Source organism: Streptomyces sp. NPDC048461 (assembly GCF_055587105.1).
Window position 1 is genome coordinate 113,177 of sequence record NZ_JBVJGW010000015.1, and the last position, 57,671, is coordinate 170,847.

At 74.7% G+C, this 57,671-nt stretch carries 41 protein-coding genes (2 of these 41 running past the window's edge); 21 read left to right on the plus strand and 20 right to left on the minus strand.

Annotated elements, in window-relative coordinates; genetic code table 11:
- The 12 genes from ACZ6S8_RS24995 to ACZ6S8_RS25050 all read left to right on the plus strand — a co-directional run.
- Positions 1-112 carry the 3' portion of a thioesterase II family protein gene (locus tag ACZ6S8_RS24995; protein ID WP_469459228.1) on the plus strand. 638 nt of this gene lie to the left of the window's left edge, so 112 of the gene's 750 nt are visible here — the last part of the coding sequence; its start codon lies off the left edge, out of view; the stop codon is at positions 110-112.
- Between the two features lie 67 nt (positions 113-179).
- Positions 180-401 carry an MbtH family protein gene (locus ACZ6S8_RS25000; protein ID WP_469459394.1) on the plus strand — a complete coding sequence of 74 codons (222 nt, stop codon included), beginning with the start codon at positions 180-182 and terminating at the stop codon, positions 399-401.
- A gap of 1 nt (position 402) precedes the next feature.
- Positions 403-1,614: a cytochrome P450 gene (locus tag ACZ6S8_RS25005; protein ID WP_469459230.1), complete on the plus strand. Its 1,212-nt coding sequence runs from the start codon at positions 403-405 to the stop codon at positions 1,612-1,614.
- Between the two features lie 15 nt (positions 1,615-1,629).
- Positions 1,630-5,568 carry an amino acid adenylation domain-containing protein gene (locus ACZ6S8_RS25010; RefSeq protein ID WP_469459233.1) on the plus strand — a complete coding sequence of 1,313 codons (3,939 nt, stop codon included), beginning with the start codon at positions 1,630-1,632 and terminating at the stop codon, positions 5,566-5,568.
- Complete coding sequence (locus tag ACZ6S8_RS25015) at positions 5,568-6,212, plus strand: 4'-phosphopantetheinyl transferase family protein (protein WP_469459235.1); 645 nt, start codon at positions 5,568-5,570, stop codon at positions 6,210-6,212. The genes ACZ6S8_RS25010 and ACZ6S8_RS25015 overlap by 1 nt, the downstream gene beginning before the upstream one ends.
- A gap of 12 nt (positions 6,213-6,224) precedes the next feature.
- The gene (locus ACZ6S8_RS25020; RefSeq protein ID WP_469459237.1) at positions 6,225-7,295 is read left to right on the plus strand and encodes a winged helix DNA-binding domain-containing protein; all 1,071 of its coding nucleotides are present in this window, start codon (positions 6,225-6,227) and stop codon (positions 7,293-7,295) included.
- A gap of 89 nt (positions 7,296-7,384) precedes the next feature.
- The gene (locus ACZ6S8_RS25025; RefSeq protein ID WP_469459238.1) at positions 7,385-8,659 is read left to right on the plus strand and encodes an MFS transporter; all 1,275 of its coding nucleotides are present in this window, start codon (positions 7,385-7,387) and stop codon (positions 8,657-8,659) included.
- A 223-nt stretch (positions 8,660-8,882) separates the two neighbouring features.
- The gene (locus ACZ6S8_RS25030; protein ID WP_469459240.1) at positions 8,883-12,977 is read left to right on the plus strand and encodes a non-ribosomal peptide synthetase; all 4,095 of its coding nucleotides are present in this window, start codon (positions 8,883-8,885) and stop codon (positions 12,975-12,977) included.
- Positions 12,970-16,326, plus strand: a complete 3,357-nt coding sequence (locus ACZ6S8_RS25035; RefSeq protein WP_469459242.1) for a non-ribosomal peptide synthetase — start codon at positions 12,970-12,972, stop codon at positions 16,324-16,326. The genes ACZ6S8_RS25030 and ACZ6S8_RS25035 overlap by 8 nt, the downstream gene beginning before the upstream one ends.
- On the plus strand, positions 16,326-17,732 hold the full coding sequence (locus ACZ6S8_RS25040; RefSeq protein WP_469459244.1) for a condensation domain-containing protein: 1,407 nt from the start codon (positions 16,326-16,328) through the stop codon (positions 17,730-17,732). Before ACZ6S8_RS25035 ends, ACZ6S8_RS25040 begins: the two co-directional genes overlap by 1 nt.
- Before the next feature lie 10 nt (positions 17,733-17,742).
- Positions 17,743-18,933 carry an acyl-CoA dehydrogenase family protein gene (locus ACZ6S8_RS25045; protein ID WP_469459246.1) on the plus strand — a complete coding sequence of 397 codons (1,191 nt, stop codon included), beginning with the start codon at positions 17,743-17,745 and terminating at the stop codon, positions 18,931-18,933.
- Positions 18,930-20,075: an acyl-CoA dehydrogenase family protein gene (locus tag ACZ6S8_RS25050; protein ID WP_469459248.1), complete on the plus strand. Its 1,146-nt coding sequence runs from the start codon at positions 18,930-18,932 to the stop codon at positions 20,073-20,075. The genes ACZ6S8_RS25045 and ACZ6S8_RS25050 overlap by 4 nt, the downstream gene beginning before the upstream one ends.
- A gap of 101 nt (positions 20,076-20,176) precedes the next feature.
- Here the strand turns inward: ACZ6S8_RS25050 and ACZ6S8_RS25055 are convergent, their stop codons facing one another.
- The 6 genes from ACZ6S8_RS25055 to ACZ6S8_RS25080 all read right to left on the minus strand — a co-directional run bounded on the left by ACZ6S8_RS25055 (position 20,177) and on the right by ACZ6S8_RS25080 (position 29,324).
- Positions 20,177-20,758 carry a GNAT family N-acetyltransferase gene (locus tag ACZ6S8_RS25055; RefSeq protein ID WP_469459250.1) on the minus strand — a complete coding sequence of 194 codons (582 nt, stop codon included), beginning with the start codon at positions 20,756-20,758 and terminating at the stop codon, positions 20,177-20,179.
- A gap of 25 nt (positions 20,759-20,783) precedes the next feature.
- On the minus strand, positions 20,784-21,902 hold the full coding sequence (locus tag ACZ6S8_RS25060; protein WP_469459253.1) for a threonine aldolase family protein: 1,119 nt from the start codon (positions 21,900-21,902) through the stop codon (positions 20,784-20,786).
- Positions 21,899-22,591, minus strand: a complete 693-nt coding sequence (locus tag ACZ6S8_RS25065; protein WP_469459255.1) for a DUF2461 domain-containing protein — start codon at positions 22,589-22,591, stop codon at positions 21,899-21,901. Before ACZ6S8_RS25065 ends, ACZ6S8_RS25060 begins: the two co-directional genes overlap by 4 nt.
- Entirely contained in the window at positions 22,588-23,997 is a 1,410-nt protein-coding gene (locus tag ACZ6S8_RS25070; protein WP_469459256.1) for a serine hydroxymethyltransferase, read from the minus strand. Before ACZ6S8_RS25070 ends, ACZ6S8_RS25065 begins: the two co-directional genes overlap by 4 nt.
- Before the next feature lie 46 nt (positions 23,998-24,043).
- A complete protein-coding gene (locus ACZ6S8_RS25075; RefSeq protein ID WP_469459257.1) occupies positions 24,044-27,343 on the minus strand; it encodes a non-ribosomal peptide synthetase in 3,300 nt (1,099 codons plus the stop codon).
- 94 nt (positions 27,344-27,437) lie between these two features.
- Positions 27,438-29,324 carry an AfsR/SARP family transcriptional regulator gene (locus ACZ6S8_RS25080; RefSeq protein WP_469459258.1) on the minus strand — a complete coding sequence of 629 codons (1,887 nt, stop codon included), beginning with the start codon at positions 29,322-29,324 and terminating at the stop codon, positions 27,438-27,440.
- A gap of 210 nt (positions 29,325-29,534) precedes the next feature.
- Between ACZ6S8_RS25080 and ACZ6S8_RS25085 the strand changes: the two genes are divergently transcribed.
- A complete protein-coding gene (locus ACZ6S8_RS25085; RefSeq protein WP_469459259.1) occupies positions 29,535-29,780 on the plus strand; it encodes a hypothetical protein in 246 nt (81 codons plus the stop codon).
- Between the two features lie 69 nt (positions 29,781-29,849).
- On the opposite strand, the gene ACZ6S8_RS25090 is transcribed toward ACZ6S8_RS25085, so the two are convergent.
- Together ACZ6S8_RS25090 and ACZ6S8_RS25095 are read right to left on the minus strand one after the other, a co-directional pair.
- On the minus strand, positions 29,850-32,951 hold the full coding sequence (locus ACZ6S8_RS25090) for an AfsR/SARP family transcriptional regulator (RefSeq protein ID WP_469459261.1): 3,102 nt from the start codon (positions 32,949-32,951) through the stop codon (positions 29,850-29,852).
- Positions 32,952-33,080: 129 nt separating this feature from the next.
- Positions 33,081-33,617, minus strand: coding sequence for a MarR family winged helix-turn-helix transcriptional regulator (locus ACZ6S8_RS25095; RefSeq protein ID WP_469459263.1), 537 nt, complete (start codon positions 33,615-33,617; stop codon positions 33,081-33,083).
- Between the two features lie 362 nt (positions 33,618-33,979).
- Between ACZ6S8_RS25095 and ACZ6S8_RS25100 the strand changes: the two genes are divergently transcribed.
- Complete coding sequence (locus tag ACZ6S8_RS25100; RefSeq protein ID WP_383915573.1) at positions 33,980-34,588, plus strand: response regulator transcription factor; 609 nt, start codon at positions 33,980-33,982, stop codon at positions 34,586-34,588.
- Between the two features lie 110 nt (positions 34,589-34,698).
- Here the strand turns inward: ACZ6S8_RS25100 and ACZ6S8_RS25105 are convergent, their stop codons facing one another.
- The 6 genes from ACZ6S8_RS25105 to ACZ6S8_RS25130 form a co-directional block, all read right to left on the minus strand.
- A complete protein-coding gene (locus tag ACZ6S8_RS25105; protein ID WP_469459266.1) occupies positions 34,699-36,543 on the minus strand; it encodes an ATP-binding cassette domain-containing protein in 1,845 nt (614 codons plus the stop codon).
- On the minus strand, positions 36,540-38,525 hold the full coding sequence (locus tag ACZ6S8_RS25110) for an ABC transporter ATP-binding protein (RefSeq protein WP_469459268.1): 1,986 nt from the start codon (positions 38,523-38,525) through the stop codon (positions 36,540-36,542). The genes ACZ6S8_RS25105 and ACZ6S8_RS25110 overlap by 4 nt, the downstream gene beginning before the upstream one ends.
- Positions 38,526-38,743: 218 nt before the next feature.
- Positions 38,744-38,878: a SapB/AmfS family lanthipeptide gene (locus ACZ6S8_RS25115; RefSeq protein ID WP_469459270.1), complete on the minus strand. Its 135-nt coding sequence runs from the start codon at positions 38,876-38,878 to the stop codon at positions 38,744-38,746.
- Positions 38,879-38,915: 37 nt separating this feature from the next.
- Positions 38,916-41,528 carry a class III lanthionine synthetase LanKC gene (gene lanKC / locus ACZ6S8_RS25120; RefSeq protein ID WP_469459272.1) on the minus strand — a complete coding sequence of 871 codons (2,613 nt, stop codon included), beginning with the start codon at positions 41,526-41,528 and terminating at the stop codon, positions 38,916-38,918.
- Positions 41,529-41,736: 208 nt separating this feature from the next.
- Positions 41,737-42,291, minus strand: coding sequence for an NUDIX hydrolase (locus ACZ6S8_RS25125; RefSeq protein WP_469459274.1), 555 nt, complete (start codon positions 42,289-42,291; stop codon positions 41,737-41,739).
- Positions 42,288-42,440, minus strand: coding sequence for a hypothetical protein (locus ACZ6S8_RS25130; protein WP_469459276.1), 153 nt, complete (start codon positions 42,438-42,440; stop codon positions 42,288-42,290). The genes ACZ6S8_RS25125 and ACZ6S8_RS25130 overlap by 4 nt, the downstream gene beginning before the upstream one ends.
- A 214-nt stretch (positions 42,441-42,654) precedes the next feature.
- Here ACZ6S8_RS25130 and ACZ6S8_RS25135 point away from each other — a divergent pair, with 214 nt between their 5' ends.
- Positions 42,655-44,142, plus strand: a complete 1,488-nt coding sequence (locus ACZ6S8_RS25135; protein ID WP_469459396.1) for an FUSC family protein — start codon at positions 42,655-42,657, stop codon at positions 44,140-44,142.
- Positions 44,143-44,175: 33 nt separating this feature from the next.
- On the opposite strand, the gene ACZ6S8_RS25140 is transcribed toward ACZ6S8_RS25135, so the two are convergent.
- Positions 44,176-46,512, minus strand: coding sequence for a HelD family protein (locus ACZ6S8_RS25140; RefSeq protein WP_469459278.1), 2,337 nt, complete (start codon positions 46,510-46,512; stop codon positions 44,176-44,178).
- Positions 46,513-46,666: 154 nt separating this feature from the next.
- Here ACZ6S8_RS25140 and ACZ6S8_RS25145 point away from each other — a divergent pair, with 154 nt between their 5' ends.
- The 3 genes from ACZ6S8_RS25145 (at position 46,667) to ACZ6S8_RS25155 (ending at position 49,768) form a co-directional block, all read left to right on the plus strand.
- Positions 46,667-47,269: a GNAT family N-acetyltransferase gene (locus ACZ6S8_RS25145; RefSeq protein ID WP_469459280.1), complete on the plus strand. Its 603-nt coding sequence runs from the start codon at positions 46,667-46,669 to the stop codon at positions 47,267-47,269.
- Between the two features lie 210 nt (positions 47,270-47,479).
- Positions 47,480-48,616, plus strand: coding sequence for a nitric oxide synthase oxygenase (locus ACZ6S8_RS25150; RefSeq protein ID WP_469459282.1), 1,137 nt, complete (start codon positions 47,480-47,482; stop codon positions 48,614-48,616).
- A 57-nt stretch (positions 48,617-48,673) separates the two neighbouring features.
- Positions 48,674-49,768 (plus strand): lactonase family protein, encoded by a 1,095-nt coding sequence (locus ACZ6S8_RS25155; protein WP_469459284.1) that lies wholly within the window; start codon positions 48,674-48,676, stop codon positions 49,766-49,768.
- 80 nt (positions 49,769-49,848) lie between these two features.
- On the opposite strand, the gene ACZ6S8_RS25160 is transcribed toward ACZ6S8_RS25155, so the two are convergent.
- From ACZ6S8_RS25160 to ACZ6S8_RS25170, 3 genes are all read right to left on the minus strand, one after another.
- A complete protein-coding gene (locus ACZ6S8_RS25160) occupies positions 49,849-50,763 on the minus strand; it encodes a sirohydrochlorin chelatase (RefSeq protein ID WP_469459286.1) in 915 nt (304 codons plus the stop codon).
- Positions 50,764-50,859: 96 nt separating this feature from the next.
- Positions 50,860-51,546, minus strand: coding sequence for a uracil-DNA glycosylase (locus ACZ6S8_RS25165; protein WP_469459288.1), 687 nt, complete (start codon positions 51,544-51,546; stop codon positions 50,860-50,862).
- Positions 51,547-51,557: 11 nt separating this feature from the next.
- Complete coding sequence (locus tag ACZ6S8_RS25170) at positions 51,558-52,649, minus strand: WD40/YVTN/BNR-like repeat-containing protein (protein WP_469459290.1); 1,092 nt, start codon at positions 52,647-52,649, stop codon at positions 51,558-51,560.
- A gap of 272 nt (positions 52,650-52,921) precedes the next feature.
- Here ACZ6S8_RS25170 and ACZ6S8_RS25175 point away from each other — a divergent pair, with 272 nt between their 5' ends.
- The 3 genes from ACZ6S8_RS25175 to ACZ6S8_RS25185 all read left to right on the plus strand — a co-directional run bounded on the left by ACZ6S8_RS25175 (position 52,922) and on the right by ACZ6S8_RS25185 (position 55,911).
- Positions 52,922-54,238: a wax ester/triacylglycerol synthase family O-acyltransferase gene (locus ACZ6S8_RS25175; protein WP_469459292.1), complete on the plus strand. Its 1,317-nt coding sequence runs from the start codon at positions 52,922-52,924 to the stop codon at positions 54,236-54,238.
- Positions 54,239-54,317: 79 nt separating this feature from the next.
- Entirely contained in the window at positions 54,318-55,418 is a 1,101-nt protein-coding gene (locus tag ACZ6S8_RS25180) for an NADH:flavin oxidoreductase/NADH oxidase (protein WP_469459294.1), read from the plus strand.
- Positions 55,419-55,566: 148 nt separating this feature from the next.
- On the plus strand, positions 55,567-55,911 hold the full coding sequence (locus tag ACZ6S8_RS25185) for an ArsR/SmtB family transcription factor (RefSeq protein ID WP_469459296.1): 345 nt from the start codon (positions 55,567-55,569) through the stop codon (positions 55,909-55,911).
- A gap of 35 nt (positions 55,912-55,946) precedes the next feature.
- Here the strand turns inward: ACZ6S8_RS25185 and ACZ6S8_RS25190 are convergent, their stop codons facing one another.
- Both ACZ6S8_RS25190 and ACZ6S8_RS25195 read right to left on the minus strand, forming a co-directional pair.
- Positions 55,947-57,305: an FAD-dependent oxidoreductase gene (locus ACZ6S8_RS25190; protein WP_469459298.1), complete on the minus strand. Its 1,359-nt coding sequence runs from the start codon at positions 57,303-57,305 to the stop codon at positions 55,947-55,949.
- 53 nt (positions 57,306-57,358) lie between these two features.
- Positions 57,359-57,671 carry the 3' portion of a DUF305 domain-containing protein gene (locus ACZ6S8_RS25195; RefSeq protein WP_469459300.1) on the minus strand. 347 nt of this gene lie beyond the right edge of the window, so the window shows 313 of its 660 coding nt (coding positions 348-660); the start codon falls outside the window, past its right edge; the stop codon is at positions 57,359-57,361.

A 57,671-nucleotide genomic window follows, 5' to 3' on the forward strand; every position in this document is an offset into this window, starting at 1 on the left:
GCACCGCACCACCGGCGGCCACCACGCCGTACTGCGCCGCCCCGAGCCCGTCCTGGAGCACCTGGCCGGCCTGCTGCGCGGCGAGGGCGCACCGCTCGCCCCCACCCCCTGACGAACGGCACGCCCGCACGTCCCGGCACCACCCCGCACCACCCGCACGGCCCGGCACCACCCCTGCGATCCGCCCGCCCGCATCCGCCCGCCCCAGCCCGGAGGACACCGTGCCCACCACCCATCAGGTCCTCGTGAACCACGAGGGGCAGTACGCGCTGTACCCCGCCACGCGCGAGACGCCCGACGGCTGGACCCCGGCCGGCTTCGACGGCACCGAGGACGCGTGCGCCGCGTTCGTGGACGCGCACTGGCCCGACACCCGCCCGCTCAGTCTGCGAGGAGCCTGAGATGAAGATCGACCTGCTCGACCCGGGCCCCTTCGCCCGCAACGACTTCTGGCCCGTCTTCACCTGGCTGCGGGCCAACGCACCGGTCCACTGGCACCCCGAGCCCGGCGGCGACGACGGCTTCTGGGTGCTGAGCAAGCACCGCGACATCGTGAAGGTCTACGCCGACAGCGACACCTTCAGCTCGGCGCGCGGCATGCGGCTGGGCAGCGACCCGGCCGCCGTCGCCGCCGTCGCCCAGCGCATGCTGATCGTCTCCGACGTCCCGCACCACACCCGCCTCAAGCGGGCGCTCTACCAGGCGTTCGGCCCGCAGCAGATGCCCCGCCTGGAAGCGCTCGTGGAGCAGGTCGTCGGCGAGCTGGTGACCGAGGCCGCCGAACGCGACGAGCTGGACTTCATCGACCTCGCCAAGCAGCTCCCCAACCGGGTCGTCTGCGCCATGATGGGCATCCCGCGCGCCGACTGGGCGTGGATCGGAGCCCTGACCACCGGCGCCTTCGACTCGCCGGACGAAGCGGTCCGCACCAACGCGCACTCGGAGATCTTCCTCTACTTCATCGAGCTGCTGGCCGAACGGCGCGTGCGCCCCGGCGACGACCTGGTCAGCCAGATCGCCCACGACACCCTCGTCGACGAGGGCGACGGCACCGAACGGCCGCTCAGCGACGAGGAGATCGTCTTCAACCTCAACGGCGTCCTCTCCGGAGCCAACGAGACCACCCGCTACTCGGCCGCCGGCGCCGTGCACATGTTCGCCGAGCACCCCGACCAGTGGCGGCTGCTGCGGGGCCTGGGCCCCCAGGGCATCGCCCCGGCCGTCGAGGAGATCCTGCGCTGGACCACCCCCGGCGTGCACGCCCTGCGCACCGCCGTCCGCGACACCGAGATCAACGGCACCCGCATCGCCGCGGGCGACCGGGTCACCCTCTGGAACGTCTCGGCCAACCGGGACGAGGAGCTGTTCGCCGACCCGCACGCCTTCCGCGTCGACCGCCGGCCCAACCGGCACGTCGCCTTCGGCCACGGCCGCCACCTGTGCCTCGGCGCCCGCCTGGCCCGCTTCGAACTCGGCGCGCTGCTCACCGAGATGCTCACCGTCCTGGACGGCTTCGAGCTGACCGGACCCGCCACGTTCAACTCGTCCAACTTCACCTGGGGGATCAACAGTCTCCCCGTGCGGCTGCTGCGCAGCCGAGCCTTCGCGAAGTAAGAAAGGGCCCGCACTGTGACCACCGCACTCGTCGACTTCAACCGTTCCGACACGGCGTTCCCCGCCACCGGATACCCCGAGCTGCTCGCCGAGCAGGCCGCCCGCACCCCGCGGGCCACGGCCCTCGCGCAGGGCGACCGCTCCTGGACGTACGCCGAACTGGAGGCCGTCACCAACCGGCTGGCCCACGCCCTGATCGCCCGGGGCGCCGCCGCGGGCGAACGGATCGGCCTCTGCTACCCGCGCGGCGCCGAGTACGTCATCGGCTCCCTCGCCGTCCTCAAGACGGGCGCGGCCGTCGTCGCCCTCGACCCCGTCAACCCGGACGACCGGCTCGCCGCGATGATCGCCGACGCCGCGCCGCTGCTGGTCCTCACCCCGGCCGAGCTCGGCCGCCGCATACCGCAGGACGTGCCCCAGGCCGAGGTGTTCGCCGCCGGCCAGGGCCTGCCGGACACCGCTCCCGGCGTCGTGACCGGTCCGGACACCGTCAGCCACCTCATCTACACCTCCGGCTCCACCGGCACCCCCAAGGCCGTCCTGGAACGCCACGGCGCGCTCACCAACCTCGTGCACTGGACCCGGCGGGCGTACGGGGTCCGGGAGGGCGACCGCGCCTCCTGGATGTCCACGCCCGGCTTCGCCGTCCAGATCATGGAGTGGCTCGCCTACCTGCCGGCCGGCGCCGCGATCCACATCCCCGAGGCCGGTCAGGCCCAGACCCCGGAGCAGATCCGCGACTGGCTGGTGGGCGAGGGCATCACCCACACCATGCTGGTGGCCGCCCTCGCCGAGCCGGCCTGGGGCCTGGAGTGGCCCGCGGAGACGGCGCTGCGGATCCTGGTGACCACGGCCGAGCGGGTCCACAGCTGGCCGCCCGTCGACACCCCCTTCCGGGTCGTCATGACGTACGGCACCACCGAGACCACCAACGTGCTGTCCTGCCTCGACCTCGGTGCCGGCACTGACTTCACCAGCCAGGCCACCCCCGACGAGGTGCGGGCCACCCGGCAGGTCCCGGTCGGCGTGCCCATCGCCAACCTCCGCGTCCACCTCCTGGACGAGGACGGCGCCCCGGTGCCCGAGGGCGAGGTCGGGCGGCTGCACGTCTCCGGCGCCGGCGTCGCGGCCGGCTACCACGGCCGCCCCGAGCTCACCGCCGCCAAGTTCCACCCCAACTTCGTCGGCGACGACCCGCACCCGGTGCTCTACGACACGGGCGACCTCGCGCGGCGCCGCGAGGACGGGGCCGTTGAACTGCTCGGCCGGTCCGACTCCCAGGTGAAGATCCGCGGCTTCCGCGTCGAACTCGGCGAGGTGGAGACGCACATCGCCCGCCTCGACGGGATCGCCGAGGCCGTCGTCGTCACCCAGGAGCGCGGCCCGGGCGACAAGCGCCTCGTCGCCTACGTGTCGGCGGACGGCGCGGCCGCGCCCGACCCGGCCGCGGTGCGCGCCGACGTCGCCCGCACCCTGCCCTACTACATGGTCCCGGCCTCCGTCGTCGTCCTGCCGGCCCTCCCGCGCCTGCCCAACGGCAAGGTCGACCGGCGCAGCCTGCCCGAGCCCCCGGAGGGCCGCGACGGCGTCGGCGCCGGGTACGAGGCCCCCCGCAACGAGGTCGAGGACGGCCTCACCCGCCTGTGGGCCGAGGCGTTCCGCACCGACGGCGTCGGCATCCACGACAACTTCTTCGAGCTGGGCGGACACTCCCTGCTCGCCTTCCAGCTGATCGACGAGATCCGCCGCCGCTACAGCGTCGAGCTGAGCCTCTCCGACCTGTCCACCTACCCGACCGTCGCCGAGCTGGCCACCCTCGTCACCACCGAACGCTCGGGCGCCCGCGGCTCGTTCGGCGGACTCCCGGCGATCGTCCCCGACCCGGCGGGACGCTTCGAGCCGTTCCCGCTCACCGAGAGCCAGCAGGCCCTGTGGATCGGGCGCGGCGGACTCGTCGAGCTCGGCAACGTCGGCTGCCACGGCTACTTCGAGTGGGAGAGCGAGCAGCTCGACGTCGCCCGCTTCGAGGCCGCCTGGCGCCGGCTCGTCGAACGCCACGACGCGCTGCGCACCCGGGTCCTGCCCGACGGCACCCAGCAGGTCTTCGAGGAGATCCCGGCCTACGAGATCCCCGTCACCGACTTCGGCGGGCTCGACGAGGCGTCCCGCACCGAGGAACTGGCCGCCCTGCGCGAGCGGTTGTCCCACCAGGTACTGGACGCCGACAGCTGGCCGCTGTTCGACGTACGGATCAGCCTGCTCGGCGGCGGACGGGCCCGGATCCACCTCTCGCTGGACTTCCTGGTCGCCGACGCCTGGAGCTACTTCCAGGTCCTCATCCCGGACCTGGTGACCTACTACGTGGAGCCCGGCGCCGAACTGGCGCCGCTGGAGCTGACGTTCCGCGACTACGTCCTCGCGGTCGGGAACTCCCTGCGGGACAGCGAGCTCTACCGCCGCTCCGAGTGGTACTGGCGCGACCGACTCGCGACGCTGCCGCCCGCCCCGGCCCTGCCCGAGCGGCCGGCCGACGCCCCCGAGCTGCCCGTCCGCTTCGAACGGCGCAGCCACGTCGTCGCCCCCGACCTGTGGACCCGGATCCAGGAGCGGGCGCACGCCCGGGAAGTGACCCCCTCCGGGGTGCTGGCCGCCGCGTACGCCGAGATCCTGGGCACGGCGTCGGGCCAGGCCCGCTTCACCATCAACTTCCCCCTCTTCAACCGGCTGCCGCTGCACCCCCAGGTCAACGCGCTGCTCGCGGACACCACGACCACGCTGCTGCTCGCCGTCGAACAGCAGGACAACACCTTCGCCGGGCGGGCCCAGGCCGTCCAGCGCCGGCTCTGGGCCGACCTGGAACACCGCTACTTCAGCGGCGTGCAGGTCCTGCGCGAGCTCACCAAACTGCGCGGTTCCCTCGCCCCCGCCATGCCCGTGGTGATGACCAGCCTGGCCGGCCACCCGCCGCAGTACGAGGAGACCGAGCTGGGCGCCCCCGTCTACGGGATCTCCCAGACCCCGCAGGTCTCCCTGGACTTCCAGGTCTTCGAGAAGCCCGACGGGCTGACCTTCAACTGGGACTTCCTGCCGGCGGTCTACCCCGACGGGCTCATCGACTCCATGTTCGAGGAGTTCACCGCACTGCTGGAGGCGCTCGCCGAGGACGAGGCGTGGGAGCGCCACTCGCCGCCGCCCGGCGACGAGAGCGCCGCCCCCGGCAAGGCCGAGGAGCGCGACACGGGCGACGCCTGGGAGCGCTACTGGGCCGGCATCCAGCGCACCGGCCGGGGCGGCGACGTCATCTGGGACGCCGACAGCGGCGAGGAGTTCCACTGGCTGCTCGGCCAGGCCCAGAACCACTTCCGGGCCGGCCTGCCGGTCATCGACCTCGGCTGCGGCAACGGCCGCTACAGCCGCGAACTCGCCCCGCACTACCCCTCGGTCGTCGGCGTCGACGTCTCCGCCAGCGCCATCGACCACGCGAAGCGCGAGGCGAAGGGCGTCGACAACGTCGACTACCTGGCGATCGACATGACCGACGCCGACCAGGCCGCCGTCCTGGGGGAGGGGCCGTACAACATCTTCGTCCGCGGCGTCTTCCACGTCCTGGACGGCGAGGCCCGGGCCCGGCTCGCCGACATCGCCGGCCGCCTGCTGGGCAGCGAGGGGACGCTGATCGTCCACGAGCCCGACTACTCCAGCAACTCCTTCGGCTACCTCGGGTTCGTCGGCGGCAAGCGCGGCCGGGCCGAGGACCTGGTCGGCCCGCTGGAAGCGGCCGGCGTGCGGCACTCGCACCGCTTCACCCGGCCCGAGCTCGCCGAGGCGTTCGGCGCCGACGCGTGGGAGATCGTCGAGGACGAGGCGATAGAACTGCACGCCATCGACCCGCAGTCGGACTCGGACGCGCTGCGCCTGCCCGGCTACTACGCGGTGCTGCGCCGCCGGCGCTGATGGCCGGTCTGGCACTGGCGGGTCCGACCGCAGCGGTGCTGGCCGCGGCCGGGGACGTACGGGAGCTGCTGACCCGTACCGAACTGGACCGGGCCGGCGCCCTGCGGTCGGCGGGCGACCGGGACGACTTCCTGGCCGCCCACGCCCTGGTCAGGCTCTGCGCCGGGCGGCTCCTGGGCCGCCCGGCGCAGAGCCTCACCGTCGTCCAGAGCTGCGGGAGGTGCCCGAGGCCGCACGGCAGGCCGAGCCTGGCCGAGGCCCCCGGCACCGGCGTCAGCCTCGCGCACAGCCGGGGCTGGGTCGCGGCCGCGGCGGCGCCCGGTCCGGTCGGCGTGGACCTGGAGGCCGTGGACGGCCGTCCGCTGGACTGGCGGACGGCAGCACTGGCCTGTACGGAGAGGGAACTGGACGCCCTGCGGGCGGCCGGCGACCCGCGGCGCGCCTTCCTGCGCCAGTGGGTGAGAAAGGAGTCCCTGGTCAAGGTCGGGGCGGGCACGCTGGACGAGGCGGCCCGCCTCGACCTTCCCGTGTACGGGCGGGAGCCGCCCCGCTGGCGGGGCTGGCACCTGGTGGACTGGGGCGGTGACGGGGCCGTCGGATGCGTGGCGGCCCGCGACGAGACGCGGCTGCGGCTGCTCGGCTGAAAGACTGGACACGTGGAACGACGTACGACCGACCGGCTGCTCAGGGCGCGCGCACAGGCGATCGGAGGCGGGGTCCGGGAGGACTCCGTCGCCGCCGTCCTCGACCGGGTGCTGGCCGTCCAGGCCCAGGACCTGCCCGCGGCGGAGCTCGGGCTGCGGGTCCGGTCCCGCGGGCTGACCCTGGACGCGGTGCGGCGGGCCACCGACACCGAACGCACCGCGGTCCGCGGCTGGTTCATGCGCGGCACCCTCCACCTGGTGCCCGCCGCCGACGCGCGCTGGCTGCTCGCCCTGTTCGGGCCGGCGTACCTCGCCCTCGCGGCGCGGCGGCTGCGCGAACTCGGCCTGGACCACGACCTGTGCGAGCGGTCCGAACGGCTGATCGCCGGCGCGATCGACGCCGAGGGTCCGCTGACCCGCGCCCAGCTCACCGACCGGCTCGCCACCCTCGGGGTGGAGCCCAAGGGGCAGTCCGCCTTCCACCTGATCCGCCGTGCGGCGCTGGCCGGCCGGATCTGCCACGGGCCGCAGCGCGACGGCGAGGCCACCTTCGTCCTCCTCGACGACTGGCTGCCCGCCGGCGGGCCCCCGCCCTTCACCGGAGCGGCCGCCGAACGCGAGCTCGTCCGCCGCTACCGCCTCGCCCACGGCCCCAGCGACGTACTGGACTTCCTCCACTGGTCCGGGCTCAGGACCGCGGCGGGCAAGGCGGCCTGGGCCGCCGTACGGGAGAACGGGGACGCGGCTCCCGCGACCCCGGCGGACCCCGCGGAGCCGGACGTACGGCTGCTGCCGGCGTACGACGACTACCTGGTCGCCTACCGCAGCCGGGACCTGTCCGTCCCCGCCGCGGAGGAACGCCGGGTCTGGCCCGGAGGCGGGCAGATCCGCGCGACCGTCCTGGTCGACGGCCTGGCCGTCGGCACCTGGTCGCGGGGCCGGGGAGGGGCCGGCGTGAGCGTCGGCCCCTTCCCCTCGGCCGCGCCCCCGACGGCCGCCGTCGCCGCCGCCCTCGCCCGCGAGAGCGCCGACATCGCCCGGTTCTCCAGCGGAACTCACAGCCTGTCTACAAAAGGCCTATAGTCCGCTGATTCATAACCGGACGCTAACTCGGGGTCCCTAGCGTCAGTGCCGTCCGACAATTCCGTACCCAATCAGAAAAGGGCGTCGACATGGCACTCGGTCGGCATTCCGATTTCAATCGCCTGTGGTTCGGGCAGACCGTCAGTAATTTCGGCGACAAGATCTCCCTCCTCGCGCTCCCGACCCTCGCGGTCGTGATCCTCGACGGGGGAGCCTTCGAGGTCGGCGTGCTGGGCGCGCTGCGCTTCCTCCCCTTCCTGCTGCTCGCCCCGGTCGCGGGGCTGGTGGCCGACCGGGTGTCGAGGCGCACCGTCATGATCGTCGCCGACCTGGGCCGCTTCCTGGCCCTGGGCACGATCCCACTGGCGTTCGCCCTCGACTCGGTCAGCATGGTCCACATCTACATCGTGGCGGCGGTCACCGGCTGCCTCACCACCTTCTTCGAAGTCTCGTACCAGTCCTGGCTCCCCCAGCTCATCGGCAACGAGAACCTCATCGAGGGCAATACCAAACTCCAGATCAGCCGCAGCGTCGCCGAAGCGGTCGGCGCGGGCGCCGGCGGTGCGCTCATCCAGATGCTCGGCGCCGCGCGCGCCATCACCGCCGACGCATTCACCTTCCTGATCTCGCTGATCGCCCTGCTCGTCATCCGCCACCGCGACGTCCGCGAGCGGACCGAGGAGCGGAAGGCCTCCGCCAAGGCGGAGATGAAGGAGGGCATGCGGACCCTGTTCGGGAACCCGGTGCTGCGCGGCCTGTTCACCGCCAACGTCGTGGTCAACCTCGGCGCCGCCATGGGCGACGCCCTGCTGATCGTCTACGCCTACAAGGTGCTCGACCTGAGCCCCGGCCAGGTCGGCATCGCCTTCGCCGTCATGTCGGTCTTCGTCATCGTCGGCGCGGTCCTCTCCGAGCAGGTCGCCAAGGTCCTGACCGTCGGCCGCGTCCTGGTGCTGACCGCGGTCGTGCTGGGCCTCGGCTACATCGTCGTCCCGACGGGCGGCGCCATCGGCGGCTTCGTCGGCCTGATCGCGGTCCAGGCCGTCATCGGCTTCGTCTCCCCGATGTTCGACATCCACGTCCTCAGCCTCGTCCAGGGGGTCACCCCGAACGAGCAGATGGGCCGCGTCAGCGGCACCGCCCTCTCGGCGGTGTACGGCGCCCTGTCGCTGGGCTACTTCGCCGGTGGCGCCCTCGGCGAGGCGGTGGGCCTGACGGCCGGCCTCGCGGTGGCCGGCGCCGTCACCATCGTCGGCGGCCTGACGCTGCTGGGCGGACCGGTCTCCAAGATCAAGGAGATGCCCGGCGGCGACGACGCCGGGGAAGCCAGTCCGGCCGCGGCCGAACCGAAGATCACTGCCTGAGCAGCACCCCGGGGGTGCGGGAGTGGGTGCCGGCCGAACGGCACCCGCTCCGCACTGCTCCGCGCACCGCCCGGCGGCCGCACGGCCGCCGCCCGCAGCGCACCCGTACCGCCACACCCCGTACCGCCGCACCCGCACCGCCACACCCGCACCGACGCGCCGCGATTCGCGGCGCCCTCGCCGTATCCCTCTCCCGACTCCCGAAGACGCACGGAGGCTCAAGGTGAGCGAGTCCCTCGCCGAACGCATAGCCGCACTGCCGAAGTCCCGCCGGGCACTGTTCCAGGCCCTCTCGGGCCGCAACGGCGGGCGCGCCGCCGTACGCGAGGACCCCGAGCCGGCCCCCCGTGACCCCGCCGAACCGCCGGTGCTCTCCTTCGCCCAGCGGCGGCTGTGGTTCATCGACCAGCTCCAGCCCGGCAGTCCCGCGTACAACGTGCCCGTCGCCACCCGCATCCGCGGCCCCCTGGACCTGTCCGCCCTGCACGCGGCGCTCCAGGAGATCGTGGACCGCCACGAGGTGCTCCGCACCGTCTACACCTACCGGGAGGGCGCCTCCGAGGCCGTCCCCCGGGTGATCGACGGGTTCCGGCTGCCCCTGCCGGTGATCGAACTGCCCGGCGAGGAGGACGTGCGGCCGTTCTACGACGCGGACGCCGGCGCCCCCTTCGACCTGGCCGGCGCGGTGCCGCTGCGCGCCCGGCTGGGCCGGCTCGCCGACGACGACCACGTCCTCGTCCTCAACCTCCACCACATCGTCACCGACGGCTGGTCGATGCGCCTGCTGTACACCGAACTGGAGCGCGCCTACGCGGCCCGCACCGGCGCCCCCGCCGAGCGGCTCGCCCCGCTCGCCCTCCAGTACGCGGACTTCGCCGCCTGGCAGCGGCGCCGGATCAGCGGCGACCGCCTGGAGCAGCTCACGTCCTTCTGGCAGGAGGAGCTCGGCGGCGCCGCGCCCGTCGACCTGCCCACCGACCGTCCCCGGCCGCCCGTCTTCGGGCACGCCGGAGCCTCCCGCTACATCGACCTGCCGCCCCTGCTCATCGCCAGGCTCCGGGAGTTCGGCAAGTCCGAGGGCGCCACCCTCTACATGACGATGCTGGCCGGCTTCGCCGCCACCCTGCGCCGCTGGACCGGCCAGGAGGACATCGTCGTCGGCACGTCCGTCTCCGGACGCGACCACCCCGCCTTCGGCGACCTCGTCGGCTTCTTCGTCAACACCCTGCCGCTGCGCATCAGAACCGGCGGCGACCCCGGCTTCGCGGAGCTGGTCCGGGCCACCCGCCGCACCACCCTCCAGGCGTACGCGCACCAGGAGCTCCCCTTCGACCTCATCGTCGACGCGCTCGCGCTGCCCCGGGACCCCAGCCGGCCGCCGCTCACCTCCGTGATGTTCCTCCTCGACGAGACCCCGGACACGGCGCCGGGCCTGGCGGGGCTCACCACCGAGCCCATCGACTTCTCCTCGCACGCCACCAAGTACGACCTCATGATCAGCGTGCACGACACCGGCAGCGCCGTCCGCGCCCTCGTCGAGTACCCCACCGACCTGTTCGACGCCCCGACCGTGGACCGGCTCCTCGGCCACTTCCTCACCACGCTCGACGGCGCCGTCTCCCGCCCCGAACTCCCGCTGTCCGCCCTGCCCCTGCTGACCGACGCCGAACGCCGGGCCGCCCTGGACGACTGGAACGCCACCCGCGCCCCCTTCCCCCAGGACGCCTGCCTGCACCAGCTCTTCGAGCAGCACGCCGACCGGCGGCCCGACGCGCCCGCCGTGGTCCTGGGCGGCCTCGGCGGCTGGAGCGTCACCTACCGGGAGCTGGAGGAGCGGGCCAACCGGCTCGCGCACCGCCTCGCCCTGGCCGGTGCGGGACCCGACCGGACCGTGGCCCTGTGCCTGCGCCGGGGCCCCGCACTGGTCACCGCGATCCTCGCCGTCCTCAAGGCGGGCGGCGCCTACGTGCCGCTGGACCCGGACTACCCGGCCGAACGCCTGGCGCTGCTGCTGCGCGACGCCGCCCCGCCGCTGGTCGTCTCCGACTCCGAGCTGATCGGCCGGCTGCCCGTGCCCGACGGCACCGCACAGGTGCTCCTGGACACCGACCGGGCGGCCCTCGCCGAGCTGCCCGCGACCCGGCCGGCCGTGCCCGTGACCTCCCGCGACCTCGCGTACGTCATCTTCACCTCGGGCTCCACGGGCACCCCCAAGGGCATCGCCCTGGAACACCGCGGCGTGGTCAACAACCTGCTGGACCTGAACCGTTCGCACGGCATCGGACCCGGCGACTCCGTCCTCGCCCTCTCCTCGCCGAGCTTCGACATGAGCGTCTACGAGACCCTCGGCATCCTCGCGGCCGGCGGCACGCTCGTCCTGCCCGACCCTGCCGCCGCCAAGGACCCGGCCCACTGGGCCGACCTCGTCGACCGGCACGGGGTCACCGTCTGGAACTCCGCCCCCGCGCTCCTCGGCCTCCTCGCCGACCAGCTGGAACACGCGAACGGCCCCCGGCTGCCGCGCCTGCGCACCGCGTTCCTCGGCGGAGACTGGATCCCCGTCACCCAGCCGGACCGGATCCGCGCCTTCGCGCCCGAGCTGTCGTTCGTGGCGCTCGGCGGGGCGACCGAGGCGTCCATCCACTCGGTGGAGTTCCCGGTCGGCCGCGTGGACCCCGCGTGGACGAAGCTCCCGTACGGGCGGCCCATGGCCAACCAGCTCGCCTTCGTCCTCGACCCGCACGACCGCCTCGTCCCCGTCGGCGTCCCCGGCGAACTCCACCTCGGCGGCGTCGGGCTGGCCCGCGGCTACCTGGGCCGCCCCGACCTGACCCGGGAGAAGTTCGTCGAGGTCGAACTGGAGCCCGGCCGCACCGAGCGGCTCTACCGCACCGGCGACCTCGCCCGCTACGGCGCGGACGGCACCATCGAACTCCTCGGCCGCACCGACTTCCGGATCAAGCTCAACGGGCTGCGCATCGAGCCCGGCGAGGTGGAGAGCGCCCTGCGCGACCTCCCCGGCGTCCGCGAGGCCGTGGTGGCCGCCCGCCAGGCGGCCGGTTCCGCCCGGCTGACCGGGTACGTCGTCCCCGAGGACGGCGCCGCCCCGGACCCGGCGGCCCTGCGCACCGCGCTCGCCGCCGTCCTGCCCCCGCACTGCGTCCCGTCCGACCTGGTGCTCCTGGACCGGCTGCCGCTCAGCCCCAACGGCAAGGTGGACCGCGGCGCCCTGCCCGACCCGCGGACCGCCGGACCGCAGCCGGCCCGCGGCCCCGCCGCCGCGCCGGACGCGGACGCCGACCCGGCCGCGCTGCGGATCGCCGCCGTGTGGGCCGAGGTGCTCGGCGTGGCCGAGGTCGCCCCGGGCGACGACTTCTTCGCCCTCGGCGGCGACTCCTTCGCGGCCGTCCGCGCCGTCCGCGCCGTCGCCACCGCCCTGCCCGACGGCGGAGCCGCCGCCCTGCGCGTCGTCGACCTGTTCAGCAACCCCACCCCGGCCGGGCTCGCCGCCCGGGCCGCCGAACTCGCCGGCAGCGGTACCGGAGCCGCACAGCACCGGCTGCTGCACCGGCTCACCCCGGAACGGCCCGCCGGGACCACCACCCTGACCCTGGTCTGCTTCCCGCACGGGGGCGGCGACGCCATCGCCTACCAGCCGCTGGCCGCCCAGCTCGCGCCGCACATCGAGCTCCTCGCGGTCTCCCCGCCGGGGCACGACCCGCTGCGCCCCGGCCCGATGCTGCCGGTCCCCGACTTCGCGGAACTCGCCGCCGCGGAGATCGCCCGCACCGTGCGCGGCCCCTACGCCGTCTACGGCCACTGCGCCGGAGTCGTCACCGCGCTGGAGACCACCCACGTACTGGAGCGCCTCGGGCAGCGGCCGGTCGCCCTGGACCTCGCCGCGGCCCTCCCCGAGGAGGACCCCGAGTACGCCCTGGAGATGGAGCGCGTCTCCGGCGACGACGACCTCGTCGCCTACCTGACCACCATGGACGGCTTCGACGGCGTCCTCGACGACAGCGACCTCACCGCCGTGCTGCGCATGGTCCGGCACGACATGACCGAGGCCGCCCGCTTCTTCGCCCGCACCCCCGAAGGCTACGACCGGCCCCTGACCACCCCGCTCACCTGCATCATCGGCGACGCCGACGACGCGACCGAGGGGTACGAGGAGGGCTACCGCGCCTGGGGCCGGTACGCGTCCGACCTGCGGCTCGCCGTGATCCCCGGCGGCCGCCACTACTTCGCCAAGCACCTGCCCGACCGGCTGGCCGCCCTGCTGGCCGATCTGCACCGCAACGGAGGAACCCATGTCTGATCTCGCCGAACGGCTCGGCCGGCTGCCCCAGGGACAGCGGTCCCGCCTGCTGGGCCGGATGCGCAACCAGATGACGGCCGGCGTCGGCCGCCGCATCGAACTCCAGCGCGCCGACCACGGACCGCGGTCCCGCTCCTCCTTCCAGCAGGAGCAGATGTGGTTCGTCGACAAGCTGGGCGCGGGCAAGGCCCGCAACAACATAGCCCTGGCGATACAGCTGGGCGGACCGCTGGACCGGGCCGCCCTGCACGAGGCGCTCAACGCCGTCGTCGCCCGCCACCAGGTGCTGCACAGCAAACTCGTCGAGATCGACGGCGTTCCCTGGCAGGAGCCCGTGCCCTCCTTCGTGCTCGGCGTCCAGAGCACCGACCTGGCGGGCAGCGAGGACGCGGACCGCGAACTCGCCGAGCTCACCGCCTCCTGCGCCTCCGCCCCCTTCGACCTGGCCGCCGCCCCGCCCGTCCGCGCCCACCTGGTCCGGCTCGCCGAGGACCGGCACGTCCTGCTCTGGGTCGTCCACCACGTCGCCTGGGACCCGGGCTCGACCCGGATCTTCACCGAGGAGCTGACCGCCAGCTACGCCGCGGCGGCCGCCGGACAGCGTCCCGAGGCAGCGCCGCTCGCCGTGGAGTACGCCGACTTCGCCGCCTGGCAGCGGGCCAAGCTGGAGAACGACGAGCACGGCCGCGCCCTCGCCGGCAAATGGCGCCAGATCCTCGCCGGCGCCGTCGCCACCGAGGTCATGCCCGACCACGCCCGCGGCCCGGAGACCCGCGGCGACGGCCGCGGCCTGAAGCTGAACCTGGACCAGGAACTGCTGGACCGGCTCACCGAACTCGCCGACGCCAACAACACCACCGTCTTCACGACCCTGCTGGCCGGCTTCAACGCGCTGATGCGGCACTGGACCCGGACCGAGGACGTCGTCGTCGGCACGGCCAGCGCCTCCCGCCCGCACCCCGATCTGGAACAGGTCATCGGCTGCTTCGTCCAGATGATCACCCTGCGGACGGAGGTCACCGACCAGCTCACCTTCCGCGAGCTCGTCGCCCGCACCGCCGCCTCGGTCATGGACTCCTTCACCAACAGCGAACTGCCCTTCGAGCAGGTCGTGGAGGCCGTCCGCCCCGTCCGCGACCCGCTGCGGCACCCCCTCTTCCAGATCGAGTTCACCTCGCTCGGACGCTGGGGCACGCACCGCGCACAGGCCGCCGACCTCGACTTCACCATGGACCAACTGCACGACGGCGCCGCCAAGTTCGACATGAGCTTCCTGGTCGGCGAGAACGACGGGCTGGAACTCTCCCTGGAGTACAACACCAGCCTCTACCGGCACGGCACCGCCGCCGCCCTCCTCGCAGCCTTCCAGCAGGTGCTGGAGCAGGTCGCCCAGAACCCCGAAGTCCGGATCGGCGACATCAGCCTGGTGGAGGAGCCCGCCGCCTCCCGGCACGCCCGCGAGCTGTCCCGCGGCGGCCCCCTCGACGAGACGGCCTGGACGACCACCCTGGACCGCGCGTTCCGCGAGCGCGCCACCATCCACCCCGACGCCGAGGCCGTCCGCTTCGGCTCCTTCCGGCTGGACTACGCGGCCCTCGACCGCTGGTCCGAGGCCATCGCCCACCGGCTGCGCGACCGCGGCGTCCGGCACGGCGACCCGGTCGCCGTCTGTGTCGCCCGCGGCCCGGCCGCCGTCGCCGGCGTGCTCGGCGTCCTCAAGGCGGGCGCCCACTACATCCCGGTCGACCCGTCCGCCCCGGTCGAGCGGACCCGTACGGTCCTGGCCGACGCCAAGGTCCGGCACGCCCTCGTCGACGGCTCCGCGGAACTGCCCGTACCGCTGGAGCTGGTGAACACCGGCACGGCCGCGCCCGTCCGCGAGGTCCCGTCCCTCGCACCGAGCGCCACCCCCGGCGACCTGGCGTACGTCCTCTACACCTCGGGCAGCAGCGGCACCCCGAAGGGCGTGATGATCGAGCACCGCTCGGTCACCCACTTCTCCCGGACCATCGCCAAGGCCTACGAGGTCCGCGCCGAGGACCGGGTCCTGCAGTTCGCGCCGCTCACCTTCGACGTCTCGGTCTTCGAGCTCTTCACCACCCTCCTGGCCGGCGGCTCGCTCGTCATCGCCACCGACGACGAGCGCCGCGACCCGGCCCTGCTCCAGGCCCGGATGCGCGAGGACGCGGTGACCGTCGCCGAACTCCCGCCCGCCCTCCTGCCGCTGCTCGACCAGGCGGCCCTGCCCGACCTGCGCCTGGTCTCGGTCGGCGGCGAGGCCTTCCCCGGCCGCCTGGTCGCCGAGTGGACCGCCGGCGAACGCCGGTTCGTCAACGGCTACGGCCCCACCGAGGCCACCGTCGCCGTCACCCTCATGGACTGCACCGGCAGTTACGACCGCAACCCCCCGATCGGCCGCCCCATGCCCGGCCACCAGGCCTTCGTGCTCGACGAGCGGCTGCGCCCCGTCCCGCCCGGCGTGCCCGGCGAACTGTGCGTGGCCGGACCGGGTGTCGCCCGCGGCTACCTGGGCCGCCCCGACCTGACCGCCGACCGCTTCGCCGACAACCCGTACGCCGACGGGCCCGAGACCGCCCGGCTCTACCGGACCGGCGACCTGGTGCGCTGGCTCCCCGGCGGGAACCTCGACTTCCTCGGCCGCACCGACCGCCAGCTCAAGGTCCGCGGCCACCGGATCGAGCCGGGCGAGGTCGAGTCCGTCCTCACCGGACACCCCTCCGTCCAGCAGGCCGTCGTCGTGGCCCAGCCCGCGGCGGGCGGCGAGCGGATGCTGACCGCCTACGTCACCGTCGAGCAGGTGGGCTCCTACGCCTCGGAGGTCGCCGACGCCGAGGGACTGCGCGCCTACACGGCCGTGCGGCTGCCGGGCTACATGGTGCCGGTCGTCGTCGTCCTGGCCGAGCTGCCCCTCACCCCGCACGGCAAGGTCGACACGGCCGCGCTTCCCCTGCCGGCCGACCAGACCGGCGCCGGCGGCACCGCGCCGCGCGACGCCATCGAGGAGCAGATCTGCCGCGACATCCTCACCCCGCTGCTGGAGTGGCAGAACCCGGACGTGGAGGGTGACTTCTTCGCCCTGGGCGGCAGCTCCCTCCAGGCGACCATCGTGGTCTCCCGGGTCCGCGCCCTGTTCGGGATCGACATCGCCCTCGCCGACTTCTTCGGCCACCCGACCGTCGCCGCGCTGGCCGAACTCGTCCGCGGCGCGAAGGCCGAGGCGGCCGGCGAACAGGACCGGCTGCTCGCGGTCTTCGAGCAGATCGAGAACATGAGCGACGAGGAAGCCGCCGCCCTCCTGGGCTCCATGCAGCACCCGGACGGTCCCTGATGGCCACTGCGGCCGGGTTCGAAGGAGCGCTCGCCGCGCTCCCCGAGGCGAAGCGCGAACTCGCCCGGCTGATGCTGGCCGCCCGGCAGCCCGTCCCCGCCCACCCGGCCCCGCGCTCCGGCGCGGGGCCGGTCCCCCCGACCGCGCTCCAGACCCGGCTGTGGCGGCGCGAACGCACCCACCCCGCCGTCGCGACCGGCTCGCACGCGCTCCGGCTGACGGGCCCGCTCGACACGCGGCGGCTGCGCGACGCCCTGACCGCGGTGCTCCGCCGCCACGAGGCACTGCGGACCCGGCTGACCGGATCCGCCGCGGGCCGGCCGCTGCTGGAGGTGGACGCGGAACCGGTCCTGCGGTTCACCGAGGCCGACCTCGGCGGATTCACCCCGGAGGCGGCGGCCGCGCGCACCGCCCTGCAGATCACCGAGAGCGCCTCGACCGTCCTGGACCTGGAGAGCGGCCGCACCAGCGCGTTCCGGCTGCTGCGGACCGCGCCCGACGAACACGTCCTGATCCTCGCCTCGCACCTCGCGGTCTTCGACGGCTGGTCCTCCGGGGTCTTCCTCGCGGACCTCGCCGCCGGCTACCGCGAGTGCACCGACCGGCTCCCCCCGCCCGAACTCCAGTTCCCCGACTACGCGGCCTGGCAGCACCGGTGGCTCGACGGGCCCGACGGCTCCGCCGAACTCGCGCGACGCCGGGCCGTGTTCGCCGCGGACCCGCCCGCCCGCAGGGCCGCCGGCGGATTCGAGCGCGGGCACCTGCCCGTACGCCTGGCCCGCGGGCCGGTCGGCCGCGGGCTGGAGATCGGCGCGGCCGAGGGCGCCACCCCGTTCATGACCCTGCTCGCCGCGCTGGCCGTCGTACTGGCCCGCCGGGAGGGCCGTACCGGGGTGGTGGTGATCGGGACCCCGGCCGCGGGGCGGTTCGCGGGCGCGCTCGAAGGCGCCGTCGGACAGTTCACCACCGTCGTTCCGATCCGGCTGGACCTGACGGGCGGGCCCACCTTCCGGGAGCTGCTGCACCGCACCCGGGCCGCCGTCGCGGACGCCCTCGGCCACCAGCGGCTGCCCGTGGACGTCCTGTTCGCGGACGGCGCGCCCCCGCCGTACGACGTCCTGTTCGCCCTCCACAACTATCCGGCCGTCCCCCTGGACCTGCCGGGCATCGAAGTGGGCCAGCTGCCCGGCCCGCCGGCCCGCCACCTGGAGCTCTACAGTCCCGACCCGGCCGCCGCCCTCGCCTGCGTCGGCCTCGTCGAACGGGACGGCGAGATCGGCGGCACCGCCGAGTACAACCGGCACGCGGCCACGCCCGAGGACGTGCGGGGCCTGCTCACCGGAATCGAGGAGGTACTGGACCGGGCCCACACCGCCCCCGCATCCCCGCTCACCCCCCGGCACTAGGGAGTTGCCCGTGCTCACCACCGAGTTCTACCGCGCGCCCGCGGACTGCGGGCTCGTACGGAGCGGAGCCGACGTGCCCCGCACCCCCATGCGGGCCCTGCGCGAGGACGTCCACGACATCCTGGTCTCCGCGCCCGTCGCCGAGGCCCGCCGCACCCGGGACCCGAGACCCGTCCACCGGGCCCTGGGGGAGCGGGGCCTGCTCGCCCCCCAGTGGCCGCAGGAGTACGGGGGCCGCGGCGTCAGCCAGGTCGCGGCCGCCGTCCTCGTCGAGGAACTGGCCATGCACGACGTGCCCGACCTGCTGCACACCCTCACGGTGCAGATCGTCGGCTCCACCCTGCTCAACGTCGCCAGTCCGGCGATGAAGGCCCGGCACCTGCCGGGGTTCGCGGCCGGCACCGCCTTCGGCTGCGTGCTGTTCAGCGAACCCCAGGCCGGCTCGGACCTCAACATCCTCTCCACCCGCGCCGTCTCCGACGGGAAGGGCGGGTACAAGCTGTACGGCACCAAGGTCCACTCGCTCTTCGCCCGGATGGCCGACTACGGGCTGTGCCTGGCCCGCGGCGAGGACGACGCCTTCAGCCTGTTCCTCGTCCCCCTGGCCCAGCGGGGCGTCACCATCCGGCAGATCCCCGGCATCATGGACGACGCCTTCCACGAGGTCACCCTGGACGGCGTGGCCGTGACCGCCGACGACGTCGTCGGCGAGACCGGCCAGGGCTGGGCGATCGTCGTCAAGACGCTCGCCTTCGAACGCACCGGCCTGGACTACTACGTCAAGGCGCTGCGCTGGTACCGGGCCGCCGTGGAACGGCTGGAGGCCCACACCGACCGGCTGGAGGCCGGCCAGCACGACCAGATCGGCCTGGCCAAGCTCAACGCCCGGCTGCTCGCGGCGGGCACGCTGGTCCGCCGGGTCCTCACCCGCCTGGACCGGGGGGAGCTCAACGAGGACGAGGCCGCCGCGGCCAAGTGGTACACCACCGAACTCGCCGCCGAGGTGGCCTGGTGGGCCGCCGAACTCGACGGCGACCGCAGCATGACCCTCGACGACCCCGAGGTCGACGGGGTGGCACACCCACTCGATTCGGCGATGCGCGAAGCCCCGGGAATGCGCATATCCGGCGGCACCGCCGAAATGATGCTGGAGACGCTGGCCCGGCTGCGTCTCGACTCAGGGGCGGAGGTACGGCCGTGACACCACAGTCGGTCAACGGGAACGGGACGGGCGGCGGAGCGCCGGCGGCGCCCGAGCGGTGGCGCGAGCGGGAGGACGAGGACTCCCTCTTCCGGCAGCTCCGGCTCACCGTGCGGCAGGGGCTGGAGGTCGACGGGGACACCCCCGGCGGCGCCTGGGAGGCGCTGACGCAGGTCGGCGCGTGGGAGTTCGCGCTGCCCATCGAGAAGGACGGCCTCGACCTCGGCCAGGCGGTCCTCGCCATGGTCTGCGAGGAGGCGGGCAACTCCATGCAGCCCGTCCCGCTGCCCGACACCCTGCTCGCCCTGGACCTGGTCTCCGGGCTCGGCCCGCTCGCACCGGAATCGGCCGACGCCCTGCTCGACCGGGTGCGGACCGGGGAACTGCCCCTCGCCGTACCGGGCCGGCTGCCCGACCCGCGCGGCGCCGTACCGCCGGGCATCACGTGGAAGCCCGACGGGGACACCGGCGGCGTCGTGCTCACCGGCGCGGGAGGCCCCTTCGCCGCGGGAGTCGGGGCGGGCGCCCTGCTGGTCCTGGCGAGCGGCCCCGACGGCCCGTGCGTGGTGCTCGTCGAGCTGCCCGCGGCGGGCGTCCAGGTACGCCCGCTGCGCGACCACGGCGGCGGCGCCGTCTCCAGCGCCGTCTTCGACGAGACCCGGATCCCGGCGCAGTCGGTCCTCCTGCGCGGCCTCGCCGCCGAACACGCGCTCGCCCGCGCGGGACTGCGGGCGGCGGTCCACCAGGCGTCCCTGCTGGCCGGGATCACGGCGGCCGCGCTCACCGCGGTCGTCTCCCGGATCCGGGGCCGGCAGCAGTTCGGCCAGGCCCTCGTCAAGCACCAGGGGCCGCGGCTGCGCGTCGCCGGACTGCTGGCCCGGCTGGACGCCGTCCGCTGGGCCGTGGGCGACGCCGCCCGGGACCTCGACGAGGGGCGCCTCACGCCGGGGGAGGCGGCGGGGCTGATCGCGCTCACCGCGGAGACCACCCTCGACGTGACGCGCGACGCGGTCCACCTGCACGGCGCCTCCGGCCTGGTCCGCGACGGGCTGGTGGCCGGCTGCTACCGGCGCGCGGCCTGGGAGGCCATGCGCTGCGGACGTCCCGCCCAGCTGTGGGACACCGCGGCGCACACCCCCTGAGGCGGCCGCCGTACGGGGCCGTACGGGAAAGGGGTCCCCGCCCTGCGGGAACCCCTCCCCTCCCGGGCGGGGCCGGATCACCCGGCCCCGCCCGGAACACCTCACTCCAGGTCGCGGCGCATGACCCAGCGGTGCCGCTTGTCGCTCTTCGCCTCCGTCCGCGTGACCCGGCGGAAGCCGGCCCGCTCGAACATGTCCATCGTGCCGACGTAGGCGAGCGTCGGATTGACCCGGCCGCCCTCCGGGTCCACCGGATAACCCTCGACGGCGGGCGCGCCGTGGGAGCGCGCGTGTTCGACGGCCCCCTCCAGCAGGCCCGAGGCGACCCCCTTCCCGCGGAACTCCTTGCGCACGACGAAGCAGGTGACCGACCACACGGGCAGGTCGTCCACCGGAGTGATCGTCTTGGAGGCGGTGAGCCGGTCGAGTTGACGGCGGGGCGCCACGTTGCACCAGCCGGCCACCTCACCGCCCACGAAGCCCAGGACACCGGGCGGCGGATCGGCCTTCTCCGCGAGGGTGCGCAGGTGCTCGCCCCGCTCGTCCGCCGTCATCCGGCCGTAGTCGCCCGTGGAGAGCCGCCACGCCATGCACCAGCACGTGTGCGCGCTCTTCTTCGGCTGGAGCACCTTGCGCACGTCGTCCCACAGATCCGCCGTGGCGGGCCGTACTTCTAAACTCATGCCGCTACTTCACTCTCTTCCGCTCTTACAAGTGCCCCGCGGGTGCGAAGTTCCGCACCCCGGGGACGACTTCGATCCTGGCCGCGGCCAGGACCTCCAGGGCACGCTGACACGCCTCCCGTCCTACATCCAGATGGGTGACCAGCCGGATCACGTCCGGTCCGGGCGCGGTCACCAGCACTCCTTCCCGTGCGGCGCGTGCGACGACCGCCTCGGCGCCGGGCGCCTCGGCGAGGACGATGTTGGTCTCCGGCCGGCGCACCGTGAACCCCGCGTCCCGCAGACCCGCCGCCAGCAGACCCGCGTGGGCGTGGTCCTCGGCGATCCGCTCCACGTGGTGGTCCAGCGCGTACAGCCCGGCGGCCGCCAGGATCCCCGACTGCCGCATGCCTCCGCCCAGGCCGTGCCTCAGTCTGCGGGCCCGTGGCAGCTGTGCGGCCGCGAGCAGCAGCACGGAGCCGACCGGTGCGCCCAGTCCCTTCGACAGGCAGACGGCGAGCGAGTCGGCGGTCGCGCCGTACGCTGCCGCCGGAGTGCCGGTCGCTGCCATGGCGTTCCAGATCCGGGCGCCGTCCATGTGCACCGCGACCCCGGCCCGCTCCGTCAGCTCGCGTACCGCGCGCAGGGTCTCCAGCGGATGGACCGTGCCGCCGGCCCGGGTGTGGGTCTGCTCGACCTCCACCGCGCGGGTGCCCAGCGTGTACGGGTTCCCGCGCCGGATCACCCCGGCCAGCGCGGCCGCGGTGAGCACGCCCCGGTCGGCGGCGACCGTCCGCGTCTGGATCCCGCCGTAGCGGGCCGGGGAGGCCTCCTCGTGGGCCAGGATGTGCGCCTCGGCGTCGCACACCAGCTCCTCGCCCGGGCCGACGAGCAGCTGGAGCCCGATCTGGTTGGCCATCACCCCCGAGGGCACGAACAGGGCGGCGGAGAACCCGAACAGGCCGGCGAGCCGGTCCTCCAGGGCCCGCACCGTCGGGTCCTCGCCGAACAGGTCGTCGCCGACCTCGGCGGCCGCCATCGCGGCCCGCATCCCGGGGCCCGGGCGGGTCACGGTGTCGCTGCGCAGGTCGACGGCCGGGGGCGTGCGGGCGGTGGAACCGATGTCGGGCCCCGGGTCGGGGCGGTGGTTGGTCGGGGGGTTCATGACGCTTCGTCAACTCCTTGTTGTTCGCGTGGGCGCGGGGTGAGGTCGCGGGCCGCCACCCAGTCCAGCAGGGGGCGTACCGCCAGCCAGGTCTCCCGTACGAGGTCCGCGGCGCGGGCCGTGTGCAGTCCGTCGGCCGGCCCGAAGCGGCGGCCCGCGTCGATCTTGCGGTGGCGCAGCAGGTCCAGCCGCGGGTGGTCCGCCGGGACGCCCCGGGGGCGGGACTTGAGCCGGTCGCCGCCGATGGTGAAGCCCCGGCGCTCCAGCCGGCCCGTGATCGCGGCCAGCTCCGCGCCGCCGTCCTCCTCCTCGACGGCGGCGCGGTACCGGGCGACCTCGGCGCCGGCGTACGGGTAGTAGCGGCCGGAGGCGTACAGCCCGTGCCGGTCCAGGTGGACCCACAGGCCCAGACAGGGCAGCAGGTCCAGGTAGGCGCCCTGGTAGGTCTTGTACGGGGACTTGTCGTGCGACATCCGGGTGTCGCGCACCGGGCCGAGCACCTGCACTCCGCCCGGCCCGGACCGCTCCCCGAACACCGTGTTCAGTTCGGCGGCCAGCCCGTCCATCGGCCCGCGCACGTCGCGCTCGTACCGTTCGCGGTGGCGCAGCCGCCAGGAGTCCCTGTCGTTGTCGTCCGCGAGGTCCTCGTACAGGCGCAGTGCCGAGGGCGGGAAGCCGCCGAAGGTCACGGAAGGTACCCCGGCAGGGGGTGGCGGGCGCACAGCTCGGAGACCTTCGCGCGCACCCGGTCCCGCACCGCGTCCGGCAGGACTCCGCCCGGCGCGCGCAGTTCCTCCAGGACGTCCGCGACCAGGTCGGCGCACTCGGCGGCCACGGTGCGGTCCATCCCGCGGGCGGCGAGGGTGTTGGTGCCCAGCCGCAGCCCTCCGGTCACGCGCACGGGCGTGGTGTCACCGGGCACCCGGTTGCGGTTGACGACGATCCCGCAGGACTCCAGGGCCTGTTCGGCCACGTCGCCGGTGACGCCCGTGCCCCGCAGGTCGAGCAGGACCATGTGGGTGTCGGTACCTCCGGTGACCAGGCGCAGACCCCGGTCGGTGAGCCGCTCGGCGATCGCCTGCGCCCCGTCGGCGAGGCGCTTGGCGATCTCGGCGAAGTCGGGGCTGGCCACGAAGTCCAGGGCCCGCGCCTTCGCCGCCACCGACGCCAGGTCGGGCGTGCCCTGGGTGAAGGGGAACACGGCGCGGCGCAGCGTCGCGGCCAGGGTGCCGCGCTCCGGACCGGAGGTGCGGGCGTCGCGGCCGAGCAGGATCAGTCCGCCGCGGGGGCCGTACAGCTGCTTGTAGGTGCTGGTCGTCGTCACGTGGGCGTGGTCGACGGGGCTCTGGTGCAGCCCGGCCGCGACCAGGCCGGCGATGTGCGAGATGTCGGCGAGGAGGTAGGCGTTGGCCTCGTCGGCGATCTCCCGGAAACGGGCGAAGTCGATGCTGCGCGGGTAGGCGCTCGCCCCGCAGACGATCAGCTTCGGGCGGTGCTCCAGGGCCAGTTCGCGGATCTGGTCGTAGTCGAGCAGCCCGTCCGGCGTCACCCGGTAGCCGTGGGCCCGGTAGTAGCGGCCGGTCACCGAGGCGGGGGAGCCGTGGGTGAGGTGGCCGCCGCAGTCCAGGTCCAGGCCGAGCAGGCTGTCGCCGGGGCTGAGCAGCGCGGTGATCACGGCCAGGTTCGCAGAGGAGCCGGAGTGCGGCTGCACGATGGCGTCCTGCGCGCCGAAGGCCTTGCAAGCCCGCTCGATCGCCAGGCGCTCGATCTCGTCGGCGACCCCGCACCCGGCGTGGTAGCGGTTCCCGGGGAAGCCCTCGGCGGTCAGGTTGCCGAGGGCGCTCCCCTCACAGGCCAGGACGGAGGGGTCGGCGACGCTGGACGCCGCGACCATCATCAGGGTGTCGCGCTGGCGGGCCGACTCCCGGGCCAGCAGCGCGTACAGGGCGGAGTCGCGCTCTCTCAGCCTCCGGGTGGCGTGGCCGGCGAAATCGACCAGGTCGGGATCGGCTCCGGGCACGGGCGGCGCCACCGCGACGGGCGGCGCCTCCTCGTCCACGGGATCGGTGACGGGCGCGGGCAGGGTGAGACTCATGGCTGTCCCCTCTCGGACGGATCGTGGTGACCGTGCGGGCTGTGCTCTACGGGGCGACGGCGCCCCCGGCGGCCTCGTCCGTTCCCTCCGCCTCCAGTTCGCCGAACGCCTCGGCGGCCGCGACCGCCTCCGCACCGTGCTGCTCGTCGGCGGCGATCTTCCCGGCGAGCTCGGAGATCAGCGGGTTCTGGAACACGGTCTTGACGGGCACCGGGACCCCGAGGAGGTCCCCCAGGAGACCCGCCAGCCGGGTGCCGCTGAGCGAATCGCCGCCCAGACTGAAGAAGTTGTCGCCCGGCGCGACCCGGTCCAGGCCGAGGATGTCGGCGACCGCCGCGCAGAGCACCAGCTCCAGGGGACTGCCCGTACCGGCCGGCCCCTCCTCGGCGGCCGCCGAGTCCGCGGCGGACTGCTGGCGCCCCGCGGAGTCGGCCAGCCGCAGCCGGTCGACCTTGCCGTTGCGGGTCAGGGGCAGCTCCGCCAGCACGGTGAGCCCGGACGGCACCATGTACGCGGGGAGCTGCGCGGCGAGCCGCTCCAGCACGGGTCCCGCCGCGTCGGCGCCCGAGCCCGACACGACGAACGCGTGCAGCCGGCGCACTCCGTGGGCGCTGGCCGGGGCCACGACCACGGCCGCCTCGACGTCGGCGTCCTGGCGCAGCACGGCCTCGATCTCGCCGAGCTCGATCCGGTGGCCCTGGATCTTCACCTGGAAGTCGTCGCGGCCCAGGATCTCGATGGCCCCGTCGGGCAGGTAGCGGCCCAGGTCGCCCGTCAGGTAGGCGCGTTCCCCGGTCTCGGGCAGGCTCACGAAGCGGCTGCCGGTGCGCTCCGGGTCGTTCCAGTAGCCGAGCGCGAGCCCGACGTCGCTGGCCACGGCCATCTCGCCGACCACCCCGAGGGGGCGCTCGTACGCCGTCGCGTCGACGACGTAGTACCGCTGGTTCGTGATGGGCCTGCCGTACGGGATGCTCGTCCAGGACGGGTCGACCTCGCCGATCGGCTGGAACAGCGACCAGCAGATCGTCTCCGTCGGACCGCCCGAGCCCACCACCTCGATCCGGGGGCTCTGCGCCCGCAGGCGGTCGGGCAGGGTCAGCGGGATCCAGTCGCCGGACAGCACCGACAGCCGCAGGGACTCCAGCGGCCGGTCGCCGTCACGCCGCTCGCGGACCTCGGCCTCCCCGACGAGCAGCTCCATCAGGACGGGCACCGAGTTCCACAGCGTGACCTTCTCCGCCCGCACCAGGTCGGCCCAGACGTCGGGCTCCGCGTGCTCGAACGGCGGCGGGACCACCACGGTCCCGCCCTGGGTCAGCACCCCGAACACGTCGTAGATCGACGCGTCGAAGTGCAGCCCCGAGATGGCCAGCAGCCGGTCCTGCGCCCCCACGCCGAAGCGCGCGGCGACGTCCTGGACCAGGTTGACCACGCCGATGTGGTCGACCATCACGCCCTTGGGTTCCCCGGTGGAGCCCGAGGTGAAGATCGTGTACGCGAGGTCGGCCGGGGTCTGCGCGGTGTCGGGACGGGTGGCGTCGCCGGACTCGAAGTCGCGGTCCACGCGGTAGCGGCGGGCCGTGGGCGGCCAGCTGACCCGGGACTCCAGGGACGACTGGGTGAGGATCCGGTCGACGCCGGCCTCGGCGAGCAGCCGGCGCAGCCGCTCCGGCGGCACCGACGGGTCCAGCGGCAGGTAGGCGGCGCCGGAGGCGAGGACGCCGTAGACGGCGGCGTACTGCTCCCAGCCCTTCTCCATCACCACGGCCACCAGCTCGCCGGGGGCCGCCCCGTGGTCGCGCAGCGTACGCCCGATCCGCCAGGCGTACGCGGCCAGTTCGGCGTAGCTCAGGCGCCGGCCGCCGTCGACCACGGCCTCGGCGCCGGGGGTGCGCTCGGCCTGCGCGGCGAACAGCTCGTGCAGGGTGGTGTACGGGATCCGCCCGGCGGTGTCGTTGACCTTGCGCCGCAGGGTGCGCTCGGCCGGCGGGATCAGGTCGAAGCGCTTGGTGTGCAGGCTGTCCGGGTCCTCGGTGAGCTTCCCGACGAGGTCCACGTACACGCCGAAGGCCGCGTCGACGAACCCCGGCGAGAAGGCCCCGTCGACGAAGTCCCAGATGATGCGCAGTTCACCGTCGAGCTCGCGCAGCTGCACGTCGAGCGAGACCTGCGGGGTCTGCGAGATCGAGTACACCTCGCGGCCCAGGTCGGTGACGGGCCTGCGCACCGGGTAGTCGAGCAGACTCGTGACGACCACCGGCATCCCGGCCTGGGCGCCCATGCCGTGCAGCCGGGTCAGCTCCCGCAGGACGCGGACGCCGTTGAAGGAGCCGTGCTCCACGTCGCGGGCGAGCTGGTCGCGCAGGGCGTGCGCCCGGTCCAGGAAGGTCGCGCCGGAACCGTCGGCGGCGAGCATCACCGCGTTGGTGAAGTCGCCGAGCACGCCGGTGATGCCGGGGTGCACTGCCGGGCGCTGGAACACCGGGTAGTTGAGGGTGAAGTCCGTCTCCTCCGCCCAGCAGCGGATGACCTCGGCGAACGCGGCGGTGAGCAGGACCGACGGCGTCAGGCCCGCCCCGTGCGCCCGCGCCGCGAACCGCTGCCAGTCCGCCGGGGAGAGGCGGTGCTCGCGCCGGTCGAAGCGGACCTCGTGGCCGTCCCCGCCCTCCGCGGCGCCGGCCGTGGGCAGCGAGGGGGCGGGCGGCAGGGTGGGGATCCGCTCGACCCAGTACTCCCGCGCGGCGCGGAAGGCCTCGGTGTGCGGGAGGGCGTCGGCGCGCCAGCGGGCGTACTCGGGGAAGGAGATGCCGGGCTCCGGGAGCACGGCGTCCGGGTTCTCGTACAGGTCGACCAGCTCGGGGAAGAGCACCTGGAAGGCGCTGGAGGCGTCCAGCACCTGGAGGTCGATGCCCAGGTGGATCCGGCCGGGGGCGTCCGGGCCGCCCAGCCGGATGATCCGCAGGTCGAACAGCGGCCAGCTGCCGACCGGGAAGACCACGTGGCTCATCTCGTCGCGCAGCGCGGCCAGCCGGTCCCGCGCCGCGTCCTCGGACAGCTCGCGCAGGTCGATGACCGGTATGTCGAAGGGGAGCGGCTCGGAGGGTACCCAGGAGGTGCCGTCCTGCCCGCCGATGGCGCGCAGCATGTCGTGGCGGGCGACCACCGTGCGCCAGGCCCGGGCGAAGCGTTCCGGATCGAGGTCCGGGCGCTCCCACTCGAAGTACCCGTAGCAGCCGATACCGCCCAGGTCGACGGCTTCGCTCCGCCCGATCATCAGCGCCTGCTGCGTCTCGGTCATCGGGAAGGACACGGCACTGTCCGCGCGAGCGGGCAGGAGCTCGGTCATGGTCCAACTCCATTCGGTGTTACGGGTACGGATACGGGCCGGCGGCCCGGGACCGGTGCGGCCCGGGGGTGTCGTGCTGCGGGGCAGGGCGAGGCTAGGGGCGGTGAGTTAGCCGCCGGTTATGCTCCGCGCGTCCGGCGGGCTCGGCGGGGGCCGCCGCGTCCTCGCCGAGGGAGAGGGCGAAGAGCCGTACGAGCGGGTGGAACAGGTAGCAGGGCTGGCCCCGCTCGTCCGCGCCGCTGACCTCCAGCAGCGCCGCGTCGGCGAGCGCCTCCAGCAGCCGTTCCGCCTCCGCCTCCGACCGGTTCAGGGCGAGCGCCGCGTCCGCCGCCGGGAACGGCTGCGGACCGAGGGCCGCCAAGTGCGGGAACACCTCCCGCACCTCGGGCGCCACGGCCCGCCAGGACGGCAGCAGCGAGCTGTGCACGTCCAGGTCCCCGGAGTGCAGCTCCCGCAGCCGGGTCGCCGGATCGGCGAGCCGGCCGGCCAGCCGGTCGGGGCTGCAGCGTGGCCGGGCGGCGATCCGCGTCCCGACGATCCGCAGGGCCAGCGGGAGTCCGGCGCAGTGCTCCACGATCGCCGAGGCGGCGCGGGGCGCGGCGGCCACCCGGTCGGGTCCGGCCGCGGCGGCGAGCAGTTCCAGCGCGTCCCCGGCCTCCAGGGGAGCGAGGGCCACGGTGTGCGCCCCGGCCACGGTGGGCAGGGCCGTGCGCCCGGTGACCAGCACGGCGGGCTCCGGGGTGTTGGGCAGCAGCGGGCCCAGCTGGGCGGCACCGGAGGCGTTGTCCAGCACGATCAGCAGCTGCCGGCCCCTGGTCCGCTCGCGGTAGAGGCGTACGAGGTGGTCCTGGTCCGCCGTGACGGGTACGTCGTCCACCGGGCCCAGCGCGCGCAGCAGGTGCAGCAGCACCCGGGTGGGGTGCCGCGGCGTGCCGTCGGGGGAGCGGAGGTCGGCGTACAGCTGCCCGTCGGGGAAGTCCCGCCGGCAGCGGTGCGCCGCGTGCACGGCCAGGGCCGTCTTGCCGAGCCCGGCCATACCGGTCACCAGGACCCGCCGGGGCCGCCCGGCGCTCTGTCTCTCGGGGGCGAGCGCCCGGCAGAGCAGGCCCAGTTCGCGCTCCCGGCCGGTGAAGTCGACGGTGTCCGGCGGCAGCATCGAGGGTGCGACCGCGGCTGCGGGCGCGGCCGCCGGCCTGCCGGAACCGGCCGGTCCGCCCGGCCGGGCGCCCGGGAGCAGGGCCGGACCGGGGCGCGGGCGGCGGTCCAGCGTGCCGTCGAGCAGGGCCCGGTAGGTGGACTGGAGCCCTTCCCCGGGATTCACACCGAGTTCCTCGGAGAGCACCGCGCGGCCGTGGTGGTAGAGGTGGATGGCGTCCGCCTGGCGCCCGGACCTGTACAGGGCCGTCATCAGCTGGCAGCGGATGCGCTCGCGCAGGGGGAACTCGGCCACCAGACCGGTGAGTTCGCCGGTGATCTGCTCGTGCCGGCCGAGGGCCAGGTCCGCGGTGATGCGGTGCTCCAGCGCCACGGTCCGGGCCTCCATCAGGCGCGGAGCCTCCGCGTCGGCGAGATATTCCGTCGCGTTGGCGAAAGGCAGGCCGTTCCACCGGGCAAGGGCGTCGCGCAGGAGATTTCCGGCCTTTTCGAAGTCCTCGCGGAGCAGTGCCTCCCGGCCGTCCCGCGCCAGTCCCTCGAATTCCCAGAGATCCAGCGTGGCATTTCCAATGCTCATGGCATATCCAGGTGGCCTGCGGTCGATGAGGACATCGCCGCCCAGGATCTTGCGCAAACGCGAAACATAGGTGTACAGCTGTGCGCTGACGGTGGCCGGGGGAGCCCAGCCCCACAGCAGGCGGCACAGCCGCTCGTCGGAGACCACCTCTTCGCGGGCCACGAGGAGCGCCGCGAGCACGGTGTGAAGCTTCGCCCCGGAGAACGCGGCCCGCCGGCCGTCCCGCCGTACCTCGACTGGCCCGAGCACTCGGAATTCCATCTACCGCCCCATCCGTGATTCATGGGAAGAATCTCCGAACGAAGCTAGTGGAGTCCGTTGTCTCCTCGATATCGTGTCGATTTCGTGGGCGGCGGGCGTCATGAAATCGCTGGAACATTGAACGAAAAGGAGGCGTCCCTACTGTTCCATTCATGCCGCAGCGAGCGGCGCAGATGCTCCACCGAGAGGGGATTCCCGATGCGTAGCACCCACGCGGCGAAGACGGCGAAGACGACCAAGACGGCGGCGGCCTGCCTGGTGGTACTCGCCGGAGTGTTCGTGGGATCGGGGGGCGCGCTGGCCGCCACGCAGGGGACGGGCACCACCGTGCTGGCGGACGACATGCCCTGGGGCGTCGTCAAGCCGTTGGACCCCCCGCGCCACGGCGGCGCCGGCCACCTCGGCCGGCACGGCGACCGCACCCAGGACATGCCCTGGGGCTGACACCGCCCGGAACGTCCCCCGGGTCGACCGGACCGCGACCGCCGCTCGGCGCCCTTCGGCGCCGCGGACTCAGTGCGCGGGGTCGACCAGCAGCCGGGTCAGCTCCTCCGGAGTGAAGGAACGATGCGCCCGCCCTTCCAGGGCCAGGCCACCCGCATCGCCCCGGCCATCCGCACCACCCGGGCCACCGGCGCCGTCCCGGCCTCCGGTAGCGTCCCGCCCTCCGGTAGCGTCCCGCCCTCCCGCGCCGCCCGTTCCGGAACCGTCACCCGGTTCCCCGGCCGCGCCCTGCACCGCCGCCAGCAGCCGGCCCGCCTGGGCCCGCCACGGCTGGGCCCCCACCTCCCCGAACGCGGCACAGGCACGCCGGAACCGCTCCGCCGCCTCCGCGGGGCGGCCGCCGATCGCCTCGACGCACCCGAGATCCGTCTCCACCCGTGCGTAAAGGAAACGGTCCGCCAGCTCACCAGTGATCTCCAGGGCCTGTTGCAGCGTCTCTCCCGCCGCTGACAGCAGGCCCTGGCTCCACTGGGCCTGCCCGAGGCCGCGCAACGCGTGCGCCTCCCCGACCCGGTCACCCTCGCCCCGGGTCAGCCGCAGCACCGAGCGGAACGACTCGGACGCCTCGTCGAAGTCCCCGACCCGCAGCCGCACCTCGGCCAGCCGGTACAGCGACTGCGCCTCCGCCCGCACCGACCCGGTGCGCCGGCTCAGCGCCAACGCCCGCTCCGCCAGCGGCAGGGCGGCTTCCGCGCTGCCCCGGTCCAGCTCGATCTGGGCCTGGAAACCCAGCAGGTGCGCCTCGTTGCCCGTGTCACCCGCGTCGTGGAACCCGCCGAGCGCCGCCTCGCAGAACTCCAGGGCCCGTTCCCAGTCCCCCTGGAACCGGGCGCACATCGCCAGGTTCCGCTGCGCCAGCGCCGCACCGCCCGCGTCCCCGGTGCTGCGCAACAGCCGCAGGGCGGCCATGTTCCAGCCCTCGGCCTGCTCGTAGCGCCGCTGGTAGATCGCCAGGGAGCCCAGCAGCCGCAGCATCGTCGCCTCGCCGGGCACGTCCCCGGTCCGGCGCGCCGAGGACAGGGCCTGCTCGGCGCACAGCTGCCAGTCCTCCAGGTAGTTCTTCGTCTCGAAGTGCGGAACCGCGCTCTCCGTCAGCATCCACGCGTACCGGACCCGGTCCGTCTCCGCCGCGTGCGCGACCAGGTCGGTCACGGCCGTGCGCTCCGACTCGAACCAGTCCATGGGCGAGGCCAACAGCTCGTCGGCGAGCTCCGGCAGGTAGCGCGGAGCGGGCGCCGCCGCCCGGCCGACCGGGAACTCCCGCCCGTCCATCCGCCGGTGCGCCTCCTCGGCCAGCCACAGCCAGGCCGCGAACGCCCGCTCCAGCGCGGCGTCGATCTCGTCCGCGGGTTCGTCCGACTCCGCCCGTTCCCGGGCGAACAGCTTCAACAGGTCCTGGAACCGGTAGCGGGCGGCCCGCCCCGGCTCGGTCTCGGCGACCTCGAGCAGCTGCGCGTCGACGAGCTGGTCGATCAGTTCCTCCGCGTGCCACACGTCGGTGTCCAGTACGGCCGCCCCCGCCCAGGACGCGAAGTCCGCCGTACGCAGCAGTCCGAGCCGCCGGTACATGCGGGCCGCCTCCGGCGGCAGGTCCCGGTAGGTGAGCCGGAACCCGGCCCGGACCCCGCCCTGGCCCGGGCTCAGCACGTCGAGGCGCCGGCGCTGGTCGCGGAGCCGGTCCACCAGGTTCCGCACGCTCAGACCGGGTTTGGCCGCGAGCCGGGCTCCGGCGATCCGCAGTGCCAGCGGAAGGCAGTCGCACAGCGCGCCCAGCTGCTCCACCGCCACCGGGTCGCTGCCGAACCGCTCGGCGCCCGCGAGCTTGGTGAGCAGGGCTGTCGCCTCGGTCGGCTCCAGCATCGGCAGCCGGATGCGCAGCGCCGTGTAGTCGCCGGTCAGGTCGCCCAGGCTCTCCCGGCTGGTCGCCAGCACCACGCTGCGGCCGCCGCCGGGCAGCAGGGGTCTGAGCTGGGTGAAGGAGCGGACGTTGTCCAGGACGATCAGCGTCTTGCGGGTGCTCAGGAGGCTGCGGAGCAGGGAGCCCCGCTCGTCGGCGTCCGCCGGGATCTGCGGAGCGCCGATCCCGAGGGCGCGCAGGAACCGGTCCAGCACGGCGGCGGGGGAGACCGGGGCGTTCTCCTCGTCGTACCCGCGCAGGTCCGCGAAGAGCTGGCCGTCCGGGAAGCGGTCGGCCACCTGGCTGGCCCAGTGCACGGCCAGTGCGGTCTTGCCCACCCCGCCGACGCCCACGATGGTCGCCAGCGCCGGGGTGTGGGGGGTGTACGGCTCCCGTAACAGCCGGTCCAGGGCCGCCATTTCCCGCTGCCGTCCGGTGAACGCCATCACATCGGGCGGGAGTTGCGCCGGAATGGTGTGCAGGGCGGTCGGCGCGGCGGGCTCGGCGGTCGTCGGCCGGGTCAGCTCCGGGGAGTCCCGCAGGATCAGGTCGTGCAACTGCCGCAGACCGGGCCCGGGCTCGATCCCCAGCTCCTCGATGAGCAGCCGCCGGCCGTGCAGGAACACGTCGAGGGCCTCGGCGCGCTGGCCCGACCGGTAGAGGGCCAGCATGAGGTGTTCGCGGGACTGCTCGCGCAGCGGGTGCCGGGACACCAGCTCGGCGAGCTCGCCGGTCAGTGCCCGGTGCCGGCCGAGCTGGAGCATCAGCCCGGCGCGCTCCTCGATCAGCGCGAGCCGCATCTGTTCGAGCCGGATCGCCTCGGCCTCGAGGCGGGAGCCCGCGGGCTCGTCGAGCGCGGCGCCCCGCCAGATGCTCAGCGCCTCCTCGAACAGCGCGCAGGCCTCCTCGGCCCGTCCGTGCCGGGCGGCGTCGCGCCCCTGCTCGGAGCGCTCCGCGAACTCCTGCACGTCGATGCGGTGTTCGCCCTTCGCCAGCAGGTAGCCCGGCGGCGAGGTGATCAGCAGGTCGGACACCCCGGCCTGCTTGAAGGACTTGCGCAGGGTGGCGACGCAGATGGCGATCTGGTTGCGGGCGGTCGCGGGGGGTGTTTCGGGCCAGACGGAGTCCACCAGGGTGTCCACCGACACGACGCGGTCGGCGTTCAGGACGAGCATGGCGAGGACGGTCGCCTGGCGCCGTCCGTTGATCCGCAACGGTCCCTCATCGGTCTGGACGACCAGCGGTCCCAGCACTCTGAAGACAAACCGATTCAAAAGATCCCCCGGCAGTGAAGCCCCCGCTTCAGGCCGGAACGCTACCGCAAAGAGGAATCCCCGGTGCAGTCAACAGTTGGGAAAAATAAGGGCGTTTTCCGGTCGACTCTTCCGGTGTCGGGTTTTCGGCCGCGGAGCGGGCACTTCCGCGGCGGGGAGGGAGGCCAGGGTGTCCGACAGCCCGCGCAGCACCTCGGAGAAGCGCCGGGTCTCGTCCTCTCCGCCGAGCCGCTCGCACAGCTGCCGGGTCAGTTCGGCGAGGCAGGCGTCGACCTCCCGCATCGCGGCCAGGCCCTGCTCGGTGGCGCCGAGCAGCTTGGCCCGCCGGTGGGCGGGATTGTCCGAGTAGGCCGCGAGACCCTGCGCCACCAGCAGGTCCGCGATCCGCTGGACGCTCTGCCGGGAGGTCCCCACCCGCCGGGAGACGTCCGATACCGACAGGTGCTCGCCGGCGACCGAGCTGAGTATCTGCCAGCGCGCGGCGCTGAGCCCGCTGGGGAGGGCGAGCCGGTCGAGCGCCGCGGTGAAGCGTCCGTTCAGCCGGAAGACCGCCACCGCGGCACGGCTGAACGCCTCCGCCTCTCCCGTTTCCCCCGTGCGCGTCACCGTTGGTCCCCCTCCGTAGGTCTTCCGGGCGCTGCACGATAACAGCGCGTGGTGACGTGGACGAGGGCTGTGCAACGGCTCCGTCCGGCGCCGCGAGAGGCCGCCAACATGGCCGAAACCGGGCGGGTCGAGCGGCATGTGCGGCTCCCTCGTGCGGGTGAGGGGGCCGACGGGGGCGAACGCACCCCGCGCCGGGGCGATCGCGGAGCACCAGGTGGGCACGGCGGCGTGCGGCTGCACGGGAGGGGCGCCCCATTCCGGCCATGCGCCCCCGCACGCCCCCTGCGACCACGTTCCGCCCGGGTGGTACCGGGGCAGCCGCTTGATGCCGCTCGGCAGTCCGTCCCCAAGGAGAGTCAGTGATGACGAAAGTGCTCGTTCTGCACAGTGTCAGCCTCGTCGGGTCCGCCCTCGCCGCCCTGCTGAGATCCGAGGGGGACTTCGACGTCACGTCGGCGGGGTGGCACACGGCCGCGCGGCGCGCGGAGACGTTATGCCCGGACGTGGCGGTCGTCGACGTGGACTGTCCGGGGGCGACGGCCGTCCTGGCGGGGGACGGCCGCTCCCGTCGCCGCGTGCTGGCCCCGCCCACCCCGCTCCTCGTGCTGGCGACCGCCGGTACGCCGGGCACGCTCGGACGGGCCTTCCAGGCCGAGGCCCGCGGATACGTGGACAAGGACGGCTCCCCCGGCCGGCTCGTCCGCGCCGTGCGCAAGCTCGCCGCCGGCGAGCGGTTCATCGACGCGTCCCTGGCCTCCGCGTTCATGGAGGCCGACCCGGTGCCGCTCAGCCCGCGCGAGCTGAGCGTGCTGGCCCGCGCCGCCGAGGGCGACTCCGTCGCCGAGATCGCCCGCTCCCTGCACCTGGCCAGCGGAACGGTGCGCAACTACATGGCCGCCGTGACCCGCAAGACCGGCGCCCGCAACCGTATCGACGCGATACGCATATCCCGCCGGAAGGGCTGGGTGTAACCCCGCGCCCGGCGCACGCGGGCGGTCCGGCCCCACGCGACCCGGCCGCCCCCGCCCCGGCGCACGCCGCCCCCGGCGACCCGGTGCGACCCGGTGCGATCCGGCCGTCCTCAGCCCGGCGCGACCCCGCCGTCCGCGCCCCACATCCCGACGAGATCCCGGTACAGGGGCGACCTGGCCGGGAGTTCCGCGTGCGTGCCGCACACCGCCCGGGTCCCGTCGAGCACGAGGACCCGGTCGGCCCGAACCGCCGACGAGATCCGGTGCGCCACCACGACCAGGGTGCCGGGGCGGGACGCCAGCGCCCGCTCGGCGCGTTCCTCGGCCCGCGGATCGAGGTGGCAGGTGGCCTCGTCGAGCAGGAGCAGCGGGGCGGGGGAGAGGTGGGCGGCGGTCAGGGCCAGCAGCTGGCGCTCGCCCTGGGACAGTGCCCCGGGGTCGACGACCGCGTCGAGCCCGCCGAGCCGCTCCAGCAGGTCCGCCGCCCCCAGCGCAACCGCGGCCCGCCCCAGCCGGGCCTCCGGCACGGCCTCCGGATCGGGGCACAGGTGGGTCAGGTTCTCGCGGACGGTGCCGGTGAACACGTACGCCTGCTGCGGCAGCAGCGTCCGCCGCGGGTCCGGGGCCCCGCCCGGCCGCGGCCGGGCCGGGGCGCCGGCCACCAGCACCGTGCCCCGGTCGGGTGCGAGCATCCCGGCGAGCAGGGCGGCCAGCGTGGACTTGCCGATCCCGCTCGGGCCGACCACCGCCAGGTGCTCGCCGGGCCGCAGCGTCAGGTCCAGCGCGTCCAGTACGGGGTGCGCGTGCGGCCCGTACGCGAAGCCCACGCCGCGCAGTTCGGCGGCGGCGGGCGCGCCCGGCCGCGCCGGGGCGGGCACGGGCGCCGGGTCTGGGTCCGGGCGCGGGACGGCCCGCGCTGATGCCGGCCGGGCGTCCGCGGGCCCGGGCGGCGGGGGCCCCTGCGGGGCCGGGGCCTGCGGGGCCGGGTCCTGCGGCGTGCAGAACCGGTCCAGCACCACCACCAGCCGGGTCCCGGCGGAACCGAGCGCGGCCATCAGGGTGTTGAGGGCGGGCAGCAGCGACTGCACGAGGTACGTCAGGGCGCCGGCCAGGGTCCCGGCGGTGACGCCCCGGCCGAGCAGCCAGGGCGTGGCGGCCAGCAGGGCGATGACGGGCGCCCGCCCCGCGCAGCCGAGGGCCAGCGTCCGGACGGCGCCCCAGCGGGCGAGCCGCGCGGTGAGCCGCGCCTGGGCGCCGATCAGCGGATCCACCCCGGCCGCCGCCGCGCCGCCGGCTCCGCAGGCCACCACGTCGCGCAGCCCCGCGGCCAGTTCGCCCACCCGCGCGGCCAGGGCCTCGTCGGTGTCCAGGGCCTCGCGCTGCACGGCCGCCATGGGGCGCAGCGTGGCCAGGAACGCCGCCAGCCCCAGCAGCAGCGGGGGGATCACCACCACCAGCAGGACGGGCGCCAGCGCGGCCATGCCGGCCAGCGCGCCCACGGTGGTGAACAGGAAGGAGCGGGCCGTCAGCACCAGCCCGGCGAAGGAGTCCCGCGCCATCTCGGTCTGCTGCGTCAGCCGGGACACGGCGCTCGCGTCGGCGCCGCGGGACGGATCGTCCACCGCCCGGTCCAGGGCGTGGCGCACGGCCCGGCGCACCAGGCCGTCCCGCAGCGGTTCCACGAGGTCGGCGAGCCCGCCGAACACCCCGCGCAGCGCGATCCCGCCGAGCAGTGCGCCCGCCCCGGCGACGCCGAGCCAGGCGAGTCCGGTTCCGGTGTGCCCCGCGAGGAAGCCGTCGTCGAGCGCGCGGGCCACGCCGTACCCGCCGAGGAAGGTGTGCGCGGACTCCAGCAGCGACCACAGCGCCAGCGTGCCGAGCGTACGGGTGCGGCCGCGCAGGAACCGGCGGGCCTCCGGCCCCACCCGCCCCCAGGAGCCCTCGCCGCCGCTCATACGGCGGCCTCCCCGACGGCGGTCCGCGGCCCGGGTTCCGGCGCGGCCTCCGGCTTCCGTACGGAGGGCCCGGCTCCGGGCCGCGTCGCCGGTTCGGCCGCTGCCGCCGGGTCGGCACCGGGCCGTGCTCCGGCTCCGGCCGTCGGCCCGTCCTTCGCCCCCGGTCCGGCTCCGGCCCCCTGATCAGAGGCCGCCCCCCGGTCCGTGGCCGCCCCCCGGTCCGTGGCAGTCTCCTGGTCCGTAGCCGTACCGCCGTCCGCGGGGGCCGCGAACACCGCCCGGTACGCCGGGTCCTGCCACAGCGCGGCGTGCCCCCCCGCCCCCCTGACCCGGCCGTCCTCCAGCCAGACCACCAGATCGGCCCGGGCCGCCGAGGAGATCCGGTGCGCCACCACGATCCGGGTGCCCGGCCGGACCGCGTGCGCCAGCGCGCGCTCGACCTCGCGCGCGGTGACGGTGTCGAGGCCCGATGTGGCGTCGTCGAGCACGAGCAGTCGCCCCGGGTTCAGGAACGCCCGCGCCAGGCCGAGGCGTTGGAACTCGCCGCCCGAGAGCGGGGCGTCGGCCAGCGGGGTGTCGCAGCCGTCGGGCAGCCGCCGTACGAACGGCTCGGCGCCGGCCGCCCGGATCGCGGCCCCCACCTCCTCGGGGCTCGGCGGCGGCTCCGCGCCGAAGGCGACCGCGCCGGCCACGGTCCCGCCCAGCAGCGCCGGCCGGTCGAAGGCGTGACCCACCTCGGACCGCAGCGCCCGCTCCGAGAGCCGTGCCAGCGGGACCCCGTCGAGGAGCACCTCCCCGGCGTCGGGGTCGGTGAGGCGCCCGGCCACGGCGGCGAGCAGCGTCTTGCCCGATCCGGACCGGCCCACGACGGCGACGGTGGCGCCGCCGGGCACCAGCAGGTCGACGCCGTCCAGGACCGTCTTCCCGGCACGTTCCACGCGGACGCCGCGCAGCTCCAGCGCTCCCGGCCCGCCCTCGGGCAACACGGCCGTCCCGTAGGTGAGTTCGGGGAGGAGGAAGAGGGCGGCGGTGCGCCGGGCGGCGGCCCGGCCGCGCACCACCGCGGCGAGCCGGCCGGTGACGGCGCCGACCCCGGCCGCCAGGCCCGCGTACCGGACGGCGGCGAGCAGAGCGCCGACCCCCAGTGCGCCGGCCGCGAGACGCATGCCGCCCACGGCGAGGACCGCGTACAGCAGCAGTGGCATGAGGGCCGAGGTGCGGGCGGTCGTGCCGCCGTAGACCCGCCACATCTGCCGTCCCTCGACGCCGAGTTCGGGCAGTCCGGCCAGGATCCGGGCGCGTTCGCGGCCCACGGTGCCTGCGGCGGCGATGGTCCGGGCCCCGGCGAGGGCCTCGACGAGCCGGCCCGCCATCACGAGCTGCACCCGCTGGTAGCGGGAGACACTGGCGGCCGAGTCCCGGGCGAAGGCGCGCAACAGGACGGCCAGCAGCGGGATGCCGGCGACGAAGGCGAGCGCCGTCCAGACGTCGATGAGGAAGAGGGCCACGACCCCGCCGAGCGGGGGCAGCAACGAGGCGACCGCGCCGGCCGCGGCGGCCGGCGCGGTACCCGCCTCGGTGGCGTGGGCGGTCAGCCGGGCCGCGAGTTCCCCGGGCGCGTGACGCTTCGCGTGGTGCGGGGCGGTGCCCAGCAGCCGGGCCAGCCCGAGGCGGCGCAGCCAGGCCGTGGAACGGCCGTCCACCTGCCCGGTCAGCCGGGTCGTCAGGGCGTCCAGCAGGACCTCGGCGAGGACGATGGCGGCGCACCAGGCGGTCCACGCGGGGCCGGCGGGATCGCGCCGCAGGAGAAGGTCGAGGGTGTGGCCGAGGACGGCCGGCTCGGCGAGGGCCGCCACGGCGGCGGCGACCGAGCACGCGCCGACGGCCGCGGTCCGCCCGGCGGTGTGCCGGGCGGCGGCCACCAGGGCCCGGTCACCGCTCTGCGCGAGCGCCGCCTCGCCGGTGGGATCGGGCGGGGTCATCGGCGGATGCTCCAGACGTGTGGTGCGGACATCGGGCGCAGGCAGACAGGCAGACAGGCAGACAGGCAGACAGGCAGACAGGCGGAACGGAACGGACACCGGCACCGGACACGATGCCCGACACCGGTGCGTGACGTGGTGCGTGTGACGGGATGGGACGGGATGGGATGTGGTGCGGGCCCGGGCGGCGAACCGCCCGGGCCCGGGAACGACCTGGGTCAGTTACAGGTCGTGATGCTCAGGCTGCTGTCTCCGCAGAGGAGCAGGCTGGCGCGGCTGCCGCCGCCGGTGAGTCCGGCCTCGGTGATCTCTTCCTTGGGGGTTTCCATCGACTGCAGGTCGAGAAGGGTCATGTCGTTTTCCTCTTCTTCGAAGGAGTGTTCCGATGGGTCACGGCCCCGGGTTCGGGACCGGCTCTGGGGCCTGCGCGGCGCGCCGCGGAGGCGGGAGGAACGGCAGCTGCGCGCGCCCGCCGGGCGCGGCGCCGCCGAGGGCGAGCAGGGCGCCCGCGGTGCCCGTGGACAAGTCCATGGACAGGCGCATCAACTGCTCGCCGGGAAAGGCCAGACGGCCCTGGTACGGCACTGCGTGCCGGGCCAGTGCGTCGATCTGGCGGGCTATGTCGGCATCCCGGGTGCCGGGTCCCGGCGTGGTGGTCCGCGCCAGGTGGAGGACCATTCCGGCGGCTCCGCGGAAGAGCCCGGGCTGCGCGTAGAAGGTCGCCTGGGCGGCCCGTACGATCTCCAGCCGGGCCTGCTCGAACCGCGGGTCCGTGCCGTGCCCCAGCCAGTCGTCCAGCACCATCCCGATGCCCACGCTGCCCGCGCCCAGGTAGGGCATCGTGCGCCGGCCCTCGTCCACCTGGAGCGTGCCGAACACGCTGGTCACGCAGCGGTCGAGGTCGCGGTGCAGGGCGCGGCTGGCGTGCGACAGGTAGTCCCGGTCGCCGGTGCGCTCGTACAGCCGGACGAAGAGCAGTGCCGGGCCGGACCCGCCGTGCAGCAGGCCCGCGCGGGTCAGGCCGGGGGCGGAGCGGGCGGCCAGCTCGGCGCAGCGCACCGCCGCGTCGTGCAGGGCGCCCTCCCCGGTCGAGGTGCCGAGCGAGTCCAGGGCCAGTCCGATGCCGGCGAGTCCGCCGTGCAGGTCCGGACCGACGTCCTGCCAGGGCTGGCGCAACAGCTGCTCGGCGAGCGCGAGCGCTCTGTCCCGGTGGCCGAGCCGCTCCAGGGTCCACGCGGTTCCGGCGAGCCCGTCGTAGAAGCCGAGCGGCGTCCCCGAGCCCGGTGTCTTGGTCCTGGCCAGCAGCCATTCCTCGGCCTCGGGCCAGGGCGCGGACCCGGTCTCGGCCAGCGCGTACAGCACCCCGGCCGCGCCGTACCCGAAGCCGATCCCGCCGCCCTCCGCCGCGAACTGGGCGATGTCGCCGGGGAAGAGCCGGTCATCGCGGTCGGGGGTGGCCGAGGCGCGGATCGCCGCCGTCATCGAGTCCCGGGCCGCCGCCCAGTCGCCGGGCTCCACGGGGAGGTAGGGCCCGTCCGGGGCGGGTATCCGCCCGCCGCCGGCCACGGCCGCGGGCGTCGCCCCGTCCGGACCGGCGAGGATCTCCTCGACGGCCTCGTCGAGGAACCGGCGCGGTACGGGGAACTGCTCGGCGGCGATGTCGGCCAGGTGCACCGCCTTCGCCCGGTCCAGTACGAGCAGGCTCGTCAGCGGCAGGAACAGGGCGAGCCGCAGGCAGGCGAGGGCGTAGCGGTCCACGGCGAAGCCGCGCCGGCCGGGCGGCGCGACGAACGCCGGATTGGCGACCGTTTGCCGCAGCCCCTCGTCGATGTGCGCGGCGGCCTCGAAGTCCAGGAGCGCGACGGACGGTTCGCCCGCCTCGTCCTCCGCGACCATGATGTTGAAGAGGTGCAGGTCGTTGAAGACCACCCCGCGGGCGTGCACGGCGTCCACGGCCTCCGTCACCAGGCGGTGGATCTTCAGAGCCCAGTCCGTGTAGGAGGCGAGCTCCGCTGGATCCGGGTCCGCCTCGATGAGCGGGTGCCGGTGGGCGAAGTAGCTGCTGAGCGGCTTGCCCTTCAGGTACTCCATGGCCAGGAAGTGGTGGTCGCCGACCGTGAAGGTGCCGCGGACCGCCGGTACGCAGCCCAGCCCGGCCAGCCGTTCGAGGGCCGTCCGCTCCCGGTGCAGCCGGGTCACGGCGTCGGCGCCGTCGGCGGCGAGCCCCGCGTGCGGCCGGGCCTCCTTGAGCACCACCGGCTCGTCGCTTCGGGTGTCGCGTCCGGCGTACACCCCGCCGCCGTTGGAGAAGTGCAGGGCCCGCTCCACCGTGTAGGGCACGGAGCCGAGGGTGACGGCGGAGCGCGCGTCCAGGTGCGGCTTCAGGAAGCCGGGAAGGTCGAGCCAGGCCGGCGGCTGGAACACCGGACCGCGCGGGTCCGGCACCAGCACGCCGTCCGGGTCCTCGATCGCGGGGACCAGCGTGCCGTGCTCGTCGTAGCAGTGCCGCAGGGTGAAGCTGCCGTAGCGCAGGTGCACGGGACCGGCGCCCCAGCGCAGGTCGCTCAGGATGTACGGGCCGGGCTCGCCGGCCAGCAGGGCGTCGAGGTCCTCGGCGATCCGCCGGCACTGCTCTTCATCGGCCGGGTACACGGTCAGGAACTTGCCGCTCGCGGCGCGGTCGGCGTACTTGGCGTTGCGCAGGTGCAGCAGGTAGCGGTTCGGCACGAACTTGAAGGCGATGTGCCGCGCGGTGCAGTACTCGTACACCCGCTCCAGCACCGACTCGGCGTTGTCGAGGCAGGCGGAGACGTGGATCTTCCAGCCCTGGGAGGGCAGTTCGCATCCGAGGGGCCGCAAGGCGTACCAGTCCCCGCTGCGGTGCGACTGCCACCCCTGCGGTACTGCGGCGAGCGCGGCCCGGTAGTTCTCCTCGGCCCGCCGGTACGGCGCGTCGTAGAACCACCGGTCGGCGTCGCAGAAGGCGGCGTACCCCTTGTTCACTCCTGCTCCCTCGGTCGGCTGCGGACTTACCGTGCCACTCGCAGGAGTCACCGCGACAGTCACGGCTGTCACCGACGGGGTGTGCAGTACGCATGCGTCACTTGACGGGAGAACGATCAGAAAATGATCAGAGGAGGGCTGTTCTGATCATTGATAAACATCCCGCCGCACCGGAGCCCGCCCGGGCCGGATCGGACGGAGCCCCACCTCAGTGCTCGACCAGCCCGGTGACCGGGACCGGGGCGACGCGGCCGGTGGCCGGGCGGGTCCGCGCCAGGTCGATGCCGACGTCGACCAGGGACGACCGGCGCAGGCCGGCGACCTCGGCGAACGGCGTCCACACCGACGCGACGATCTCGCCGTTCGGCTCGGGCCGGAACAGGCCTCCGGTGATGCGGACCCGGTAGTACACGCCCACGTTCTGGTGCGCGACCCCCGCCCGTGCCTCCGACGCGGGGATCACCCGGGAGTCGACTCCCAGCAGCCGTTCGACCACGGCGTCGCAGCCGGTCTCCTCGGCGAACTCCCGGACCACCGCGTCGAACGGGTCCTCCGCGTGCTCGACCCTGCCGCCCGGAAGGGTCCAGCAGCCCGACGAGTGCCGGGCGAGCAGGACCCGCCCGTCCTCGACGCACACGCCGTACGCCGCCAGCCGGAAACCACCCGGCTCCGCCCCGCCCGCGCCCGATCCCTCTGCGCCCGCCCCGCCCGCGCCCGATCCCTCTGCGCCCGCCCCGGCCCCACGGCCCGTCTCCCGGTTCATCCGGCCATCCTGACCCACGGGAACGGCACCCGGCACCACCCGACCGGGTCGGCCTCCGGAGCGGCGGCACCGGTTCCCGTGGACGGCAGGCCGGCGGGCGGTCCGTTGGTCCCCCGGTGGCCGACGGCCGGGGCTCCGGACTGTGCCATTGGTCCAGTCTGCCGGAGTCCGGTTGAGCCATTGCCCCTCCGGGTGGTTATCTGTGGCGTATCCATGTACTTACGGCGCCGCGCAGCGCCGGACGGCAACGAAGCCGGTTCGGAGCGCGGCGCCTTCGCCGTGCCCGTACGCCGCCCACCACCCCGGGCGGACCGCGCCCGGCGTGCGCCATCGCAAGGGGGGCGGCACACCGCCGTGAAGAGGATGTTCGTGGCTCCGGATCCGGGGCGCCTGAGGCTGAGGAACTCGTCCCGCGCCGTCGTCGGCGTCGCTCTGGCCGTCGTGACGGCCGAGGTCGCCGGGCTCTCCCTGACCGCCTCCATCACCGGGGGACTGGCGGCCCTGCTCGCCCTCTTCACCGTGCTCGACCCCACCGTGCGCGCCCAGCGGATCACCACCGCCCTGCTGCCGGTCGCCGGGTTCCCGGTGCTGGCGCTGGCCACCACCCTGCACGGGGTGCCCCTCGCCCGGGACGGCGCGTTCCTCGCCGTCGTGTTCGCCGGGGTCTACGCCCGCCGCTTCGGCCCGCGCGGACACGCCCTCGGGATCTTCGCCTTCATGATGTTCTTCGTGACGCAGTTCCTGCACGCCGTACCCGGCCAGCTCCCCGAGCTGTACGCCGCCGTCGGCCTGGCCCTGGTCGCGTCCGCCGCCGTGCGCTTCGTGCTGTGGCCCATCGAGCGCCGCACCCCGCCCGCCGCCGCCCCGCCCGGGCTGCCGGGCTCCGGGATCGCCCGGCCCACCACACGGCAGGCCTTCCAGGCCACGCTCGCCTGCTCCTTCGCCCTCGGCATCGGCCAGGCGCTCTCCGAGGACCGCTGGTACTGGGCCGTCGGCACCGCCTGGTGGATCTTCGTGAACACCGCCTCCCGGGGCGAGACGCTGGTCCGCGGCTTCCGCCGCGTCGTCGGCACCGTCCTCGGCATCGCCGCCGGGCTGCTGATCGCCGTACCGCTGCACGGGGCGCCGGCGCCCACCGCCGCCCTGGTCGCCGTGTGCGTCTTCGGGATCTTCTACACGGCGGCCCCCTCGTACTCCTGGATGATGTTCTTCGTCACCGTCATGGCCGGACTGCTCTACGGGCTCCTCGGGGTCCTGCACCCGGGCCTGCTGCTCCTGCGCTTCCAGGAGACCGCCATCGGCGCCGTCGGAGCCGCCCTCGCCGTGGTCCTGGTGCTCCCCGTCACCACCCACGCCACCAACCACGCCTGGATCCAGCGCGCCCTGCGCTGCGTGCACGCGGCCACCGGCGAGGCGGCCGCCCGCCTCGCCGGCACCGCCGGGGCCGACCCCACCCCGCACGCCGCCGAACTGGAGCTGCTGCTCGCGCGGGTGCGGATGGCCCTCGCCCCGCTGGTGCACCCGCTCAGCCCGTTCCGGGCCCGCAAGGCGCGGGCGCGCCAGGTCATCGCCCTGCTGGACGCCTGTGCGCGCGAGGTGCGCGGCCTGGCGGCGGTCGCCGCCGACCCGGCGGCCTCCCACGACGCCCGGCTGGCGGCCGCCTGCTGGCGCGTCGAGGCCGCGGTCGAGGCGCTCACGGCGGGCGAACGGGAGCTGGAGCGGCCCACCCCGGTCCGCCCTGCCGCCACCGAGCCGGCCGCCCTGGTCCACCTGCACGGCCTGGAGCGTGCCCTCGCCGAGCTGGCGGCGCCCCTGCGCAGCGACCCCCGGAGCCCGCTGGTCCGCGCCTGAGCCGCCGGGGCCCCAGCCGTACGGGCCCCGCCCTCAGCAGCGCCGCAGCAGCTCCGGCGGTGCCCCGGCCAGCCCCGCCGGCAGCCGGCCCGCCGTGTGCACCACGCCGAGGGACTGCGTCGCGCGGGTCAGCGCCACGTACAGGTCGCTCGGCTCCAGCGCGGCCGGCTCCACCACGACCACGGTGTCGAACTCCAGCCCCTTCGCCTGCCGGGGGTCGAGGAGCACCACCTCCCGCGTCAGGTCCGGCTCGGCCCCCGCCCGGACACCGGGCAGGACGGCGGCCAGCCCGGCGTGCAGCGCGCGCGGGGCGATGACCGCGAGCCGCCCCCGCTCCGGCCGCCCTCGCTCAGCCCCGTCCCGCTCGCCCAGCTCCTGCTCCACGGCCCGCGCGACGTCTCCCGCCAGGTCCTCGCCCGCGGCGCGCGCCCAGGGCCGCACGCCGGTCGACCGCACCGAGCGCGGCGGCTCGAAGGCGGGGTCGCGCTCCCGCGGCACCGCCGCCGCCACCTCCATGATCTCGGCGGGCGTGCGGTAGTTCACGTCCAGCCGGACCAGCTCCCAGCGGTCGCCCACGTACGGGGCGAGGGCGCGCTCCCACGCCCCGCACCCCGCCTCTTCCGCCGTCTGCGCGGGGTCGCCGACCAGGGTCATCGACCGCGTCGGACAGCGGCGCATCAGCAGCCGCCACGCCATCTCCGACAGCTCCTGCGCCTCGTCCACGATGACGTGGCCGAACGCCCAGGTCCGGTCCGCAGCGGCGCGCTCCGCGGTGCTCCGGTGGTCGGCCTCCTCGTAGCGCTCGGCCATCCGCTCGGCGTCGATGATGTCGTGCGCCGCGAGGAACTCGTTCTCCTCGTCCTCGAACTCGTACGAGTCCGAGCCCTGCGAGAGGTCCAGCACTCCCTGCGCGTACGCGACGCGCTCCCGCCGCTCCCGCTCCTGCGCGGCCCGCAGGGGGGCGTCGTCCTCCCCGAGGAGTTCGGCGGCCTCGTCCAGCAGCGGTACGTCGGCCGGCGTCCAGTCCGCGGCGGCGCCGGTGTCCTCGCGCCGGATCAGGGCCGCCTCGTGCGCCGGCAGGTGGGTGGGGCCGGCCAGGAAGTCGCGGACCAGCCGCTCGGGGGTGAGGGAGGGCCACAGCGCGTCGACCGCGGCGTGCACGGCCGGGCTTATGGCGATCTCCTTGCCGATCTGGGCGACGTCGTCGGGGCCGAGCAGGTTCGGCCCGCCGTACGGGTCGGCGCCCAGCCGGTCCACGAGCTGGGCCGTGAGGGCGTCGACCACCCGGAAGGCGAACGCGGGCCGCGCCCGGTTGTGCGGCAGTCCGGTGGCGCGGGCATGGTCCCGGGCCGCGTGGGCGATGGTGCGGTCCAGCAGCAGGACCCCGTAGTCGTCGTGGTCGATCTCCAGGGCGGGCTCGGGAACGGTGTCGAACTCCTCGCCGCTGTCCGCCGGCAGGGTCTCCGGCAGGCACTGCCGGTCGGCCACCACCCGGGCCAGCACCCCGGCCATCGCGGCCCGGCCCTTGACCGCGGCGGCGCCGGGACGGTCGGTTCCGGTGGCGCGGACGCCGGGGAACAGCTCGCCCGGCGTCGCGAGCAGCACGCCCGTCTCGCCGAGCGCCGGGAGGACCCCGCCGATGTATCCGAGGAAGGCGGGGCCCGGGCCGACGATCAGCACCCCGCGCTTGGCCAGCAGCTCGCGGTGGGCGTACAGCAGGTAGGCGGCGCGGTGCAGCGCGACGGCGGTCTTCCCGGTGCCGGGACCGCCCTCGACGACCAGCACCCCGCGGTGGCTGGAGCGGATCACCCGGTCCTGTTCGGCCTGGATGGTCCGCACGATGTCGTGCATGCGGCCCGTCCGGGCGGCGTCGAGCGAGGCCAGCAGCACGGCGTCCGCGTCGGCGCCCTCGTGGCCGGTGCGTTCCGCGTCGGCGAGGTCGAGGATCTCGTCGTGCAGGGCCGTGACCTCACGCCCCCGGGTGCTGATGTGCCGGCGCCGGCGCAGCCCCATGGGGGTGTGGCCGGTGGCCAGGTAGAACGGGCGCGCGACCTCGGCGCGCCAGTCGAGGACCAGCGGGGTGCGGTCGGCGTCGTCCGCACGGATTCCGATCCGGCCGATGTGGGGGTCGCGGCCGTCGGAGAACTCCAGACGGCCGAAACAGAGGCCGTTCTCCCCGGCATTCAGAGCGGAAAGCAGGCCCGACTGTTCGGCGACCATGACGTCCCGTTCCAGACGCGCCTGGAAACCGGTGCCGACCTCGCGCAAAGCGCCGTCGACCGCGCGTTCGGCCTGGTCGCGCAGGTCGTCGAGGCGTCGATAGAGACCGGTGACGAATTGCTGCTCTTTCCGGAATTCCTCGGTTGACAATTGCACTCCTGCCGCGATACGGTGTCCTCGTAAGCTTCTCCACGGCTTCAGGTTCAGTGAAGTCGTGAACTGATAAATATACGCTCACCGATCCCTCGGCAGTCAATTGGCCCAGCCAATTCGACCGGGGGATTTTTTGCGTACCGTGGTTCCCATGACCACCGCATCCGGTTCCGCAGCCGGCTCCGCACCTGGCCCCGCTGACGGCATCGTCTACCGGCCCGCCCGCCCCGGGGACGCCGGCGCCATCGAGGCCCTGGACAGCTCCTTCACCACCGCCACCGTCTTCGAGGTGACGGTGACCGACGCCGGCTTCGCCCTCCGCGAGGTGCCCGTGGACCCGCCGGTGCGCAAGGTGTTCCCGCCCGAGGAGCACGACGAGCAGGCGCTCGGCGCCGTCGGGCCGGACAGCGCGGGGGACGCGCGGACCTACGTCGCCCTCGACGGCGGCCGGGTCTGCGGTTTCGCCGCCGTCGGCTACTCCGCCTGGAACCGGCGGCTGACGGTCGAGGACATCGAGGTCGCGCCGGACGACCGGGGGCGGGGCATCGGCCGCGGGCTCATGGAGTGCGCCGCGGACTTCGCCCGCGAACGGGGCGCCGAGCACCTCTGGCTGGAGGTCAGCACCGTCAACGCCCCGGCCGTGCACGCCTATCGGCGCATGGGGTTCTCCCTCTGCGGCCTCGACACCAGCCTGTACGGCGGCACGCCCGCCGCCGGCGAACAGGCGCTCTACATGAGCCGGCCCTGCCGCTGAGCCCCCGCGCGGCCAACTGCCGGACCGGGCCGGATGATACGACCACGCTCCACCGTTCCGCAGCCCGTCGGCCGCGGACCACTCGGAGGTGTGTTCCGTACGCGCTTGCGGCACGGCGCTGACCTGCGACACGTACAACGGGTGGGGGTTCATTGCGCATTCATCCCGCAGGTCAGGGTGGATCCGGTCGGACAGGGGGGATCGCCCGTCATGGAAATACCTCCACAACGCTTCACCACCGCTCGGGTGTGGGAGGCGGCCGAGGAGTTCATCCGGCTCTTCCACCGGGAGAACCCGGAGGCCGGCGGTCCGAACGCCCGGCTCGTCGCCGTGCGGGAGGAGCTCGCGGAGACGGGTACCTACCGGCACACCCCGGAGGAGCTGGTCCACGGGGCGCGCGTGGCCTGGCGCAACAGCAACCGCTGCATAGGCAGGCTCTACTGGAACTCCCTGCGGGTGCGCGACCGCCGGGACCTCGTCGCCGCCGACGAGATCGCCGACGAGTGCTTCGCGCACCTGCGGGAGGCGACCAACCGCGGCCGCGTCCGGCCCACCGTGACGGTCTTCGCACCGGACGCCCCGGACCGCCCCGGCCCGCTGATCTGGAGCGAACAGCTGGTCCGCTACGCCGGCTACGGCGACCACCCCTCCGTGACCGTCGGGGACGCCCGCAACGCCCCGCTCACCGAGGCCCTCCTCCGGCTCGGCTGGGCCGGTGGACCCGGCACTCCCTTCGACCTGCTCCCGCTGGTCGTCCAGGGGGTGAACGACAAGCCGCGCTGGTTCGACACCCCCGCCGACGCCGTCCTCGAAGTCCCGATCCGGCACCCCGAGGACGCGGGCTGGGAAGCCTGGGGGCTGCGCTGGCACGCGGTACCCGCCATTTCCAACATGTGCCTGGAGATCGGCGGCATCCACTATCCGGCCGCCCCGTTCAACGGCTGGTACATGGGCACCGAGATCGGTGCCCGCAACCTCGCCGACACCGACCGCTACAACCTCCTGCCCGCCGTCGCCCGCCGGCTGGGCCTGGACACCTCCAGCGACCGCTCGCTCTGGAAGGACCGCGCGCTGGTGGAGCTGAACCGCGCGGTCCTGGACTCCTTCGACCGGGCCGGCGTGACCATCGCCGACCACCACACCGAGTCCCGCCGGTTCCTGACCCACGTGGAGCGCGAGGAGCGCAAGGGCCGTGACGTGGGCGCGGACTGGTCCTGGATCGTGCCGCCGATCTCCGGTTCGGCCACCCCGGTCTTCCACCGCACGTACGACGACCGGCCGAGCAGCACGGCGTACGTCCACCACCCCGGTGCCCAGGAACGGGCCCACGGGCGGGATTTGGTCTAGACCTTCTGTTACCGTCGGCTCCGATCGGATCCGAGAGCGGCGGAGAGGGCGAACCCCGTGGACAGCGGCGACAGTGTGGACGGCGTGGACGGCGTGGACGGTACGGACCCGGGCGGCGGTCACCGCGCCCACATCGGCTCGTTCACCTCGGGGGGCGGACGCGGGGTCACCACCGCGGCCGTGGATCCGCACACCGGGGCGCTGACCGTGCTCTCGGCCGTCGGGTCGGTCGAAGACCCCTCGTACCTGGCCTACGCGCCGGACACCGGCGTGCTCTACGCGGTGAGCGAGACGGAGCGGGGCGCGGTGGCCGCCTTCCGGTCCACCGCCGGGGGCCTGGAGCCGCTCGGCCCGGCCGTCCACGTCGGCGGCTCCGGTCCCACGCACCTCAGCACGGCAGGGCGGCGGCTCTTCACCGCGAACTACACCTCCGGGAGCGTCAGCAGCCTGCCGCTCGCCGCCGACGGGGCTCCGGCCGGCCCGGCCTCGGTCCTCGCGCACCGGGGCTCCGGGCCGGACGCCGGCCGCCAGGAGCGCCCGCACGCCCACCAGGTGCTGCCCGACCCGACCGGCCGATGGGTGCTCAGCGTGGACCTGGGCACCGATTCGGTACGGGTCTGCGCGCTCGACCCGGCCACCGGCGCGCTGCGGGTGCACACCGAGACCGCGCTCCGGGCCGGCACCGGGCCGCGCCACCTCGCGTTCCACCCGGGCGGCGGGGTCGTCTACGTCCTGCACGAGCTGGAGCCGCAGCTGACCGTCTGCCGCTGGGACCCGGCGTCCGGGCGGCTCGACCCGGTGGCGGAGGTTCCGGTCGCCTCCGGGGCCGCTGCGGGCGTCGTACGGCCCTATCCCTCGGCGGTCGCCGTCCGACCCGACGGGCGCTTCCTCTGGGCGGCCGTCCGGGGCACCGACGCGATCGCCACCTTCTCCCTCGCCGGAGGGGCCGAGGAGCCGCAGCTCACGAGCACCGTCGACTGCGGCGGCAGCTGGCCGCGCGACCTCGTCGCGGACCCCTCGGGGCGCCGGCTGTACGCGGCCAACGAACGCTCGGGGGACGTCACCTGGTTCGACGTGGACCCGCTGACCGGCCGGCCGGTCCGGGCGGGCTCGGTCGCCGTCCCCGCGGCCGCCTGCGTGGTCTTCGCCTGACGCACGCGCTCGACGCACGCGCTCGACGCACGCCGAAGGGCCCGTACCCGGCGCGGGTACGGGCCCTTTCGGGGTGCGGGTCAGCGGGCGGCGGCGCCCTGCGTGATCCCGAGGGCCGCGGAGTACTGCGCGACGGCCAGTTTGCCCAGCGCCGGGTAGGAGCCGAGCACCTCGGCGGTGGCGCAGTCCGCCTCCTTGCACGCGGTGTCCAGCAGGCCCTCGGCCGCCTCCGGGCCGATCAGGTACGGGGCCAGGGCCAGCTGCGTCGACCCTTCGCGGCGCAGCTGCTCGGCGACCGCGGCCACCGAGCCCTCCTCGTCGAGCGCGGCGGCCTTCACCGGTACGGCGAGGCGCGCGGCGAGCAGCATGCCGGTGATCCCGGCGGCCTGCACGGCCTCCTCGCCGCCGGTGGTGGCCAGCACGATGCCGTCGGCGGCGGTGGTCACGGTGAAGAGCCGGGCGCGGTCGGCGCGGGCCAGTCCCGCCTCGGACAGGCGCACGTGCAGCCCCTCGGCGAGCAGCGGGTGCGGGCCGAGCACGTCGGCCAGCTCGGTCGCGGCCGAGGACTCCATCAGGGCCTGGCGGATCCGGCGCAGCAGATCGCCGTCGGGGCCGGCCAGCAGCGGCACCACCACGGCGTCCGGGCCGGTCGGCGCGGGCACCTCGTGGCCGGCGGCGCGGGCGAACTCCGCGCGCGCCGCGCGTTCGGACGCGACCGCGTCCAGCGCGCCGGACAGCGACGGGAACTCGGAGGCGTCGTCACCGTCGATGAAGCCGATCCGGGCGTCGAGGCCCGGCAGCTCGGAGCGGCCGATGCTGATGATCTCTTCCGCGAGGCTCCGGGAGGAGGCCGAAGGGGCACCGGGCACGGCGAGCACCAGCGCGGGCGCGCCCTCGGGCGCCGCCGCGGGCTCGGGCCGGCGGTGCCGTCCGGTCTGGCGGGGTCGCGGCATTCGTACGGGCAGGCCATTTGCGGGCCCAGTGGGGGAGCTCATGGCGCCGCATGCTACTGGCTTATCGGAACCGGGTGTTCGGGCAGGGCCTTCTCGGGTGGCATCTGTCCGTATTTATCCGGTGAATGTCAGATACGATCAACTGACTGACGGCAAGCGCCAGTCCACAGGCTGTGAACCCAGGCCCGTGAGCAGGTCGTTCGTCCTGCTGAACGGCCTGGATCCGAAGAAGCCGTAGTCGGCCGACCTGGGGGAGGGGTGCGAGGACTCCACCACCGGCAGTTCGCCGAGCAGTGGCCTCAGGTTGCGGGCCGCGCGGCCCCACAGGATGGAGACCAGCGGCTTGCCGCGGGCGGCGAGCGCGCGGATGGCCTGGTCGGTGACGGCCTCCCAGCCCTTGTCCTGGTGGGCGTTGGGGCGGCGGGGCGCGGTCGTCAGCGCGCGGTTGAGCAGCAGCACACCCTGCTGCGTCCACGGGGTGAGGTCGCCGTTGGCGGGGCGACCGGTGCCGAGGTCCCGGTGGAGTTCCAGGAAGATGTTGTCCAGGCTCGGCGGTACCGGACGCACCTCGGGTGCGACCGAGAACGACAGGCCCACGGCGTGCCCCGGGGTGGGATAGGGGTCCTGGCCGACGATGAGGACCTTGACCTCGTCGAACGGTTGCTGGAAGGCCCGCAGCACATGGGGTCCGGCCGGCAGGTAGCTCCTCCCCGCCGCGATCTCGGCGCGCAGGAAGTCGCCCATGGCGGCGATCTGCCCCGCCACCGGCTCCAGAGCACGGGCCCAGCCCGGCTCGACGATCTCGTACAACGGTCGTGCTGCCACGGTGGATCACTCTACTGGCCCAACGTGGCCGCCCGCACGCACAGGACGTCGGGCAGGTGCCCCGCCAGCAACTGCCAGCTGTCGCCGTCGTCGTGGCTCGCGTACAGCTCGCCGTTGCGGTTGCCGAAGTAGACGCCCGCCGGGTCCGCGTCGTCCGTGCACAGCGCGTCGCGGAGCACGGTGCCGTAGTGGTCCCCGTCGGGCAGGCCCCGGGAGAGCGGCTCCCAGGTGGCGCCCGCGTCCCGGGTGCGGAAGACCCGGCACCGGTGCCCGGCCGGCACCCGGTCGGAGTCCGCGTTGAGCGGGAAGAGGTACGCGGTGTCCGGCTGGTGCGGGTGCGCGGCGACGGCGAAGCCGAAGTCGGAGGGCAGGCCGCCGCCGATGTCGGTCCACCGGGCCCCCGCGTCGTCGCTGCGGTAGACGCCCCAGTGGTTCTGCAGGTACAGCCGGTCGGTGTCCGCGGCGTCCTGGGCGATCTTGTGCACGCACTGCCCGAACTCGGGGTTCGGGTCGGGCAGGAAGACCGCGGAGACCCCGTCGTTCGACGGCGACCAGCTGGCGCCGCCGTCCGCGCTGCGGAACACCCCGGCCGTGGAGACGGCCACCGTCAGCGCGTCCGGGTCGCGCGGGTCGGTGATCACCGTGTGCAGGCCCTCGCCGCCGCCCCCGGGTTCCCACTTCGACCGGCTCGGGTGCTCCCACAGCGGCCGGACGAGCTCGAAGGAGTCGCCGCGGTCCGTGGAGCGGAACAGCGCGGCCGGCTCGGTCCCCGCGTAGACCACGTCCGGGGCCTCGGGACCGGCGGGGTGCAGCTGCCAGACCCGCTCCAGGGAGGCGCCGGTGTCCTTGGGGAACTTCACGGCCGCCGCGGCCGGCTCGTGCCAGGTCGCCCCGAGGTCGTCGGAGCTGAACACGGACGGTCCCCAGTGCAGGCTGTCCGCGCCGACCAGCAGCCGCGGCGCGGGCCCGCGCCGGTCGACGGCGACCGCGTAGACGGCCTGGGCGTTGAAGTGGGGCCCGTCGAACTCCCACGCACCGCCGCCCTGCCGGCGGCCGATGAAGAGTCCTTTGCGGGTTCCCACGAGCAGTAGTACGTCGGCCATGGCCGGCACCTCCGGACGTCGTTGTCCCTGGCGGGATCTTCCTTCGGGCTTCCCGCCCGGACCACGTGTGCTGCGTGGCCCGTGCGGGTCTTTCCGGCCAGTCTGCACCCGCCCACCGACAGTGGCCCGGCGGGCACCGCCGGGGGTACGGGCCTGATCGGTGCAGATCATTTACCCGATCATTTACCCGACAGAAATGACCGCTGCTTGCATAGAGGTGTTCACAATGGATTGACTTCAGGCCACTGCCGCCCGCATGGAAAAGGACCTACGTGGCCACCGAGCACCTGTCGCCGCTCGACCTCGCCTTCTGGCGGATCGAATCCGCCGCCCACCCCGTGCACCTCGGTGCCCTCGCCGTCTTCGACGCCGCCGGACCCGGCGCCGCCGAGCACGCCGCCGAACTGCTCACCGCCCGCTGCGCCGCCGTGCCGGGCCTGCGCCGCCGCATCCACGACGTGCTGCTGCCGGTCGGAGCGGCCGCCTGGTCGCCGGACCCGGACTTCGACGCGGCGCGGCACGTGTTCCTCGTACGGACCGGGGACGCGCCCCCGCACGAGGCCGCGGGCCCGCTCATGGCCCGGCCCCTCGACCGGGACCTGCCGCCCTGGGAGGCGCACGTGCTCGCCGGGCCCGGCCCCGACGCCTTCGCGGTGCTGTTCAAGTTCCACCACGCGCTCGCCGACGGGCTCGGCGCGCTCGCGCTGGCGGCCTCGCTCTTCGACGAGGGCCCGGCCCCGCGCGCCGCGGCCCGCCCGGTCCCCGCCCAGCGGGACGCCGGCTCCGCCCTGCGCAGGCTGCCCGGGGCCCTGGCCGCCCGGGTGCAGGACGTCGGCCAGGCCCTGGAGATCGGCGCCGCCGTCGCCCGCGCCGGGCTCCCGCTCGGCGTGCCCGGGGCGCTCGTCGCCGACCCGGACGGAGCCGGGGCCCGCACGGTCGCCGGCCTCGCCCTCGACCTCGACGAGGTCAACCTGGTGCGCAAGGCCGCCGGCGGCACCGTCAACGACGTGCTGATCGCGATGGTCGCGGGCGCGCTGCGCCGCTGGCTGGAGGAGCGCGGCGACCCCGCCCCCCGCGGGCCGGGCCCGCGCGCGCTGATCCCCGTCTCCCGTCGCGGCCGGGCCGGGGCCGGCGGCAACCGGCTCTCGGGGTACCTGCTGCGGCTCCCGCTCGCCGAGCGGGACCCGCTGTTGCGCCTGGACCGGGTGCGGGTCGCCATGGACCGCAACAAGGACGCCGGGCCCGCCCGCGGCGCCGGGGCGGTCGCGCTGCTCGCCGACCACGTCCACCCGCTCGGCCACCGCCTCGGCGGCCCGCTCGTCGCCCAGGCCGCCCGGCTGCTCTTCGACATCCTGGTCACCAGCGTCCCGCTGCCCGGACTGACCTTCTCGCTCGGCGGGAGCCGGGTCCGCGAGGTCTACCCGCTCGCGCCGCTGGCGCGCGGTCAGTCGCTGGCGGTCGCGGTCTCCACCTACAAGGGGACGGTCCACTACGGGCTGGTCGCCGACGCGGCCGCCGTGCCCGATCTGGCGGCCCTGGCGGACGCGCTGCGCGCGGAGCTGGACGCACTTGTACGAGAGGTCTCGTAGTACGAGAGAATTCGTAGTACGGTGGATCTCGTACTTAGCCGCCGATCCCCGGCGTGCCCGTGACGTCTGGAGAGTCCTGATGAGTGCTGCCCCCACCGCCTTCGCCGCCCTGTTCGCGCCGTACGTCCTGCGGTCGGTCACCGTCCCTAACCGCGTGTGGATGGCGGCCATGTGCCAGTACAGCGCCGAGCCCTCCGGGCCGAACCGGGGCGTGGCCGGCGACTGGCACTTCGCGCACTACGCGGCCCGCGCCGTCGGGGGCGCCGGACTCATCGTCCAGGAGGCCACCGCCGTCTCCCCGGAGGGCCGGATCTCCCCCTACGACCTCGGCATCTGGAACGACACCCAGGTCGAGGCGCTCCGCCGGATCACCGCCTTCGTGAAGGCGCAGGGCGCGGTTCCCGGGATCCAGCTCGCCCATGCGGGCCGGAAGGCCTCCACCGACCGGACCTGGAAGGGCGGCGCCCCCGTCGGCCCGGAGGCCCACGGCTGGCGGCCGGTCGCCCCCAGCGCGGTGCCGTTCCACGAGGGCCACCCGGTGCCGGACGAACTGACCGTCGATCAGATCCACGAGGTGACCGCGCAGTTCGCGGCCGCCGCCGAGCGGGCGCTGGCCGCGGGCTACGAGGTCGTGGAGGTGCACGGCGCCCACGGCTACCTGATCGGGGAGTTCCTCTCCCCGCACAGCAACCGGCGCACCGACGCGTACGGCGGCTCCTTCGAGAACCGCACCCGCTTCGCGCTCGAAGTGGTCGACGCCGTACGGGCGGCGTGGCCCGGGGACCTCCCGCTGTTCTTCCGGATCTCCGCCACCGACTGGCTGGAGGAGGACGGCTGGACCGCCGACGAGACGGTCCGGCTGGCCGCCCTGCTCCAGGAGCACGGGGTGGACCTCCTCGACGTCTCCACCGGCGGCCTCGCCCCCGGGGTGACGATCCCGGTCGGCCCCGGCTACCAGGTGCCGTTCGCGGCCCGGGTCAAGGCCGAGACCTCGCTCCCGGTGGCCGCCGTCGGCCTCATCACCGAACCGGAGCAGGCCGAGAAGATCCTCGCCAACGGCGAGGCCGACGCGGTGCTGCTCGGCCGCGAACTGCTGCGCGACCCCTACTGGGCCCGCCGCGCGGCCGCCGAACTCGGCGCGGAGCCGCGCACCCCGGAGCCGTACCACCGCTCCTGGTGAACCGGACGCGGCGCGGACGCCCCCGTCCGCGCCGCGCCCCACCGGTCCTACGACGGCTCTCGTACGATGGGGCCGGGCGCGAAGGGCCCCGCCGAGCCGGCCGGGTGAGCCGCGCCGGCCGAGCGAGTCGAGCGAGTGGAGCAGGGACATGACGGAACACGACACGGCCCGCGCCCTCGCCCATCCCGAGGCCGCCGAGATCCGGCTGGAGGGCGTGCTCCACGCGCTCTCCGACCCGGTCCGCCTCTCCATCACCCGGGACCTCGCCGTCTCCGCCGCCGACCTGGCCTGCTCGCACTTCGACCTGCCGGTCACCAAGTCGACCACCACGCACCACTTCCGCGTACTGCGGGAGAGCGGCGTCGTACGCCAGACCTACCGCGGCACCGCCAAGCTCAACGCCCTGCGCCGCGAGGAGCTGGAGGCCCTCTTCCCGGGTCTCCTCGACTCCGTCCTCACGGCGGCGGCCGCCGAGGAAGCCCGCCTGGCGTAGGCGCCTGCGCGCTCGGCCGCGTCCGGGGTCCCGCCCTACGTCGGGCCGGCCGCCCCCAGCAGCCCGGCCCAGTCCGGGATCTTCACCGAGCGGCGGCCCAGCGAGCGCCCGAGCTCGCTCTCGGCCGCCTCGATCGTCAGCCACCCCGGCCACCGCACCGGACACAGCCCCGCCGCGCGCATCGCGTCCACCGGGTCGCCGGGCAGCTCGCGCCCCGCCAGCCGCCCCGCGTCCTGGAGCAGCGAGGACGCCGTCTCCTTCGCGCAGGGGCGGTTGGTCCCGATCACCCCGGTCGGGCCGCGCTTGATCCACCCCGCCACGTACTCGCCCACCGAGGCCCGGCCCGCGCGCAGCACCCGGCCCGCCGCGTGCGGGACCGTACCCCTCACCGGGTCGAAGGGCAGGCCGGCCAGGGGGACGCCGCGGTACCCCACCGAGCGCAGCACCAGCTGCGCCGGGACGTCCTCGTACGCACCCGTCCCCGTCACCCCGCCGCGCCCGTCCGGGGCGGTCCGCTCGAAGCGCACCCCGGTGACCCGGCCGTCCGGGCCGCCCAGCACCCGCGCCGGCCGCAGGTAGAACCGCAGGCCGACCGCGCGCGCAGTGCCGCCGGGGCCGCTCAGCGCCCAGCCGCGCAGCGCCTCCAGGTTCCGCCGCGCCACCGCGGGCAGCGCGGCGGCCGCGCCCGGATCGGCGTACGCGGGGTCCAGGGCCAGCTCGGCGGGATCGACGCGGACGTCCACCCCCGGCAGCGTGCCCAGCTCCCGCAGCTCCTTGGTGGTGAACTTCGCCTGCGAGGGGCCGCGCCGGGCGACCATCGCCACCGCGCGCACCCCGCTGTCCCCGAGCGCGCCGAGCGCCGGCTGCGGCATGTCCGTCGGGGCCAGCTCGGCCGCTCCCCGGGCCAGGATCCGGGTCACGTCCACGGCGACGTTGCCCGCGCCGACGACCACCGCCGACTCCACCCCGGCCAGGCCGAAGGCGGCGGCGGCGGCGTCCGGGTGCCCGCTGTACCAGGCCACGAAGTCCGTCGCGGAGTGCACCCCCGCCAGGTCCTCCCCGGGGACCTCCAGCAGCCGGTCCCGTGCCGCCCCCACGCAGTACACCACCGCGTGGTAGAGCTCCAGCAGCCGTCCGGTGGTCAGGGCCTCACCGCCGACCTCGACGTTCCCGAGGAAGCGGACCCGCTCGTCCTCCAGCACGGTGCGCAGGCTGCCCTGCAGCGACTTGATCTTCTCGTGGTCGGGGGCGACCCCGTAGCGCACCAGTCCGTACGGGGCCGGCAGCCGGTCCAGGACGTCGACCCGGACGCCGGGCACCTCGCGCTGCTGCACCAGGGTCTGCGCGGCGTAGACCCCGCTGGGGCCCGATCCGACGACGGCGATGTGAAGCACGGCGGAGCTCCTCACGCGGGTGGTCCCCAGCATGACACCGGGCCCCGCGGCCGTCAGCCCATGGCGCGCATCCGGTGGATCTCGGCGCTCTGCGTGGCCACGACCTCGTTGGCCATCTCCTCGACGGCCACGTTGTTGCCGCCGGCGAGTGCCTCGCCGGCCATCTTCACCGCGCCCTCGTGGTGGGCCGTCATCAGCCTGAGGAAGAGCCGGTCGAAGTCGGCCCCCGAGGCCGCGGCCAGATCCGCCAGCTGCTGCGGCGTCGCCATGCCCGGCATCGTGCCGTGGTCGTGCGGGTGCGCGCCGGCGTCCGACTGCGGCGCCGGATGGCGGGCGGTCCACTTCTCCATGGCCCCGATCTCGGGC

What these genes read in the sequence shown, in the direction of transcription:
- ACZ6S8_RS25170 (WP_469459290.1), bottom strand. Translation starts at nt 52,649, where the DNA reads ATGGCCGACGTACTACTGCTCGTGGGAACCCGCAAAGGACTCTTCATC.
- ACZ6S8_RS25115 (WP_469459270.1), bottom strand. Translation starts at nt 38,878, where the DNA reads ATGACCCTTCTCGACCTGCAGTCGATGGAAACCCCCAAGGAAGAGATC.
- ACZ6S8_RS25070 (WP_469459256.1), bottom strand. Translation starts at nt 23,997, where the DNA reads ATGAGTCTCACCCTGCCCGCGCCCGTCACCGATCCCGTGGACGAGGAG.
- ACZ6S8_RS25040 (WP_469459244.1), top strand. Translation starts at nt 16,326, where the DNA reads ATGGCCACTGCGGCCGGGTTCGAAGGAGCGCTCGCCGCGCTCCCCGAG.
- ACZ6S8_RS25150 (WP_469459282.1), top strand. Translation starts at nt 47,480, where the DNA reads ATGGAAATACCTCCACAACGCTTCACCACCGCTCGGGTGTGGGAGGCG.
- ACZ6S8_RS25185 (WP_469459296.1), top strand. Translation starts at nt 55,567, where the DNA reads ATGACGGAACACGACACGGCCCGCGCCCTCGCCCATCCCGAGGCCGCC.
- ACZ6S8_RS25035 (WP_469459242.1), top strand. Translation starts at nt 12,970, where the DNA reads ATGTCTGATCTCGCCGAACGGCTCGGCCGGCTGCCCCAGGGACAGCGG.
- ACZ6S8_RS25145 (WP_469459280.1), top strand. Translation starts at nt 46,667, where the DNA reads ATGACCACCGCATCCGGTTCCGCAGCCGGCTCCGCACCTGGCCCCGCT.
- ACZ6S8_RS25085 (WP_469459259.1), top strand. Translation starts at nt 29,535, where the DNA reads ATGCGTAGCACCCACGCGGCGAAGACGGCGAAGACGACCAAGACGGCG.
- ACZ6S8_RS25180 (WP_469459294.1), top strand. Translation starts at nt 54,318, where the DNA reads ATGAGTGCTGCCCCCACCGCCTTCGCCGCCCTGTTCGCGCCGTACGTC.
- ACZ6S8_RS25135 (WP_469459396.1), top strand. Translation starts at nt 42,655, where the DNA reads ATGTTCGTGGCTCCGGATCCGGGGCGCCTGAGGCTGAGGAACTCGTCC.
- ACZ6S8_RS25075 (WP_469459257.1), bottom strand. Translation starts at nt 27,343, where the DNA reads ATGACCGAGCTCCTGCCCGCTCGCGCGGACAGTGCCGTGTCCTTCCCG.
- ACZ6S8_RS25125 (WP_469459274.1), bottom strand. Translation starts at nt 42,291, where the DNA reads ATGAACCGGGAGACGGGCCGTGGGGCCGGGGCGGGCGCAGAGGGATCG.
- ACZ6S8_RS25110 (WP_469459268.1), bottom strand. Translation starts at nt 38,525, where the DNA reads ATGACCCCGCCCGATCCCACCGGCGAGGCGGCGCTCGCGCAGAGCGGT.
- ACZ6S8_RS25105 (WP_469459266.1), bottom strand. Translation starts at nt 36,543, where the DNA reads ATGAGCGGCGGCGAGGGCTCCTGGGGGCGGGTGGGGCCGGAGGCCCGC.
- ACZ6S8_RS25060 (WP_469459253.1), bottom strand. Translation starts at nt 21,902, where the DNA reads ATGAACCCCCCGACCAACCACCGCCCCGACCCGGGGCCCGACATCGGT.
- ACZ6S8_RS25005 (WP_469459230.1), top strand. Translation starts at nt 403, where the DNA reads ATGAAGATCGACCTGCTCGACCCGGGCCCCTTCGCCCGCAACGACTTC.
- ACZ6S8_RS25055 (WP_469459250.1), bottom strand. Translation starts at nt 20,758, where the DNA reads ATGAGTTTAGAAGTACGGCCCGCCACGGCGGATCTGTGGGACGACGTG.
- ACZ6S8_RS25100 (WP_383915573.1), top strand. Translation starts at nt 33,980, where the DNA reads ATGACGAAAGTGCTCGTTCTGCACAGTGTCAGCCTCGTCGGGTCCGCC.
- ACZ6S8_RS25160 (WP_469459286.1), bottom strand. Translation starts at nt 50,763, where the DNA reads ATGAGCTCCCCCACTGGGCCCGCAAATGGCCTGCCCGTACGAATGCCG.
- ACZ6S8_RS25130 (WP_469459276.1), bottom strand. Translation starts at nt 42,440, where the DNA reads ATGGCACAGTCCGGAGCCCCGGCCGTCGGCCACCGGGGGACCAACGGA.
- ACZ6S8_RS25015 (WP_469459235.1), top strand. Translation starts at nt 5,568, where the DNA reads ATGGCCGGTCTGGCACTGGCGGGTCCGACCGCAGCGGTGCTGGCCGCG.
- ACZ6S8_RS25025 (WP_469459238.1), top strand. Translation starts at nt 7,385, where the DNA reads ATGGCACTCGGTCGGCATTCCGATTTCAATCGCCTGTGGTTCGGGCAG.